The sequence below is a fragment of the Kitasatospora sp. NPDC002965 genome (assembly GCF_040611255.1).
Classification (GTDB): Bacteria; Actinomycetota; Actinomycetes; order Streptomycetales; family Streptomycetaceae; genus Kitasatospora.
Genome location: NZ_JBEXNT010000048.1, coordinates 1 through 56,865, shown reverse-complemented (window position 1 = coordinate 56,865; position 56,865 = coordinate 1). Strand labels below are relative to the sequence as shown.

The following is a 56,865-nucleotide window of genomic DNA, read 5'->3' as shown; positions in this document are numbered from 1 at the left end:
GCCAGCAGCACCTTGGAGACCGCGGCGCTGTGCAGGGCCGCGCGCAGGCCGATCCGCGAGTACATCCGCACCGGGTGGCGGGAGTCGTACTTGTCGATGTAGACCACCTCGCCCCCCTCGTACGCGGCCAGGTGCACGGTCTGGCCGGTGGCGGCGTTCAGCTCGGCCAGGTGCGGCGCCGCGATCCGGCGGACCCCGCGCTGCTCCAGCGCCAGGCCGGAGAGGGCGAAGAGCCCGGCGCCCAGGTGGTAGCGGTACGCCGGATCGCGGTAGACGAATCGTTCCTCTTCGAGGCTCTGGAGCAGCCGGAGCACGGTGGTCTTGTGCACGCCGAGCACCTCGGCGAGCTGGTCCAGCGAGCGCTCGCCCTCGCCGAGCTCGGCGAGGATGCGCAGGGCGCGGGTCACGGTCTGGCTCATCGTGCTCCAAGGGCCGGGGAGGCGGCCGGTCGGGGGTCGGCGGCACCGCCCCCCGGCGCCGGCGCGGCCGGAGCGGGCGTGGCCGCCGCGGGTGTCGCCGTGGCGGGCGCCGACACGCTGGAGGCCGGGGCGGTCCGTGCGACCGCGGGCAGTACAGGGGACACGATGCCATCCGCCGACACCCGGGTGGACGCCCAGTCCTCCGGGGAGGCTGCGAGCAGGGCGGCGACCACCGGCTCCGGGGGCAGCTCGGCCTGGTCGCCGTCGGCGGTCAGCGCGCACGCCGCGCTCAGGTGGCCGAGTCGCAGACGGCGCCGCTGGTCGAGGCCGCGCACCGTGCCGGCCAGGTATCCGGCGGCGAAGGCGTCGCCGGCCCCGGTCGCCTCGACCACCTCGACGGTGAGCGCCGGCTCGCTGACGGTGCTCCCGTCCCGCTCCAGGGCGGTGACCAGCCGGGCGGCGTCCTTGACCACCAGGGTGGCGGGGGAGGGGAACCGGCGGCGCAGCTCGTGCGGGTCGCCGACGCCGAACGCGGCCTCGGCCTCGTCGGCGCCGATCAGCAGGAGGTCGGCGGCGTCCAGCAGCGGCGGGAGCACCGAGACGTCACGGTCGCGCCAGAGCGCCGGGCGCCAGTTGAGGTCGAAGCTGACCAGACGGCCCGGACGGCGGTCGGCGAGCAGGGCGCGGAGCAGGGCCAGGCAGTCGTCGGAGAGCGCCGCGGTGATGCCGGAGAGGTGCAGCAGCCGGGCGCCGGCCAGTAGCCGGGCTGCGGCCGGGTCGGCGAGCAGGGCGGGGGAGAGCGCGGCGGCGGCGGAACCGCGCCGGTGGTAGTGGAGCCGGCTGCGGCCGGGACCGAGGTCGAACCGGTCGCCGGTGGAGCCGCCGATCTCCTTGAGGTAGAGGCCGGTGGGGCGGTGCGGATCGACGGCGACCGCCGAGACGTCCACCCCGCGTGCGGTGAGCTCGCCGAGCAGGCGGCGGCCGAAGCCGTCGTCGCCGACCCGGCTGATCCAGGCGCTCGGCACGCCCAGCGCGGCCAGGGCGCCCGCCACGTTCGACTCGGCCCCGCCGACGGATAGTCGGAACGCCTCCACCGACTCCAGAGGGCCGGGCCGGTCGGGCAGGAGGACGGCCATCGACTCGCCCACGCAGACGGCGGCCGGGGTGGCGGGGTCGCGGACGCCCCCCGAGGCGGGCGCGGCGGAGCCGGCCGGGGTGGCCGGCTCGGCCACTGCGGGCCCGGCCGGGTCGGGTCCGGCCGCCGCCGGGCCGCCGAGCGGTGGGGTGCCCGGGCTCACGGCGGCGTCCTGTCGTGGCATCTGCTGGGCTCCTCGGGGTGCTGCGGCCGACCGGGTGGGGGTGCTGCGGCCGACCGGGTGGCCCGCCTGCCGGGGGCGACCGTCGTTGACCTTCGTCCGGCGCCGATGCTAGAACCGTGCTGCCAGCATGTGCAACCCTCGTTGCGTATGTTGCAACACGGCAAATGGAGGAAGACGGTGGACCAGACCTTCGCAAGCAGCGGCACCGGGCCGGGCATCGACACCGGGGCGGTGGCGGCGCTCGCCGACGAGACGCTCGACTGGCGGTTCAAGGCGCTGCCGCCGGCCGCCTGGGGCCTGAGCGTCCGCGACTACCTGGCCACCGGCCCCGCCCTCGCCGACCTCGGCACCCCGCTGCTCACCCTCGACGCCGGCGCGCTCGACCACAATCTGCGGACCATGGCCGCCTGGTGCGCCGAGGCGGGCGTGGCGCTCGCCCCGCACGGCAAGACCACCATGGCCCCCGCGCTGTGGCAGGCCCAGCTGGCCGCGGGAAGCCACGGCATCACCCTCGCCAACCTGCCGCAGATCAGGGTGGCGCGGGCCTTCGGCGTCCAGCGGGTACTGCTCGCCAACACCCTGCCCGACCCGGCCGGCCTCGGCTGGCTGGCCGGCGAACTGGCCGCCGACCCGGCCTTCGCCTTCACCTCCTGGGTGGACTCCGCCGCGAGCGTCCGGCTGATGGACGAGGCGCTGCGGGCCGCGGGCGCCGAGCGCCAGGTCGAGGTGATGGTCGAACTCGGCGGCCCGGGCGGGCGCACCGGCGCCCGCACCGTCGACGAGGCGGTCGAGATCGCCGCCGCCGTGCTGCGTGCGCCCACCCTGCGACTTGCCGGGATCGGCGGCTACGAGGGCGCGCTGGCCCATGACGCGAGCGAGGACGGGCTCGCCGCCGTCCGGACGTACCTGCGGACCCTCGCCGAACTGCACGGACGGCTGGCGAGCGCGTACGCCGACGGCTCGGCGCCCGTGGTCACGGCCGGGGGGAGTGCCTACTTCGACCTGGTGGCCGAGGAGTTGGGGGCCCTTCCGGAAGCCTTCGTGGTGCTCCGTTCCGGTGCGTACATCGCCCACGACGACGGCTTCTACCGGGGGATCTCCCCGCTCGCCCGGGCCGCCGGCGCCGCGGGTGGGACGGACGCCGGTGGGGCGCCGCTGCGCAGTGCGCTGCACGGGTGGGCCCGGGTGGTCTCCCGGCCGGAACCGCACCTGGCGCTGCTGGACGCCGGCAAGCGCGACCTGCCGTTCGACGAAGGGCTCCCGGAGCCGCAACGCGTGCGGGGCGGGGCGGAGTTGACCGGGACCGCGGCGCGGATCACCGCTCTCAACGACCAGCACGCCTTCCTGCGGGACGCGGGCGACCTCGCGCCGATCGGTGCCGTGCTGAGGCTGGGCGTCTCGCACCCGTGCACCGCCTTCGACAAGTGGGCGCTGATCCCGGTGCTCGACGACGCCTCGGCGGCCGAGCCGAAGGTCACCGGGTTGGTCAGGACGTTCTTCTGATGAGCCGGGAGCAGGGGCCGGGCGGCGGGGGCGAGCCGGCGGGCCGGGTGGACCGCGGCCACGGGCCCGGTGCCCGCGAGGTGGTCTTCAAGGGGGCCACGGTCGTCGACGGCACCGGCGCCGAACGGTACCGGGCCGACGTCCGGATCGCCGACGGAGTGATCGCCGAGATCGGCCGCGGTGTCGACGGGGCGCGGGTGGTGGACGCCGACGGGCTGGTGCTGGCTCCCGGGTTCATCGACATGCACGCCCACTCCGACCTCGCCCTGCTGCTCGAACCCGAGCATCCGGCCAAGGTCACCCAGGGTGTCACCTGCGAGGTCCTCGGCCAGGACGGCCTCTCCTACGCCCCGGTCGACGACCGTACGCTGCCTGCCCTCCGCCGCCAGATCGCCGGCTGGAACGGCGACCCGGAGGACTTCGACTGGGACTGGCGGACGGTCGGCGGCTACCTGGACCGGCTGGACCGGACCGGTCCCGCCGTCAACGCCTGCTACCTGGTGCCGCACGGATCGCTGCGGATGCTCGTCGTCGGATGGGAGAACCGGGCCCCGAGCGCCGCCGAACTCGACCGGATGCGCGCGCTGTTGGCCCAGGGGCTGGCCGAGGGCGCGGTCGGGATGTCCAGCGGGCTGACCTACACGCCCGGGATGTACGCCGACACCGCCGAACTCGTCGAGCTCTGCCGCGTGGTCGCCGAGTACGGCGGCTTCCACGCCCCGCACCAACGCTCCTACGGCGAGGGAGCGTTGGAGGGCTACGCGGAGATGGTGGAGATCGCCCGGCGTTCCGGCTGTCCGCTCCACCTGACCCACGCCACGATGAACTTCGGCGTCAACCGGGGACGGGCCGGCGAACTGCTCGACCTCGTCGACCGGGCGCTCGACGACGGGGTGGACCTCACCCTGGACAGCTACCCCTACCTGCCCGGTTCCACCACACTGGCCGCGCTGCTCCCCAGTTGGTCCACCGAGGGCGGCCCGCGCGCCACCCTCGACCGGCTGGGCGATCCCGCGGTGCGCGAGCGCATCCGGTACGAGGTGGAGGAGAAGGGCAGCGACGGCTGTCACGGGGTGGTCACCGACTGGGCCACCATCCAGCTGTCCGGCGTCCGGAACCAGGAGCTGGCCGACGCCGTCGGGCGGTCCGTGGCCGAGCTCGCCGCCGAGCAGGGCCGCTCCGGGACGGAGGTCTTCCTCGACCTGCTGCGCCGCGACGAGCTGGCCACCACGATCCTCCAGCACGTCGGCCACGAGGAGAACGTCCGGGCGATCATGCGCCACCGTGCGCACACCGTCGGGAGTGACGGGCTGCTGGTCGGGGCCCGGCCGCACCCGCGTGCCTGGGGCACCTTCCCCCGCTACCTGGCCCGCTACAGCAGGGAGGCGGGCGTGCTCACGCTGGAGGAGACGATCGCCCGGATGACCGGCCGGCCCGCCGCCCGGCTCCGCCTGGACCGGCGGGGCCGGATCACCCCGGGCCACCACGCGGACCTCGTCCTGTTCGACCCCGAACGCGTCCAGGACGCGGCCACCTTCGACCAGCCGCGGCGGCCCGCCGTCGGCATCGAGCACGTCTACGTCAACGGCACAGCCGTCGTCCGGCAGGGCCGCACCACGGGCGCGCGCCCGGGGCGGGCCCTGCGCCGAACCGCACGAGGAACCCGAGCCGCATGAACTCTCAGCCCGTCACCGTCGATTCCGTCGACCCGGCCGCCGTCGTCGACCCCGCCGCCCCGGTCGGTTCGGTTGCCGCCGACCCCGCCGTGCTCGCCGCCACGCGCGCGGCGCTGGCCGCCGAACCGGTCATCGCCGTCGTCCGTGCCCCCCGGATACCGGACGCCGCCGCGCTCTGCGCCGCGCTCGCCGAGGGCGGCATCACCTGGACCGAACTCACCTTCACCACACCGGACGTGACGTCCCATGTCGAGCGGGCCGCGCGCGCCGGCTGGCGGGTCGGGGTCGGTACGGTGCTGACCCCGGAGCAGGCCGGGCGGGCGCTCGACGCCGGTGCCTCCTTCCTGGTCACCCCCGGTCTGCGGCCCGAGGTGGCGCACGCCGCGCACGCCGCCGGGGTGCCGGTCGTCCTGGGCGCGCTCACCCCGACCGAGGTGGCCCTGGCGGTCGACCTGGGCGCCGCCGCCGTGAAGATCTTCCCCGCGCGGGCGTTCGGTCCCGGCTACTTCAAGGACCTCCGCGGCCCGTACCCGGACGTTCCGCTGGTCGCCTCCGGAGGCGTCAACGGGGGCAACGCGGGCGAGTTCCTGGCCCAGGGCGCGCTCGCGGTCTGTGCCGGGACGGACGTGGTGCCGCCGGACGTGGTCGCGGCCGGGGACTGGGCGGAGATCACCCGGCGGGCGAAGGCGTTCACGGCGGCCTGCGCGGCGCGGTAGCGGACGGCGGGGCGGGCCCCGAGGCTCCGCAGCTCTGAGGCTCCGCAGCTCCGCAGCTTTGAGGCTTTGAGGCTTCAAGGCTGCGGACCTGCGGGTCACCAGGGTGCGGAGGGTAGGCGGAGCGGTCCGGGAGGGGGCGGGGCGCGCGGGGAGGGGGAGCGGGAGGGCGCTGAAGCGGCGCGGGAGGAGTGCGGGACGACCCGGGGGCTCCTCCCGCCACAGGCCCCCGAGGCCCGCTTCGGCGCCGGGAGTGGTCGCTGCGGACTGTTGGGACGGCCGGGATTCAACGAGAATCGAGAGCCCCCGGCACCCGGCAGGAGGATCCACCCATGACCTCGACCCGCCCCGGCCCCGACTGGCTGGCCGACGCCGTCCTCTACCAGATCTACCCGCAGACCTTCGCCGACTCGGACGGCGACGGAATCGGCGACTTCACGGGCGTCACCGAGCACCTCGACCACCTCTCGTGGCTGGGTGTCGACACGGTCTGGCTCAACCCGTGCTTCGCCTCGCCGTTCCGCGACGCCGGGTACGACGTCGCCGACTACCTGACGCCCGCGCCGCGCTACGGCACCACGGAGGGCCTCGCCGCCCTGGTCGAGGCCGCGCGGCGCAAGGGCATCCGGGTCCTGCTGGACCTGGTCGCAGCCCACACCTCCGACCGCCACCCCTGGTTCCTGGCCTCGGCCGAGGACCCGTTCGACCACCGCTACATCTGGTCCGACGGCCCGGTGGACGGCTTCGTCGCCTCGCCCGGCGGCCGTCCCGGCTGGTACCGGCCCAACTTCTTCGACTGCCAGCCCGCACTCAACTTCGGCTACGCGCGCGAGAGTGCCGACCAGCCCTGGCGGCAGTCGGTGGACGCCGAGGGGCCGCGTGCCAACCGTGCCGCGCTGCGCGAGATCATGGACCACTGGCTCGGACTCGGCCTGAGCGGGTTCCGGGTCGACATGGCCTCCTCGATGGTCAAGGACGACCCCGGCTTCACCGAGACCGGCAAGCTCTGGACCGAACTGCGGGACTGGCTCGACCGCACCCACCCGCAGGCGGCCCTGTTCGCCGAGTGGGGAGAGCCGGCCGCCGCCGTGGCAGCCGGTTTCCACGCGGACTTCTTCCTCCAGTTCGGCGGCGCCGACCAGGGGTTGCCACTGCGCTCGCTCTGGAACAACAACGCCGGAACGGTCGAGGAGTACTGGAAGCAGGGGCCCTGCTACTTCGAGGCCGAGGGGCGCGGCACGCCCCGGGTCTTCCTGGACGCCTGGCGCTCCGCCGCCGAACTCACCGAGGGCGCCGGTTACATCGCACTCCCCACGGCCAACCACGACTTCTCCCGGCTCGCCACCGGACCGCGTACCGCGGAGCAACTCGCCCCGGCCTTCGCGCTGTTGCTCACCTGGCCCACGCTGCCGGCGGTCTACTACGGGGACGAGATCGGCATGCGGTACCTGCCCGGCCTGCCGGACGTCGAGGGGAGCGTGCTCGGCCCGCAGTACAACCGGGCCGGCTCGCGCACCCCCATGCAGTGGGCGCCCGGCCCGAACGCGGGCTTCTCGACGGCTCCCGCCGAGCGGCTCTACCTGCCGGTCGACCCCGACCCGCACCGGCCCGACGTGGCCACCCAGCGGGCCGACCCGACCTCGCTGCTGCACACCGTCCGGCGGCTGATCGCGCTGCGCCGGGCGCACCCGGGGCTGGGGGCAACCGGCTCCGTGGAGGTCCGGCACGCGGGCTACCCGCTGGTCTACACGCGCGCCGGGCGGTACCTGGTGGTGGTCAACCCGCGGCGGGAGCCGGTGGTGGTGGAGCCGGGCGGGGCCGTACCGGAGGGCCGGGCGGTCCGGCCGCTCGACGTGCAGGGGGTGCGGGTGGTGAGCGGGGAGCTGCGGGCGGACGGCTTCTCGTACGGGGTGTTCGAGCTGGTCTGATGCCGCGGGCCGGGGCGGCCGGTCGGTCGGGCGCCCGGTCGGGCAGCCGGTCGGCGGCGGTGGCGAGGCCGAGGAGGAGGCGGAGGAGGCGGTCACGGTCTGACCGCTCGGCCGGCCGCGACTCCGGACGGCAGGGGAGGGAGCCCCCCCGGGAGCGGAGTCGGGACGGGCGCGTGCGGTGGCGGCCCGTGGCGCGGGCGGGGTGCCGTGGTGGATCCGGCGGGCAGCGCCCCGGCCACGGAGCCCCCGACCTCGGGCCCCCGACCCGGGGCGGGTCAGGTGTGTCGGCCGGAGGGGCGGCGCAGCAGTCCGTGTCCGGCGCCGGCGAGCCCGCCGACCGCCCAGAGGAGGGCGGCGAACGGCGCGAGGTAGGAGGGCCGGGCGAGCCAGCCGACGGCCACCGCCGAACCCAGCACCGCCGGCGCTCCGACCAGGGCGGCCAGGGCGACCGGTACCCCGGCCGCCAACCGCAGGGAGGCCAGGGCGAGCCAGTACGCCGCTCCGGCCGTGAGCAGCGCCGCCGGGAGAACGAGTACGGACAGCACACCGGGACGATAGCCCGGGCCGGGTCGACTCCGGTGCCGAGGGGTGAACCGGTACCGCCCCGGCCGGCCCCGCCGACCCGGGCGCGGTCAGGGACGGCGGTCGGGTGCGCCGGTCAGGGACGGCGGGGCGGGCGGGTGAAGCAGCAGTCGCCGCAGACGCCCGCCTGCGGGCCGACGCGGTAGTACAGGCAGCAGCTGGTGCGACGGAACGCCGTACCGCCGAGCGCGTCCGGGTGCCCGGGGATCCCGGGGACCCGGGTCGCGATCAACGTTCCGCTGCCGGCCAGCGGCGGTCGGTCGAGCACCTGGGCGACGAGTGCGCGGGCCCGGGCGGGGCCGTGGGGCGGGGAGGTGGCCCCCGGCGGCGGGGAGGTGCGGGCGGTGGCGTGGTCCGCGGTGTGTGCGTCGAGCATGCGCAGGGCGCCGGCCAGGGCCGAGGCGGTGTTGCCCCGGAGCAGCCCGTCGGAGAGCGGCACCACGGCCCGGACGGCCGCCTCCAGGACCACCAACTGCCCCTCGACGACGGTCCGGTGGAAGCGGTCGACGAGGGAACCCCGGTCCGCGGGGGCGGGCCCGGACGGCATCCAGAGGTCGACCGGTCCCTGTTCGGGGACCCGCACCCACGCCCGGTCCGGGTCCAGTTCGGGCACCTCGCCGAGCAGGACGGCCGCACCGAGGCCCACCGAGCAGAACCGGGCTGCCAGGCCGAGGTGCAGGATCGACGCCGCGACCCTGGGCTCGGCCGTCCCGAGCCGCCGCGCCACCTCTCGTACCCGGTCGGCCAGCGGTCCGTCCGGGCCGGGGGCGTAGAACTCCCGCAGCGGACGGAAGCCCGGGGGCGGCCCCTGGCCCGGTGTGGCTGCGACGTCGAGGGCGAAGTAGGGGCCGACGAGGGCGAGCCGGCCGTAGTCGGGTGCGTCGCTCACCGGCCGGCCACCGCTGCGCCGGGGACCCGGGCGGCGGGGCTGACCGGGTCCGGGCGGAAGGCGCGGCCCGGGCGGGGGAGGACGCCGGAGGGCGTACGGGGCTGGGACATCGGACGGGTCCTCCGGTTCCGTGCGGCGGGGTGCGGCGGGGCTCAGCCCCGGACGGTGAAGTTGCCGGTGTCGGTACGGATGAACGGTACCGTGCCCTGGCAGTCGGACACGGGTATCCCGAAGGCGCCCCAGAGCCACCCCAAGCGGTCGTTCCGCCCGTCGTCCTGGACGGTGAGCGAGACCCTGGAACCCACGAGCGGCAGGTCCGGGAACCAGGGGGCCGACCCGCCGGTGACCACACCGGTGGTGATCGCCGTCCGCCCGCCGGCGGCGAGGCAGTCGAGGGTGCCCTCGAAGTCGGCGACCAGGGCGCCGTCCGGTCGGTGGTGGGTGACGTGGAAGCGGCCCCGGGCGCGGCCGGGCGCGTTGTTGAGGTCCGTCCGGGCGTCGACTTCGAAGCGGACGAGGTCGCCCTCCATCCCGGAGAAGTCCTTGGTGAGGGTGGCTCCGCCGCCGCCCCGCACGCGGACGGTCGGCTGGCCGGTCCCGCCGGTCCCGCCGGTCCCGCCGGTCCCGCCGGTCCCGCCGGTCCCGCCGGTCCCGCCGGTCCTGTCCGTCTCGTCCGTCTCCCGGGCGTCGGTGACGGCGGGTGGGGTGGCGGAGGGGGCTGCGGTCACGGGCGCCGCGGTGACCAGTGCCGCCAGCAGGCAGAGGGCGGTGGCGGAGGCGGTGCGAACGGTCGTGATGGTGGGGCGTCGCATGGGGCGGGTCCTTTCGACGGTGGTCGGAGGCGGTCGGCGCCGTGCGGGGTCCGGGTGGGCCGGGTCCGGGGCCGGGGTGTCTCCGGCGAGGTGTTGCGGTCACGCACCAGACTGATCGGTGCACGGCCGTCGCACCTCCCGCTGCGGTGGGGGTCGCCCCCTCCTCAGGGAGGATCTCCGCCTCCCCCGGGAGAGTTGGCCCGAGCGGGCGAACGACCGGCCGGATCGTAGGCTCGTCCGTATGTGTGCTGAACCTTCGGCGAATCGAGCGCAGGCCCGGATCCCGGCCGAGCCGTGGCCCGCCGCCGCTTCCTCCCTCCCGACCCGGGCCGCCCGGGTCCGCCGACCGCTGGGCACCGCCGTCGCGCTGCTGTTGCTCGCGCCCGCCGCGCTGGCACACGCGGGTGAGCACGCCGCCGCACTGCTGGTCGCGGGCACGGCCGCGTTGGCGGCGCTGGTCGCCGTCCTGCCGTGGCCGTCGCCGTCGCGGCGGGTGACGCTCGTGGCGGCGGCGGGCGCGGTGGCCGTCGCCTCGCTGTCGTTGGACCTCGGGTACGCGGGGCCGTACCGACTGCCCGCCTTCTGGCTGCCGTTCGAGTGGGCGGCCCTGCTGGTGCTGGCGGGACGGGTGGCCCGCCGGGCGCGCGGACGGTGGGCCGGCGCGGTCGGGGTGGCGGTGGTGACGGCGGCGGCCGTGGTGCCGCTGCGGTTCACCGCGAGGGTCCCGGACGGCGGCCGGACCGGTTCCGTGATCGCCGTGCTGTGCTCGTTGGTGCCGCTGGCCGTCGTGGTCGGGGCGAGCCTCTACCTGCGCGCGCTGGACGCCCGTCGGGAGCGCGCGGTGACCCGGGCCCGGCGCGCACAGCGTCTCGAAGTGGCCCGCGGGCTCCACGACTTCGTGGCGCACGAGGTCACGGGCATCGTGCTGGAGGCTCAGGCGGGCCAGCTGCCGGGGCTGGAACCGGAGGAGACGGCCGCGCTGCTGCGCCGGCTGGAGGAGGCCGGGCTGCGCGCGCTGGATTCGATGGACGCGATGGTCGGCGCGCTGAGGGATCCGCAGGACGACGGGGAGGGCGCCGGGAACGGTGTCGGCGGGCGGGTCGGGGAGCGGGACGGCGAGGTGGGCGTCGGCGGCGCGGCCGGTCGTACGGCCGGCACCACCCGTGTGCCGGGGCTGGCCGAACTGCCGGAACTGGTCGGTCGGTTCGCCGCGACGGGCGCCGTCCGGGCCCGTCTGGAGGCAGCGCCCGAGACCGTCGGGCTGTTGTCGGCGGAGGCGGACGCCACGGCCTACACCGTCGTCCTGGAGGCGTTGACCAACGTGCGCAGGCACGCTCCCGGGGCCGCGGAGGTGGTGGTGCGCGTGGCGGCCGGCCCGGGCGGCCTCCGGACGGTGGAGGTGTCGGTCACCGACTCCGGCGATGGCGGACGCGGCGTCAATGGCCTGCTGCGCCGCCGCCCGGGCAGTGGTGGCACCGGGCTGGTGGGACTCGCCGAGCGCGTCTCGGCACACGGCGGCACGCTGGCGGCGGGACCGTGGCGGCCTACGGGCTGGCGGACCGGCTGCGTGCTTCCCGCGCGGCAGGCCGATCGGTCGGGCGCGGGCGGAAGGTCCTCCGCCGAAGATCTGCCGAACGGCAGATGGCAGCGGGCCGTCGAAGGACGATCCTCGTCACTGTGATCGAAGCCGGCAGCGCCGACGCGCTGCTCCGATCCGCGTCAACCGGTCGGTGCGACCGCCGCACGCGGTCCTGCCACCACGCAGGGCCGCCGTCGCCGGTCGTGCCGCCGGACCGCTCCCGCCGCAGGAGGCCCTTCATGACCGTCGTGCCCAGCCCCGCCGCCGCGCCCGCCGCCCCGCCGCGAAACACCGCCGCCGCGCCCGCCGCCGTGGCCGCCCGGCCGGGGAGCGCCGCCGAACGACCCGGAAGGTGGGCGTTCCTGCTCGGGCGCCCCGGGCGGTCGGTGGGCCGGGTGCCCGTCCTGGGAGCCGTGACCGCAGTCGTCCTGCTGGCTGCCGTCACGGGCTGCGCCCGGGCCGAGGAGGCCGAGCCCGAGTCGACGCTCTTCGGCTACGCCGGCACCACGCTGGACGTCGTCGTGGCGCATCACGTGCCCACCGACCTGGTCACGGCGGACCGTCAGGACATCAAGGTCACGCGCTGGTTCAAGGCCGACGTCGTCGGCACGAGCACGACCGACTGGAGGCTGGAGGGCGACACCCTCCACCTGGAGGCGAGTTGCTCCGGTCTCGCCGACTGCGACGCGAGGTTCCGGGTCGAAGTGCCGCCGCACGTGGCCGTGCTGCGCGACGGCCGGGCGACCGACCTCAAGGGCCGGCCCTCCTGATTCCGGGGCGGGCGGCCGGCGCCGCCGTGCGAGACTGCCCCCGTGACGAGTCCGAACCCGGAGCCCATCCGCACGCTGATCGCGGACGACCAGGAGGCCGTCCGGCGCAGTGTGCGGCGGATCCTTGAGGCCCAGCCCGACATCACGGTGGTCGGCGAGGCGGCCGACGGTCTCGCCGCGCTGGAACTCGCCGCGGAACTGCGCCCGGACGTCGCGCTGGTGGACATCCGGATGCCGCGGATGGACGGCCTGGAACTGACCGCCAGGCTCGCCGGCCCGGGCGCCGTCACACCGGTGCGGGTGGTGGTGCTGACCACCTTCGACCTCGACGAGTACGTCTACCCGGCGTTGCGGCACGGCGCCTCGGGGTTCCTGCTCAAGCGCTCCGGTCCGGCGCTGCTGGCCGAGGCGGTCCGGGCGGCGGCGAGCGGGGAGAGTCTGATCAGCCCGTCCGTCACCGTCCGGCTGCTGCAGCACGTCACGGAGACCCGGCGGACGGACCGCCGGTCGGCGCCGGTGGCGCCGCTGACCGGGCGCGAGGTGGAGATCGCCGGGCAGGTCGCCGCGGGCCGGACCAACGCCGACATCGCCGCGGAACTCTTCATCTCCCCGGGCACGGTGAAGACGCACGTGGCGAGCATCCAGCGCAAGCTCGGCGTGTCGAACCGGGTCGGCATCGCGGTGCACGCCTGGGAGATGGGGTACGCGGTGCGGACGGGCGCGTAGCCGGACGCGGGGAACCACGGACGTGGGGAACCTGCGAGGCGGGGGTGGCCTCCGGACGTCGCGTCCTCCGGCCGTACAGTTCGATCGTCGACCGAGGTACCAGCGGCAGACCCTGATCCGTCTCGATCTGTCGCCACTGCCTCCTGCGGTCGAACTCCCTCAGCTACCTCGCAGGTTCACCACCATCATGCTCCTCGCCGGGCCGGTGCACCAGGGGTTCGGTGGATAGATTCTCCCAAATCGGATATTCGGGGTGATGCGGGAGAGGGGAGAGTGCCCGGGGCCGGCGGTCACGCCCCCTCCGGGCGGACGCTCACCGCAGTGCGTCCTTGCGCAGGAACCGCTTCAGCCGCTGCCAGGGCCAGGTGTTGATCACGTCCTCGGTGGTCAGCCAGGCCCGCTGGGCGGTGCCGATCCCGTACCGGGGGTAGGCCAGGTGCGGGGTGGCGTGCGCGTCACTGTCGATCGAGAACTTCACCCCGTGGCGCCGGGCGCGCAGGACGTCCTCGTCGCGCAGGTCGAGGCGTTGGGGAGAGCTGTTGATCTCGATGGCGGTGCCGGTCCGGGCCGCGGCCGCGAACACGGCGTCCAGGTCGACGTCGATCGGGCCGCGCCGGCCGATCCGCCGGGTGGTGAGGTGGCCGATGACGTGGACGTGGGGGTTCTCGCAGGCGCGGACGAGGCGACGGGTCTGGGCCGCCCGGTCCGCCCCGAAGTGCGAGTGCACCGAGGCCACACAGACGTCGAAACCGGCCAGGAAGTCGGCCGGCCAGTCCACGCCGCCGTCGGGGCCGATGTTCAGTTCGGTGCCGTGCAGGAGCCGCATCCGCCGGTGCCGGCCCGCCAGTGCGCGCAGTCGCTCGCGCTGCGCGAGCATCTTCTCGTCGGTCATCCGCTGCATCACCAGGTCGGGCGCGTGGTCGGTGACGGCGAAGTAGGAGTAGCCGCGCGCCGCGGCCGCGTCGATCATCTCCTCCAGGCCGGCCAGCCCGTCGGTGAGGTCGGTGTGGGTGTGCAGGTCGCCCCGGAGGTCGGCCTCGGAAACCAGGTCCGGCAGTTCGCCGCGCAGGGCGGCCTCGATCTCGCCCCGGTCCTCGCGCAGCGGCGGCGCGATCCACGGCAGGCCGAGCGCCCCGTAGACCTCCTCCTCGGTCGCCGAGGCGATCTTCTCCCCGCTCTCGGCGTCGAACAGTCCGTACTCGGACAGCTTCCGGCCGGCCCGGACGGCGATCGTCCGCAGCCTGATGTTGTGGGCCTTGGAACCGGTGAAGTACACCAGCGCCGCGCCCCAGTCCTCCTCGGGCACCACGCGCAGGTCGACCTGGAGACCGTCGGTGGTGCGGATCGAGGTCTTTGTCGGACCGCCGGCGATCACGTCGGCCACCTGGGGGAGCCCGGTGAGCGCGGCCATCAGCGGTGCCGAGTCCTCCGCGGTGGCCAGCACGTCGATGTCGCCGACGGTCTCGCGCATGCGTCGCAGCGAGCCGGCGTACGCGCAACGGGTGCAGCCGGGGACGGCCGCGAGCGCGGCGACGATCTGTTCGGCCTGTGCGGTGGCGACGTCCAGCAGCGCCCGTCCGCCCGACTGCCGCATCAGCTCGATGCCGTGCAGGATCTTCTCGCCGCTCCGCTCGCCGAAGCCCGCCACCTCGCTCAGCCGGTCGGCGCGGACCGCCTCGGCGAGCTCGTCGACGGACGCGATGCCGAGGTCCCGGTAGAGCGCGAGGGCGCGCTTGGGGCCCACGTTGGGGACGGACATCATCGCGCGGACCCCGGTCGGGATCTCGGCCCGCAGCGACTCCAGCGCCTCGATCCGGCCGGTGGAGAGGTACCCGGCGATCTTCTCGGCGGTGGACTTGCCGACGCCGGGGATCTGTTGGAGGCCCTTGACGTCGAGTCCGGCGATGTCGTCGGGGTGGCCGCCGACCGCCCGGGCGGCCTTCTCGTAGGCGCGGGCGCGGAAGGCGTCCCCGCCGGTGATCGAGATCAGGTCGGCGTACTCCTGGAGCAGCTCCCTGACCTGGTCGTTGAGCCGGGCCATGCGGCCAGTCTAGGGTCGGCGGGCGGATCGGGCGGATCGGGCGGATCGGGCGGATCGGGCGGATCGGGCGGGCCGGGGGTGGAGGGTGTCCGTGTTCGGGGTGGGGGGCGTGCGGGGCTTGCGGAGGGTGGTTGCGCGCGCCGGGTAAGTGCGCCCCCGCCGGTCGGCGGGTGTCGACTCCTCCGGTCGGCGGGGTGGGCGGGTCGGCCTGGGGCCGGGGGCCGGATTGTCACCCGGGCGGCGCTGGCGCAGGCTGGTCGCAGGACCGGGGAGACGGTCCGCACCGGCTCGCCGGGGATTCCGCGGAGACGGTCCGCGAGGTACGAGGGGCGGGGCGATGGCAAGCGGGAAGCTCTGGGACTACGTGGCGTCGGGTGCCCGGGCGCTGGGCGGGTTGGGTCCGCTCGGACGGTCCGGCGGACTGGCGGGTTCGTGGCTGGTCAAGAGCGCGGGCGGGGTCGGTCGACCGGGCTCGACGGCCGGGTTCGGTGCGTCGCCGGCCGGTGGCGGCGGGCTCGGCGGCCCGCTCCGGGCGGGCTCGGGCGGGATGGTCGGACCCCAGGCGTTGTCGCGACCCGAACTGGAACGGTTGCGGTGGACCGACCGGGCCGGCGGCTGCGTGCCGGACGCGCGGCACGTCCAGGTGGCCGACGTGGTGCGCAGGGTGCTGCGCGGCGGCGGCCGGTCGGCGTCGGTGTCGGTGCGGATACCGGTCGGCCTGCCGGTGGTGGTGGCGGACGCCCGTCGTCTGGAGGCGGCGCTGGCCGGGCTGGTCGACCACGCCGTCCGGCGCAATCCGCCCGGGGTCAGGGTGCTGGTCCGGATCGATCCGGTGCCCGGTCCGGGCGGTCCGGGCGGGCTCGGGTTCCCCGGCTTCCCGGGGTCCCCGGAGGTGCCCGCGGGTGAGCTGGCCCGGGTGGAGCTCAGGGTCGTGGACCAGGGGCCGTCGGAGCTCCCCGAGGCCCGGCACTGGCTGCCGGCCGGGGTCCGGGCCGCCGAACCCGGAGGCCCGGCGGACGGGCGCGAACCCGGCGGGGCGGGCGACGCGGCCGGGCCCTCGGTGCCCGCGCTGGTCCGGGCCGCGGGGGGACGGCTGGGCGTGGAGCAGACGCCCGGTGGAGGGGTCACGGTGGTGCTCGTGCTGACGGTCGCCGGGGACTGACGGCGGGCCGTCGGGGGCGGTGCCGGCGCGCCGCGCAGGCCCTTCCACCATAGAACCGCAAACAGTTCTTCGCAAAAACCCTTTGCGAAGAACTGTTTGCGGTTCTATGGTGTTGCCATGACCGATGACCGCAGATGGCCGCACAGCCCGGATCCCCAGACCGATGTCGTGCTCGACGCCAAGGGTCTGCGTGCCCTGGCCCACCCGGTGCGCGTGCAACTGATCGGGCTGCTCCGCAAGCACGGCCCGTCCACCGCCACCCGGCTCGCCGGGCAGCTGGGGCTGAACTCGGGGGCGACCAGTTACCACCTCCGCCAGCTCGCGGCGTCCGGGTTCGTCGCGGAGGACACCGAACGCGGCAACGCCCGCGAGCGGTGGTGGAAGGCGGTCCACCAGGTCACCTGGTGGACGGACACGAACCTCGCCGACGAGGACCCGGAGGCGGCGCTCGGCTACCTGAGGTCGATCGTCGCGGCGCACACCGTCACCGCACAGACGGCGCTCAACGCGTACGAGACCATGCCGAGCGACTGGCGGCACGCCCTGGACCTCAGCGACTCGGTGCTCCAGCTCAGCCCGGAGGAGGCCCGCGAACTGGCGGCGGAGCTGACGGAGGTGGTCGCGCGCTACCGGCGGGCCGATCCGGCCTCGGCGGGACCGGAGGGCACCGAGCGAGTGGCGGTGGTCGTCCAGGTGCTCCCCGACCCGGTGGCGGCGGCACCTGGGGAACTGGAGGAACGATCATGACCGCGCGGAGTACGGACGCTCCCGCCGTCGGTGCCGTCGGTGCCGTCGGTGCCGTCGGGGCTGCCGATGCCGCAGCCGCGCCGCGCAGCCTCCGGCCGCTGGTCGGTGTGCTGGCGGCGATGGCGGTCTCCCTGACCGGGACGCGGGTCTCGGCCATCGCCCTGCCCTGGTTCGTGCTCGCCACCACCGGCAGCGCGACCATGACCGGCCTGGTCGCTTTCGTCGAGCTGACGCCGTACGTGCTGGTCAAGGCCCTCACCGGGCCCGTGGTCGACCGGCTCGGCCCGCGTGTCGTCTCCTGGACGGCGGACGCGGTGAGCGCCGTCGTGGCCGGTCTGGTGCCACTGCTGCACGGCCTCGACCTGCTGCCGTTCTGGCTGCTGCTGGTCATGGTCGGGGTGATCGGTGCGGCCCGCGGCCCGGGGGACCTGGCCAAGGAGGTCATGGTCCCCGAGGCGGCCGACCGGGGCCGCGTCCCGATGGAGCGGGCCACCGGGCTGTCCGGGGTCACGGAGCGGTTGGCCTCCACGGCCGGCCCGGCGGTGGGCGGAGCTCTCGTCGCGCTGCTCGGCCCGATGACCGGCCTCACCGTCAACGCGGTCGCCTTCGCGCTGGGCTCGCTGGTCATCGCACTCGCGCTGCCACCGGGCATGGGCCGGGCCGTCGCCGCGCACGCCGCCGCTGCCCTGCCACTCACCGAGGCCGCGCCGTCGTCCGAGCCCGCGCCGGGACACCGGGCCGGGCGCGTGGACGAGCGCGTGGACGAGCCCGGGGCGCCGCCGCCGATCGGCTACTGGCGGATGTTCCGGGAGGGGTTCACCTTCCTCCGGGGCGACCCGCTGCTGCTGACGATCATCGTGATGGTCGCGGTGACGAACCTGCTGGACGCCGCGTTCATGACGGTCCTGGTCCCGGTCTGGGCCCAGGAGTCCGGGGGCGGTCCGGCCGCCATCGGTCTGACGGGAAGCGTCTGGGGGATCGCGGCGGTCGGGGGCAGCCTGATCGCGGCAGCCGTCGCCCACCGGCTGCCGCGTCAGACGGTGTTCTTCACCGGCTTCCTGCTCTGCGGTGCCCCGCGGTTCCTGGTCCTGGCCCTGGGGGCACCTATGGGTGTCGTCCTCGCCGTCTTCGCGGTGAGCGGCTTCGGCTCCGGATTCCTCAATCCGATCCTCGGCGCCGTCCAGTTCGAACGTGTACCGCGCCACCTGCTCGGCCGGGTCAACGCCCTCGGCGACTCGTTGGCCTGGGCCGGCATCCCGTTGGGCGGTCTCATCGCCGGCTCGGCCGTGGCCCTGGTCGGGCTCGTACCCGTGCTGCTCGTGTGCGGCGGTCTGTACTTCGCCACCACCACGCTCTCCGGCCTGCGCCCGGAGTGGCGCGAGATGGACCGCAAACGAGGCTGCGGACCTGAGGCGGTCGCCGACACGGGCAGCACTCCGGCAGAACGGCCTGCGGTCACCACCGGGGTCGGGGCCTGACCCGGACGGCCACGCAGGCGGGTCGGGCCGGGGCAGGTCAGGATAGGTCGATCCCGTCGGGGCCGCCGTCGGCGGGGGCCGCAGATCCAGGGGCGGCCCGCGGTCGGCCCGCCGACCGGCAACCGGTTCCTGTCACACCCCGACGGTGGGGGGCCGGCCAGGTGAAGCCGTCCAGTGGAGGAGGAGAAGCGAGGCGAGAGCGGCCAGGGCACACCAGGTGGAGACGAACGCCAGCCGCCAGAGCAGGGCGCAGACCACCGCGCCGACACCGGTGAGCAGACCGAGGAGGCGGAGCGAACGGTCACCGCTGAGGAGGAGCGCGCCGACGGTGGCAAGGAGGTAGCCGAGGAGGAGGAGAGCCGGGTACGGGACGCCGACGCCGTAGGCGAGGGTGTGGGTGTGCTCGGTCACGGTCACCGGCCGGACGGCGACGGCGAGGGCCAACGGGACGGCCACGAGGATGCCGAGGAGGGCGACGGCGGTGAGCAGCCTGCGACGGGTCGGTCCGCCGTCGGTCGCGCAGCGGACCCCGACGGGGACCATGACGGGGAGCAGCGGCAGGGCGATCACCGCCCAGACCGTGCCCGCCCAGCGGGCCGTCCCGGCGGGTAGGTCGCCGTCGGCGCCGAGCCAGACCGCGGCCTCGATCAGTTGGTGCACGCCGAGGACCAGGGGGAGTGCGGCCAGCACGAGCCGTTCAGGTCGTCCGGCGCGGTGGGCCCGGACCAGGCAGAGAACGCCGACGGCCGAAACCGCGCCGCCGACCACCAGGTCCGCCCGGGCGCTCCAGCACATGTGCCGTGCTCCGGCGGCCGGTCAGCGGGCGTCCGGGAGCGGGCCGGCTCCGTCTGCGCCGTCGTCGCGGTCGTCGTTGCGGCCGCTCGTGTCGTTGCCCGCCATGTCGCTCCCCTGCGCCCTGTTCCGCTTCGTCCCGGCCCGCTTCGGTCCGTTCTCCTTCCCACCCTTGCCCATGTCGCCCCGGTTCGTCCCGTTCGTGGCGTCCGTCCTGTTCGTGTCGCCGGGGTCCCGGCCGGCGGTTGCTGCGCCGCCCGGGCCCTCGCGGGGTTCCTCGTCCGGGCCCTCGCGAGGTTCCTCGTCCGGGTCCTCGCGGGGTTCCTCGCCGGACTCGGCTCCGGGTTCGTCCGTGGGCTTCTCCCCGGAGCCCTTCGAGTCCTTGCCGACGGCACCGGGCATCGCGGGGTGGCGGCCGATCACCACCACCCCGGTCACGATGGCCAGCAGCCCGGCGACCTCCCACGCCAGGGCGCCCGGGGTGACCCGGAGCCGGTCGCCGAGGAAGCCGACCGCGCAGGCGATTCCGGCGATCGGCTGGGCAGCGGTCAGCGCCGGGAGCGACATGCGCAGCGGCGCGGCCTCGAAGGCGCTCTGGACCAGTAGCAGCCCGACCACGCCCGCCGCCACCACCGCGTACGGCTGCCAGCTGCCCAGCACCGCGTCCAGGCCCTGGCGGTCGAGGCGCTGGGTGGTGGTCCGGGTGAGTGCGTCCTGGAGCCCGTAGAGCAGGCCGGCCGCCAGGGCGAGGAGGGTCGCCTCCTCGAACAACGGCATCCGGCGGGCCGTCGACACGAGCAGCAGCGTCAGGCCGACGACCGTCCCGACCACCAGCCAGTGCCGAAGTTCGCTCGCCGGCGGGCCGCCGCCGGTCGGGCGGCCGGCCACGATGAACGCCGTCACCCCGGCGGCCAGCAACAGCACACCAGCCCAGCCCGAGCGGCCGAGCGACTGCTTGGTCAGGACCCGGGAGAGGGCCATGGCGAAGACGAGGTTGGTGGCGAGCAGCGGTTCGACGAGCGAGACCTCGCCCTGGTTGAGGGCGAGGGCGGAGAGGATCAGCCCGCAGACCATGAAGCCGGTGCCGAGCAGCCACTCGCGCATCCGCAGCAGGTCCAGCAGCAGGCGCCAGCGGAGCAGGTCGGCACGCGGGGCCCGCTGCGCGGCGTGCTGCTGGAGGACGAAACCGAGGCCCAGACAGCAGGCGGCGCTGAGTGCCAGGACGAAGACCGCCACGAAGGGACCACCCGAAGGTCGTTGCCCGCGCCGCACCGCCGGTCCTCCGGAAGAAGGGGGGCGTCCGCACGGAATGGCTCCCCGGCGTCCCGCGGTTCTGGCGCGCTGTCGTCAGCCTACCGCCGGGGCCCGGCGCCGACCCCCGGAGCTGCGCCGGGCGCGGGGCGCGGTGTCCGCTTGCCGCCGCCGTGGTGGCGGGCGCACGCTGGTGTGAGCGGACGCCACGGGCCACTGCCCGTGCCGGTCCGGGCAGGCGGGACGGGGGCCGGCGCCAGGAGGTGTGGCATGCACAACCAGTGGGATGTGGAGCTGAGCTTCGAGGAGGACGGCGTCCACACGGGATGCAACGCGCGGCTGACCGGGGCGCGAGCGCCGGGCCTCACCGCGCACGGGGAAGCGCTGAAGAGTGTGGAGGACCGACCGCTCGCCCGGATCGGCGAGGAGGTCGCGGCCTCGCGCGCCCTGGAGGCGCTGTCCCGCAAGCTGCGGGCCCAGGCCACCGGGGAGATCGAGGACGAGGGGCACCGGCCGGGGTACCTGATCTACTGACGCGGCCGTTCGACGAATGCGCCGGCCGCCCGTCCCACGGACGCCCGGCGGGACGTTCGTACGACTGGGTGCCTGAACGCTCGGGCCCTGACTGGCCGGGCCCCTGACTGGCCGGCCCCTGAGCGCTCGGCCCCTGAGTGCTCGGCCCCCGGCCGCCGGGGCCCCGACCCGCGGCCGGTCCGGAGCCCGGCCCGGCCGTGTCCGGAGCGCCACCGGTCCCGTTCCGACCCTCCGGTTCGGAACGGGACCGGTCTCCGCCGGGCCGCGCCCTCCGGTTCCGTCAGCGCGGCCGGGCCGGCTGCGGCCCGGAGGCCGCCTTGCGGGCGGGCACGAACAGCACCGAGATCAGTGCCGCCACGCCGAGCAGGGCGGCGGTGACCACGAAAGCCCGGTCGTAGCCGGCCGCCAGCGCGGCCAGGGGGGTGTCGCCGTCCTCCGCGGCCCGGCGGGTGGCGGACACCGCGAGGGTCGACAGGACGGCGAGGCCGATGCTCCCGCCGCACTGGCGTCCGGCGTTGAGCAGTCCGCTGACCAGGCCGGCTTCCCGCGGGTCGACGCCGGAGGTGCCCATCGCGGTGTTGGAGACCATGCAGATGCCGACGCCGACGCTGGCCACGAGGGAGGGGCCGACGAAGGCGGTGAGGTAGCCGGAGTCCACGCCGAGTCCGGCGAACCAGAGCATGCCGAGGCCCCCGAGCAGCAGGCCGCCGGTGAGGGTGGCCCGTCCACCGAAGCGGGCGGTGAGCCGGCCCGCGATCATGCTGCCCGCCGCCGTTCCGGCGCAGAACGGCAGGAACGCGGCTCCGGCCGCGAGCGGGCCGTAGTGCAGGACGTTCTGCAGGTGCAGCGAGCAGAAGTAGAAGCCGACCAGCATGGCCGCTCCGAGCAGCGTGACGACCGTGCTCGCCACCCAGGCCGTACGGGCCCGGAGCACGCCCAGCCGGACGATCGGCGCCTGTGCGAACCGGGATTCCCAGAACAGGAAGGCGAGGCCGAGCAGAACGGCGGCGGCGATCGTGCCGAGGGTGCGGGCCGAGCCCCACGGGTGCCGGTCGGTCTCCATCAGCCCGTAGACCAGGGCGGTCATCGCACCGGTGCCGAGGACCGCGCCGAGTACGTCCGGGCGGCCGGCGCGCGGTGGGCGGAAGGCCGGCACCGAGCGTGCTGCCAGGGCGACGCCGACCAGCACGATCGGGGCGTTGACGAAGAACACCCAGCGCCAGTCGAGCAGGTCGGTGAGTACCCCGCCCAGCAGCACGCCGAGCGCGCTGCCACCGGCGGTCACCATCGACCAGATGCCCAGCGCCCTGGCCCGGGCCGGTCCCTCGGCGAAGGTCACCATGATCAGGGTGAGGCCGATCGGGGCCAGTACCGCGGCCGCGACGCCCTGTCCGGCGCGGGCGGCGACCAGCTGGGTGGGCGTCTGGGCGAACCCGCCGAGCACCGAGGCGATCCCGAACAGCACCAGGCCGGAGAGCACCGCGCGGCGGTGCCCGACCAGGTCGGCGATCCGGCCGCCGAGCAGCAGCAGCCCGCCGAACGCCAGCGCGTAGGCGTTGACCACCCAGGGCAGCGCGCTGTCGACGAAGCCGAGGGCCTCGCTCATGGCGGGAAGCGCGATGTTCACGATGCTGGCGTCGAGCGTGACCATCAGCTGACAGAGGCAGACGGTGGCGAGGACGAGGCCCGGCCTGGCGTGCCGGGCGTGCTCCCCGTGCGGGGCACGCGGGGTGGGCGGCGACTCCGGGGCGGACTCCGGGGCGGGGTCCTGGGCGTGGACCGGCGTCGGGCCGGGTGACGTCCCGGGTGACGCCCCGGGAGTGGCCCGGGACGGGGTGGGTGGCGCGGCTTCGGGCATGACGACCTCCGATGCGAACGTTGTTCGCGTAAGGTAAGCCTTACTCGATGTCGAGTGCAAACGACCCGGTGGAGGAGCGGGTTGGCGGAGCCATGGCAGGATGGCGGAGTGTCAGAAGAGACCAGTCGGCCGGGCGCCGGCGGACGTGAGGCGGACGCCGTGCGCGAGGCCGCACCGGAGGCCGCGCCCGCGACTGCCCCGGAGAACGCGCCGGAGACCGCACCCGAGGTCCCGCGCCGGGCGGGTTCGGGGACCGCACCCGCCGCCGCGGTGCAGGGGGCCGGCGAGGTGGCGGGGGAGGTCGCGGGGGAGCGCGGCCGGTACGGGCGCAAGCGCCCGCGCCCCGGTCTGACCACCGCCGGCGTGGTCGCCGCCGGGCGCCGGGTGATCGAGCGCGACGGGATCGACGCGCTCACCATGCGCGCCGTGGCCACCGAGCTCGGCACCGCGCCCGCCTCCCTCTACCGGCACGTGACCGACCGTGAGGCGCTGCTGCTCGCCGTCCTGGAGGAGATCGCCGAGGGCCTGCCGGTCGGCGTGTCGGGTGCCGGCCCGGAGGCCCGGCTGCTGCGCCGGCTGGTCGACGCCCACGACTACATGGCCGGCCACGCCTGGGTGCTGCACATCCTGATCCGGGGCGAGCTGGTGGCCGAGAACGCGCTGCCCTTCAACGACGCCTGCCTCGCCGACCTGATGGCCGCCGGACTCCCGCCCGGGCGCGCGATGCCGGCGTTCCGTTCCTGCTGGCAGCTGGTCCTCGGCGAACTGCTCTCCGAGCACCCCGTCAGCCCGCCGCGGGAACCGAGCCAGCGCCGCGCCGCGTACGAGGGGGCGGACGCGACGCGGCTGCCGGCCCTCGGGCGGGTGCTGGCCGAGACGGGGTACGTCGGCGTGGGCGAGCGGTGCGGGGAGCTGGAGGTGGCGCTGGGGGCGCTGATCGCGGGGCTGGTGCGACGCGGGTAGCCCCGGGCCGCGAGGCCGCGCGGTCAGGGGCCGGTGGCGAGGAAGGCCGTGAGCCGCCGGTTCAGTTCGTCCGGCCGGGCGGTCAGCAGGGTGTGGTGGGACGTTCCGGGGAGGACCGCGACCGTGGCGGAACGGAGGCTCCGGCGGGCGCGTTCGGCCACCGCGGCGGCGTCGTGGGTCCGGCTCCGTTCGGCGAACAGGGCGAGGACGGGCGCGGTGAGCCCGCGCAGCTGGTCGGTGGTCGGGCGCGGGCCGGTGACCGGCCGGGCGGCGGGGAAGCCGGCGTACCCGAGTGCGTACAGCTCGCGCCAGGCCGGGTCGAGGGCGGTCCCGCCGCTCTCCCAGTCCAGGTAGGAGCGGGCCCTGGCGGCCGTGCGCGGGGGCGCGAGGAGGGGAAGGGCCCGCAGCAGGTAGCCGGGGCGGAAGCCGGCGAAGCACTGGGTGGGGTCGAGGAGGGCGAGGCGGCCGACCCGGCCGGGGGCGTGCAGGGCGTAACGGAGGGCGATCCACGCGCCGTAGGAGTGGCCGACGACGTCGGCGGCGGCCACGTCGAGCCCGTCGAGGACGGCGTCCAGCCAGCTCAGCAGGCCGGGGACGCCGCCGAGCGGCGAGCCGCCGAGGACGCTGCGGCCCGGGTCTCCGATCAGGTCGACGGCGAGGACCCGGTGGCCGGTCCCGGTGAGTGCGGCGACGCCGGCGGTCCAGCAGGTCGAGGTGGAGCCGCCGCCGTGCAACAGGACGAGGGGGCGGCCGTCGCGCGGGCCGCAGGCGTTGACGCGGGTGGCGCCGTGGGGCGTCCGGACGGTGAGCGCCTCGGCCGGGACGGGCCAGCGGGCGAGGGCCTCGTCGTAGGCGGTGAGGAAGGCGGCGTGGCCGGGTTCGACGGCCGGGTCGGCGGATGTGCGTGCGGACATGATCTCCCCCGGTGGATGATGGAGTCGCTCGCCGAGCATGTATCTCGCTCAGCGAGAGAATACGTCCGGGGGACCGCCAGGGAAAGGACACGGGGTGGAGCAATCTCGGCTGCCGATGGAGCTGGTCCATCTGTTGCGCGGACTGACCGTCGAACTCGACCTCTTCGGCGCCGAGTTCGCCGCGCGGCACGGGCTGCACCCGACCGACCTGCGGGCGCTGGTCCACCTGCTCGACGCCGCGCGGGCCGGTTCGGTGGTCACTCCCGGGCGGCTCGGTGAGGCGTTGCGGCTGAACTCGGCGGGGACGACCGGTCTGGTCGACCGTCTGGTGCGGCTCGGCCTGATCCGGCGCGAGCGCGATCCGGAGGACCGTCGCAAGGTCCGGCTGGTGGTGGAGGGCCGGGCGACGGAGCTCGGGCAGGCCTTCTTCGGCGGGCTCATCGCCGATCTGGTGACCGCGATGGGCGGCTTCGGGGAGGCGGAGCTGGCGGTGGCGCAGCGGTTCCTGACGGCGATGACCGATGTGGTGGCGACGGCCCGGGCCCGGTGACGCCGGCCTGCCGGCGGCAACCGGTCGGTCGCGAGCACGACCCGGCGTGCCCGCGAGGGGGCTACGGATCCGCCGTGGCGGAGCGTACGGAGCTGCCGTGCGGACAGAGCCAGGCGCGTCGGTCGAGTCGGATGCAGGGGCGACCGGCGACATCGAGCGCGGATCCGTTGCACGTTGCCGGTCCGAACCCCCGGTCGGGTGCTCTGCGGACGAACGGCCCGCCGGTTCCCCGGCGGGCCGTTCGTCCACGGGTCGGGATCAGTAGATCCTGTTGGCGAAGGTCCTGAACGCCGCCTGCGTGCCCGACGGACCGGGGCGGGGCAGGGCGGTTCCGGACGGTCCGGACGGATGCGAGCCGACGAGGCCGTCGGCGGGGAGCGTCCCGGCTACGGCCGGAGCCCGGCGAACTCGTCCAGGACCGCCACCCGCAGCTCGTGCGCGCCGTCCGGCCGGGTCTGCTCGTAGTACAGGTACCAGCGCCCCCGGGCGGCGACCACGTCGGCGTAGCGGACGTCCAGCCAGGGCCCGTCGGTGGTCAGCCGGTGCCACTCCCGCAGGTCGGTGGAGACGGCGAGGCCGCAGCGCTCCTCGTAGTTGCCGGCGGCGTCGGCCGAGCCGTCGTAGAGCGCGAGCCAGCCGCCCCGCCCGTCCGGGAGGACGGCGGTGATCCGGGCCTCGTAGGCGTCCCAGGCGCCGGGCGGGCCGACGTCCAGGACCTCGGCGGCCCGGCCGGGAGGGGCGGTGAACCGCAGTCCGTCGGGCGAGTCGGCGCGCGCGGTCGGCTGGACGGTGAGGCCGGTGGTGTGGATGTCGGCGTCGGCGTGGGCGAGCTCCTGCTCCTCGGCGGTGAAGGCGCGGGTGCGCGAGACGGTGCTGAACATCTCTACCGTGCCGTCGAGTTCGAGCAGGTAGGGGTCCTTGACGCCCTCGGTGCCGGTGCCGGCGGCGGTGAGGACCGGGGTGCGGGTGGCGAGGTCGAAGGAGTCCGGCGTGCCGGCCCGGACGGCGTCGATCCGCCAGCGGTTGTCGGCCGGGTCGACGTAGCTGAGGTGGAGCAGGTAGCCGTCGTCGCGGGGGAGCAGGGCGAAGCGCTCCATCGACGGCGAGTCCAGCTCGGCGCGCTCGACCGACCAGACGTCGTGGAACTCGACGCCGTCCCTGCTCTCGGCCACCGCGCAGCGCCAGCCCCGGTCCTGGCCGTCGGTGCCGCGCGGGCGGCGCTCGCGGTAGGTGAGCAGGAAGCGGTCGCGGTCGGCCTCGTAGCGGATGCCCGGGCAGCCGGCCCAGTAACCGGGCAGGGGGCGCTCGGGTGCGCGGACGAGGACGGAGTCGCTGAGGTCGGGCGGGGCGGGCAGGGTGCGCGGGGCGGTGGTCGGCATGGCTGGCGGTCGTCCTCACGGAAGGCGGCGGGGTGCTTCGGCAGTTTCTATCAGATCGATAGAAAGTTTCGAGAAGGTGTCCCGAGGTGGGCGGCATGTCGCTGGTCAGCACGGGGCTCCTTCTGCCTGCCGGGCTTCTGTGAAGCCTGTGTTTCCCCCTGTGGCGATCGGGCAACGCAGGTCGGCCTGGTCTTGACCATCACCGGAAGATCGGGAAAGACTTCTTCTCACAGTCGATCAAACATCCCGCGGCAATCGCTCGCCGCGCACCGTAGAGGAAGCCCGACCCGATGACAGCCCCCACCACCGACGCACCCGGCTACGGCGGTCTCGGCCTGTACGTCGGCGACATCCACAACCACTGCGGCATCAGCTACGGCCACGGCCCGATCGAGGACGCGTACGCCAACGCCCGCCTCCAGCTCGACTTCGCCAGCGTCACCGGCCACGGCTGGTGGCACGACCTCCCCGAGCGGACCCCCGAGCTGGCCTCGCTGGTCGACTACCACACCCAGGGCTTCGCCCGGCTCGCCGACCGCTGGGAGCACGTCCAGGAGGTGACCGCCGCCGCCCACGAGGACGGCCGGTTCGTCACCTTCCAGTCCTTCGAGTGGCACAGCCTCGCCCACGGGGACCACTGCGTGTACTTCGACGGCCCGCGCGGCGAGATCATCCGCGCCGCCGGCCTGGAGGAACTGCGAGCCCGGCTGCGCGCCCTCGCGGCCGAGGGCGTGCGGACCTGGGCGCTTCCGCACCACATCGGCTACGGCACCGGGCGGCGCGGCATCAACTGGGACACCTACACCGAGGAGTTCGCCCCGGTGGTGGAGATGATGTCGATGCACGGCTGCGCCGAGTCCGACGAGGCGCCGCGCACCTACCTGCACACCATGGGCCCGCGCGACACCACCGGGACCGCCGTGCACGGGCTGCGGCTCGGCCACCGGTTCGGGCTGATCGGCTCCACCGACCACCACAGCGCCTTCCCCGGCAGCCACGGTCACGGCCGGCTCGCCGTCTGGGCGCCGGAACTGACCCGGCCGGCGATCTGGGACGCGATCGAGCGGCGGAGCACCTACGCGATCACCGGGGACCGCATCCTGCTCGCGGCCTCCGTGAACGGGGCGCCGATGGGGGCCGAGACCGCGTCGGCCGACCGCCGCCGGATCCGGGTCACCGTGCAGGGCCGGGACGCGCTCGACCACGTCGAGGTGGTCCGCAACGGCGTGCCGATCCACCGGGTCTCCCGGCCCGAGCTGCTGGGCACCGCCGCCCGGTCCGCCGCGTTCGACGGCACGCTGGGCTTCGCCGTCGGCTGGGGCAAGCGCGAGACGCCCGTCCACTGGGACGTCACGCTGCGGGTCGAGGGCGGCGAACTACTCGACGTCCAGCCCCGGTTGCGCGGTTCGGAGACGGTCGCCCCGGCCGCGGCCGAGCCCGCGTCGTACCGCCCGTCCGACTGGTGGCGCACCGGCCCGGGCGAGCTGCGGCTGCGGACCGTGACCGAGGGCAACCCCAACACCGCGACCGACGCCACCCAGGGCTTCTCGCTCGCGGTCGCCGGTGACGACCGGACCAGGCTGACGGCCGTCGTCAACGGGGTCGAGACCTCGTACGCCGTCGGGGAGCTGCGCGAGGGGCCGCGGACCGGGTTCATCGGCGGGTTCGTCTCCGGGGCCTTCCGGTTCGACCGGGCGGTGCCGGCCGGGGAGCTCGCGGCCGAGCTGGATCTGATCGACGAACGGCCGGGCGGCGACGGCGACTTCTACCACGTACGGGTCCGGCAGCTGAACGACCAGTGGGCGTGGTCGAGCCCGACCTGGGTCGGGCGGGCCGCGGGCGCCGGGCGGACGGGCCGTGCCGGGTCGGCGGCGGCCTCCTGTCGACGGGCCGGCTGACGCCTGGAAACCGTCGTCGGCCGGCCGCCCCGGTCACCGTCACCCGAACCCGTACGTCCCGAGGAGCACGATCCCCATGGCCCCGTCCCGCCCCACCGCACGCCGGCTCGCCGGCACCGCCCTCGCCGCCGCGCTGCTGACCGGCACCCTCGCCGCCCCGGCCGCCGTCGCGGGCACGACCGCCGGCACCGCCACCGCCGTCACCGCCACCACCACCGCTGCCACCACCGTGTTCTCGGACGACTTCGAGTCCGGCACCGTCGCCAACTGGACCCGTCAGCGGATCGACGGCAACGGCAGCATCACCGTCACCGGCGGGCCCGCCGGCGGTTCGGGCCTGGCCGGCCGGTTCAGCGTGCCCAACGACGGGCAGTCCTACCGCTCCGAGGTCGCCGTCAACGCCCTCGGCTGGGGCGGCTACCGCTTCGCCTTCGCCGACTACCTGCCCGCCGACTGGGTGCGCACCTCCACCGAGACCATCGTCGCCCAGTGGCACGGCTACCCGCTCGCCGACGGCAGTGACACCAAGCCGCCGATCGCCCTCACCGTCAAGGACGGCAACTGGCGGCTGAAGGTGCACTGGCTGACCGACCCGGCCACCGTGCAGGAGGCCGTGATCCCGCTCGGCGCCGTGCAGTTCGGACACTGGAACCAGTGGGCCTTCGACGTCACCTGGTCCACCGCCACCACGCCGGGCTCGATCACCGTGCTCCGCGACGGCGTCCAGGTCGGCACCCACAGCGGGCTCAACAACTACCACCAGAACCAGGCGCCCTACTTCAAGACCGGCATCTACCGCGCCAACTGGAACCCGGCCAAGGGCATCTCCTACCCGACCGGCGGACCCGACGTGGTGCTCTACAGCGACAGCGTGGTCGTCACCAAGTACTGAGGCGGGTGGGGGAGTTCCCCGCCCCGTCGGCCCGCGGCCCCGTGCCGCGGGCCACCCCGAACCCAACCACCAAGAGGTAGTAGCACCATGAGCGAAGCGGCCCGCCACCCCGGCCTGGCCCGAAGAGGCTTTCTCGGCCTGAGCGCCGGAGCGGCCCTGCTGGCGGCGGGCTGCCGCTCGGCCACCGACCCGTCCCCCGGCGCCGCCGCGGGCGCGTCCGCCACCGCCTCCGCACCCGACCTGCAGATCGTGTACGGCAGCGCACCCGACCCGACCCAGCTGCTCCACCGGGGCCCGGACACCCCGGCGTTCGTCAACCTCGTCCTGGACCGGCTGGTCGACCTCGACCCGAAGACCCTCCAGCCGGTGCCCTGGCTCGCCACCTCCTGGGAGTGGAGCGCCGACCGGCTGAAGCTGGTGCTCAAGCTGCGCGAGGACGTCACGTTCCACGACGGACGCGGGCTCGACGCCGACGACGTCGTGTACTCGCTGGTCGGAGCCACCAAGAGCTCCCAGGTCAAGCCGCTGCTGGAGCGCCTGGCCGACGTGAAGGCCAGTGCGCGGGGCGAGGTCACCCTCACCCTCTCCAAGCCCACCAGCAACCTGTTCGACGCGCTCGCCTTCAACCCCGTCGTCGACGCCCGGAGCTACGTCGAGGGCAGGGCCTCCGACAAGGTCAACGGCACCGGCCCGTTCACCTGGCAGGAGTTCAAGGGCGGCAACCAGCTCGACCTCACCCGCTACGACCGCTACTGGCAGAGCGGACGGCCCCGGTTCGAGCGGATCACCGTCCGGTCGGTGACGAGCAGCCAGGCCGGTCTGTCCGCGCTGCAGTCCGGTCAGGCCCACCTGATCGGCGCCGTCCCCGGCCGCGACCTCAAGGTGCTGGCCGGCAACCCCGGCTTCACCGTGCAGTCCGCCAAGGCCTCCTACCAGCAGGCGTTCCTCGGGGTGAATGTCGCCTCCAAGCCCTTCGACGACATCCGGGTCCGCCAGGCGCTGCAGTACGCGGTGGACCGCGAGCGGATCGTCGCCCAGGTCTACGGCGGCCACGCCGAGGCCAGCAGCCTGCCCTGGCCGTCCAACACCCCGGGGGTCACCCCGGACCAGGTCACCCGCTACCGGCACGATCCGGAGAAGGCCCGGGGCCTGCTCCGGGAGGCCGGCGCGGAGGGCGTCCGGGTGCCGCTCACCGCCGCCAACTCGCCGATCTTCACCTCGCTCGTCGAGCTGGTGAAGTACGACCTGGAGCAGGCGGGCTTCGGCGTCGACGTGCAGCTGCTGGACAACGCGGCGATCCAGCCGAAGATCCAGCAGGGCACCCTGGAGGGCCTGTTCGTGGCCAACCACGGCATGGTCAGCGTCTCGCCGCTGAGCGGCATCACGGTCTCGGGGCCGCTCCAGGTCGGCAAGAACACGTCGCACGTCACCGACCCCGCCTACGCGGAGCTGCAGGCCCGCGCGTTCGCCGCCGCCGACGAGCAGGCCCGGGCCGACGTCAACCACGAGCTGTCCGAGTACCTGCTGGCGCAGTCCTTCCACATCACGCTCGCACACGCCTGGGAGACGTACGCCTTCGCCTCCTCGGTGCACGACGTGTCCACCAGCGCGCTCGGCTACCTGAAGCTGACCGACACCCGCCGGGCCGGCTGACTCCCGGTCCCGCCCCGTCCGGCTCCGACCCGTCCGGCCCCGCCCCGTCCGGCTCCGCCAGGTCCGGCCGGTCCGCCCCGACCGGCCGGATCCCGGCGCCGCCCCGGCCCGACGAACCGCCCCGCCCCGCCGGCCGCCGGCCCCGGGCGACCCCCACCGCCCGGGGCCGGTGAACCACCCGGCCCGCCCGCATGGCCCGACCACCCGGAGAACCCCCGTGCCGTACTGGACCAGAAAGGCCGCCGGAGCGCTGGCCACCCTCTGGCTCGCCTCGGTGGCCGTCTTCCTGCTGCTCCACCTGGCTCCCGGCGACCCGGTGTCCGCCGCCCTCGGGGCCGAGGCGGACCAGGAGCAGCGCGACCACCTCAGCCGCCAGCTCGGCGTGGACCGGCCACTGCCCGTCCAGTACCTGACCTGGCTGCGGGGACTGCTCGTCGGCGACCCCGGGCTCTCCTTCCACTACCGCGAGCCGGTCACCAGGATGATCGGCCAGAGCCTCGGTTCGACCCTCCAACTCGCCTTCGCCGCAGGTCTGCTGATGCTCGTGCTCGGCCTGCTGCTGGGGGCCGCGCTGGCCGCCGAGCGGCGCGGCCGGCTGGCCCGGGTGCTCGACCCGCTCACCACCGCGGTGCTGGCCCTGCCGGTCTACGTCACCGCCGTGCTGTTCGTATTCGTCTTCGCGGTCCTGCTCCGCGTCCTGCCGGCCGGCGGCGAGAAGGACCTCCTCACCGCGCCGGACCTGGCCGTGCAGTACCTGGCGCTGCCCGCCGTGGCGCTGGCCCTGCCCGGGTCGGTGGTCCTCGCCCGGCTGCTCGCCACCGAGATCCGCCGCACCCGGCAGGAGGAGTTCGTGCTCACCGCGGTCGCCAAGGGCGCGCCGCCCCGGCGCATCCTGCTGCGCCACGTGGTGCCCAACAGCCTGGCGCCGTTCTGCGTCGAGTTCGGGCTCAACCTCGGGGAACTCCTCGGCGGAGCCGTCGTCGCCGAGCAGCTCTTCGCCCGGCACGGTCTCGGGCAACTGCTGCTCGACGCCATCAACCAGCGGGACTACCCCGTCGCCCAGACCCTGATCATGCTCGCCGTCGCGGTGGCCGTCACCGTCCAGCTCGGTTCCGAGCTGCTGGTCGGTCGCCTCGACCCGCGGATCGCCCGCGCCGGCACCGGGGAGGCCCGATGAGCACCACCGCCGAGACCCAGGACACCACCGCCGGGACCCCGGCCGAGGCGGGAACCGCCGAGACCGCCGGGACCGCCGAGACCGCCGGGACCGGAGGGGCGGCCACCGCGGCCGACAGCACTCCCGCAGGCCGGCGCACCGGGCGTCGCCGACTGCCGGCCCTGCCCGCGCTGCCCGCCGCACTGCGGGGCAGGCGGGGCCGGACCGGGGCGGCGCTGGTCGCCCTGGTGGTGCTGCTCGGCCTGCTCGGCCCGCTGCTGCTCTCCGCGGACCCGTACCAGCAGAGCCGCGAGGCACTGGCCGGGCCCTCCTGGGACCATCCGCTGGGCACCGACGAGGTCGGCCGCGACCTGCTGGTCCGCGCGCTGTACGGGGTCCGGATCGAGCTGCTGGTCTGCCTGCTGGCCGTTCCCGTCGCCGCCGTGCTGGGCACCCTGCTCGGCCTGGCGGGCGGGCTGAACCGCCTGCTCGGCGAGGCCGTCCAGCGGCTCTTCGACCTGCTGCTCGGCTTCCACGGGCTGCTGCTCGGCCTGGCCATCGCGCTGATCGTCCGGCCCGGCCTGGGCAGCGTGGTCGTCACCATCGTGCTCAGCGCCCTGCCCGTCTTCGGCCGCCAGGCACGCGCCGCCCTGCTGGCCCAGCTCGCCCGTGACCACGTGGTGGCCGCCCGGGTGCTCGGCGTACCGCGCGGGCGGACCCTCCGCCGGTACGTGCTGCCCAACGTCACCGACGCCGCCACCGCACTGCTCGCCGTCGCGATGGCGCACGCGGCCAAGATCGAGGGCGGGCTGAGCGTCCTCGGCTTCGGCATCCAGCCGCCCACCCCCTCGCTCGGCACGATGATCAACACCGGTAGCAAGTACCTCTTCCTGCACCCCGGTTACGCCCTCGCGCCCGTCCTGCTGCTCGGTCTGCTGGTGTTCGGGCTGACCCTGCTCGCCGACTCGTTCAACCGGGAGAAACTGCGGTGACCGCGCCCACCGAGACCGCCCGCACCGCCGGTGGCGGCCCGACCGCCGGTGCAGGCCCGACCGCGGCCGTCGACGACGTCGGCCGCACCGGCCCGGCGGCGCCGCTGCTGGAGGTGTCCGGCCTGCGGGTCGCCGCCGGGCCCCACCAGGTCGTCCACGGCGTGGACTTCACCCTCCGGCCCGGCGAGATCCTGGGCCTCGTCGGCGAGTCCGGCTCCGGCAAGACCCTCACCGCGCTCGCCGCCAACCGGATGCTCCCGCCCGGCTGCCGGACCACGGCCGGGACGGTCCGCCTCGACGGCACCGACCTCCTCACCCTCCCCGAACCCGGCATGCGGGCCGTCCGTGGCCGCCGGATCGGCATGGTGTTCCAGGACCCGCTCGCCTACCTCAACCCCCGGATGCCCATCGGCCGCCAACTCGCCGAGGCCGCCCGGGTGCACGGAGCCTCCCGGGCCGCGGCCCGGGCCCGCGCGCTCGAACTCCTCGACCTGGTCGGCATCCCGGAGCCGGAGCGCCGCTTTCGCGACCGCCCGCACGAGTTCTCCGGCGGGATGCGCCAGCGGGTCCTGATCGCCATGGCGATGACCAACCGGCCCGACCTGCTGATCGCCGACGAGCCCACCACCGCCCTCGACCCCACCACGCAGGCCGGCATCCTCGACCTCCTGGTCCGGCTCCGCGACGAGACCGGCACCGCGGTCCTGCTGATCACTCACGACCTCGGGGTGGTCGCCCGGACCTGCGACACCGTCCAGGTCATGTACGCCGGACGGATCGCCGAACGAGCCCCGGCCAAGGCCCTGCTGGCGAGCCCGCGACACCGCTACACGGCCGGGCTGCTGGCCGCCGTCCCCCGGCTGGACGGCCCGCCCGGCCGCCCGCTCGCCGTGATCGGCGGCCGCCCGCCCGCCGCGGGCGAGCCGCTGCCCGGCTGCGCCTTCGCGCCGCGGTGTGCCGCCGCCACCGCGCGGTGCGCCGAGGAGGCGCCCGCCTGGGAGGTGGTGGGGGAGCGCGGTCTCGCCTGCCACGTGCCGGTGCCGGAGGAGGGGCGGGAGCACGAAGAGGAGCACGAGCAGGGAGGAGAGGGGGAGCAGCGTCAGGGACAGGGGCGGACCGACCCGCCGGGGGCGGGCCGGGCCTCCGGCGACCGGGCCGCCGCCGCGGCGACCAGCCCTGCCGGGGACGCTCCCGTCGCGGCGGAGCCGGTGCTGGTCGCCGAGAACCTCACCGTCCGCTACGGCCGTGGCCGCCGTGGAGCGCCGGCGCTGGACGGCGTCAGCCTCACGGCGGCGCCGGGCCGGGCGGTCGGGGTGATCGGCGAGTCCGGCTCGGGCAAGTCGACGCTGGCCCGCGCCCTGCTGGGGCTGCTCCGCCCGCAGCACGGGACCGTCCGGGTCGGCGGTCGCTCCTGGGCGGAGGTCACCCCGGAGGAGGAACGCGCGCTGCGCCGTCGCGTCCAGTTCGTCTTCCAGGACCCCTACGCCTCGCTCAGCCCGCGCATGACGATCCGCCAGGCGCTCACCGAGCCGCTGCTGACCCACGGCCTGCCGCTCTCGCGCGTCGACGAGTTGCGCGAACTGGTCGGACTCCCGGCGGGGTTGCTCGACTCCCGGCCGCACCAGCTGTCCGGCGGGCAGCGCCAGCGCGTCGCGATCGCCCGGGCGCTCGCGGTCGGCCCGGAGGTGTTGGTGGCGGACGAGCCGACCTCGGCCCTGGACGTGTCCGTCCAGGCCCAGATCCTCAACCTCCTCCTCGATCTGCGCCGACGGACCGGCGTCGGGCTGGTGTTCATCTCGCACGACCTCGCGCTCGTCCGCCACCTCTGTGACGAGGTGCTGGTGATGCGTAACGGCCGGGTCGTCGAACACGCCCCCTCCGCCGAGCTGTTCACCGCGCCCGCGCACCCGTACACCAGGCAGCTGCTGGCCGCCGCCGCGCACTGACGCGCGCCGCCTTCCGGTTTGCCCCGCCTGCCCGCCCGCCCGCCTGCACCCCGTGCCGCCCGCCGCGCACACCCCCGCCGCCCCCTCCTAGGAGCACCATGACGCCCGCCAGCCCCTCCCGCCGCCAACTCCTCCTCGGCGCCGGTACGGTGACCGCCCTGACCGCACTCGGTGTCGGCCCCGCCGCCGCCGCGCCGCGCTCGCCCCGCGCCCCCGAGGTGACCGGCCTCGGCCCGGGGAACGCCGACTTCCCGCTGATGAGCGCCACCCTGCTGGGCGAGACGCTCTGGATCGGCTCGCGGAACCTGGCGCCCGCCAAGGTGGTCGGCTACCACGTGCCGACCGGGCGGGTCACCGCGACCGCCACCCTGCCGACCGGCAACTTCGTACAGGGCTCCGCCGCCCACGGGGGCCGCCTCTACCTGGGCGTCACCGACGCGCCGAAGGCCGTCAACCTCTACCGCCTCGACCCGGCCGACGGCAGCGTGCGCGGCCTCGTCAACGTGCCCGGCGCCGACGTCCGGGACGTCGCGGTCGCCCCCGACGGCGTGGTGTACGCCACCGGACGGCAGAAGGGCCGCGCGGCCGGCCCCGGCCTGTACGCGTACGACCCGGCGACCGGCGTGCTCACGGAGGTCGCCTCGCCCGCGCCGGGCGCCACCCAGGGCCGGGCGGTCGAGGCCACCGCCACCCACGCCTACCTGGGGGTCGGCAGCAACCTGGCGGGCGGCGGCGGGGCCACCCTCGCCAGCCTGTTCGCGGTCGAGCGGGCCACCGGCCGGATCGCCGACATCACCCCGCCCGAGCTGGCGGCCGACACGATCATCCGGCAGATCACCGCGCTCGGGGACGACCTGCTGGCCGTCTCCACCGAGGGCAAGCCGGCCCACGTCGCCTTCCTGGACCCCGCCACCCACACGGTGCTGCGGTCGTTCCCGGTGCCCGGCACCAAGAGCATCACCAACTTCCAGCGCCTGGGCGACACCGTCTGGTTCACCTCCACCGAGCAGGGCGTCGTCTGGCGGTACCGGCTCGCGGCCGGGACCCTGGAGCAGTTCGCCGTGCCCGTCCCGGACGGCAACTCCTGGGGCCTCGGCCGGCTCGGCGACACCCTGGTGGGCGTCACCGAGGGCGGCACCGCGTGGACCCTCTCCACCTCCACGGCCGCCGTCACCACCACCGACCTGGTGGCCGCCGGAGCGCCGGCCGAGGCTCAGCTCGGCATGTCGCTGGCGGCCCGGAACGGCCGCGTCTACGTCGGCGGCAACGGCTCGATCGCGCTGCACGACCTGCGCGCGGGAACGGTGCGCAAGCTCCCGGTGCCCGGCGAGGCCAAGGACACCGTGATCCTCGACGACGACACCCTCTACCTGGGCGTCTACTCCTCGCAGGGCATCTGGCGGTACAACCCGTGGGAGGACACGGAGCCGGTGCAGGAGGCCGTCCTCCCGCAGGAGCAGAACCGGCCGCAGACGATCCGCTGGGACGAGGAGCACGGGCTGCTGCTGCTCGGGGTGCAGGCCGACACCACCGGCGGCGGGTCCTTCGTCACCTACCGGCCCGGCAGCGGCCGGCCCACCGTGCACGTCGACCCGCTCGGGTCCGAGCAGCTGGTCCGCGCGGTGGCGGTGGGCCACGGGCAGGCGTTCCTCGGCGGCGACAACGCCAAGACCACCGGGCCGCGCGGCGACCTCGCCGCCTGGGACCCCGAGGCGGGGCGCGAGCTCTGGCGGATCGGCACGAACCTCGGCTCCGGCATCAGCAGCCTGGCGGTCCAAGGCCGGTGGCTGTTCGGCATCACCGTGAACGGGCAGGTGTTCTCCGTCGACCTGCGGACGGCGCGGCGGCGCCCCGGCGGCGGCGCGCCGGCGCCGGTGATCGGTGCCCGCGCCGACCTGCGCGCGATCACGTCCGCCAACCCGCGCCTGCTGGTGGTGGACGACCGGCTGTACGGGATCAGCGAGCGGACGCTGTTCCGGCTCGACCCGGAGACGCTGGCCGCCACCGTGCTGGTCCAGGTGGACGCCGAGTGGTACAGCGGCGCCCGGGTCGCGGCCGACGACGGTGGCGTGCTGTACACGCTGCGCGGACGCGAGCTGATCGCCGTACGGGACCGCTGACCGCCCACGCGGCAGGTGCGGGAGCCCGGACAGCGGTGTCGGGGGGCCGGTGTCCGGGTCCGGAGCCGGGGCGGGGCCGGGGGCCCGCCCCGGCCCGGGGCCTCAGGCCGGGCCGAGCGCCCACGCGGCCAGCGACAGCGTCGCCATCGACACCAGGGTGGAGCAGAGCACCGCGTCCCGAGCCAGTGCCGCGCCGTGGCCGTACTCGCGGGCGTACACGAAGACGTTCTGCGCGGTCGGCAGCGCGGAGAACAGGACCACGGTGAGCAGCTGGTGGGCCGACAGGTGGAGGACGAACGCCCCGACCGCGTAGGCGGCCAGCGGCTGGACGACGGTCTTCGTCAGCACCGCCACCCCGACCTCCGCGTACCGGGCGGCGCCGGTGACCGCCGGCCGGTGGCACAGCGAGAGGCCGAGTGCCACGAGCGCGGTCGGCACGGCCGCACCGCCGAGCAGCTCGCAGGAACGATTCAGCTCGGCGGGCGGTCTCCAACCGGTCGCCGACAGCACGGCGCCGAGGGCCACCGCCAGCAGGATCGGGTTGCGCAGCGGCAGGGTGAGCGCTGCCCGCAGCCCGGCGCGCCCCGAGTCCAGGACGGTCAGCACGACCGGGGTGACCACCAGGATCTGGAACAGCACCACCGGCCCCACGAACGAGGCGTCGCCGAGCACCTGCACCGCCACCGGGATGCCCAGGTTGGCCGAGTTGACGTAGCCCGCCGCCATGCCGCCGACCGTCCGCTCCGGCAGGCCCCGCCCGAACAGCCGCTGCGAGGCCAGCAGCCCCAGCCCGCCCGCCACCGCCGTGCCCGCGGCGAACGCCGCCATCGACGGATTGGCGAACCGGTCCAGCGGGGTCCGGGCGATCATCAGGAACAGCGCCGCAGGCATGGCCGCGTGGAAGACGAACCGGTTCAGCACCTGCTCCGCCTGGCCCCCCAGCAGCCCGCTCCGACCGAGCAGGTAGCCCACCCCGGTGAGCGCCCAGATCGGGGCGAAGCCGGAGATCAGCGGAGGCAGGCTGGGCATGGCGTCCTCGGCAGGGTCGGCACCGGCGGCACCGGCGGGTGCGGTCGCGGTGGCCCACGGCGGGCCGCCGGACCGGAAGTCAACCAGGCGGCGGTGCGGGGCCGACCAGGAGGGTCCCGGGACCCGGCCGGCGGCGGCAGGTCCTAGGATGGCGCTGTGGAGTACCTGAGCCTGGCCGAGGTCGAACGGATCGCGCGGAGCGCCCACGCGGGGCAGACCGACAAGAACGGTCACCCGTACACCGAGCACCTGGCGGCGGTGGCGAACGGCGTCGCGGTGCGCGGCGGCAGTGACGAGCAGATCGCGGCGGGCTGGCTGCACGACGCGATCGAGGACGACGCGCTGACCGGTGACTGGCTGGCCGGGGCCGCCCTCACCGACGCCACCAAGGCGATCGTGGACGCGCTCACCAAGCGCCCCGGCGAACCGCTGGAGGGGTACACCGCGCGCATCCTGGCCACCCCCGGCGCCCTGCTGGTCAAGCAGGCCGACCTCGCGCACAACTCCGACCCGGCCCGGCTGGCGAGCCTGGACTCGGCGACCGCCGAACGGCTGGCGGCCAAGTACCGCCGGACCCGCGAACTGCTGGGGCTGGACGGCGACACGGCCTGAGGCATCGCCTGACGAGCGGTCCGGTCCGTCCGGGCGGCGGACCGTCAACCCGCCCGCGGCGCCGGGAGGAAGCGCGCGAACGGATCGCCGGAACGGGCGCAGTGCACGGCGAGCAGGGAGCGGAACCGGTCGAGCAGCGCCGCGTGCCGCGCGTCCACGGCCAGGTTGACCATCTCGCCGGGATCGGCGGTGAGGTCGAAGAGCTGCTCCCGGTGGTCGCCCCAGGCGTAGCAGACGTACTTGTGCCGCGGGTCCCGGACCATCCGGCCCAGCGCGTTGTTGAAGCCGGGCAGCTCCCAGCGCGTCTCCACCACGACCGTCTCCCGGGGTTCCGGGGCGCGGACGCTGCGCCCCGGCAGGCCGGGCGGCGGGGTGACGCCCGCCAGGTCGCAGAGCGTCGGGACGAGGTCCAGGCCGGTGGAGACCAGCCGGTCGCTGACGGCACCCGCCGCGGCGCCGGGGCCGCTGACCAGGAAGGGCACCCGCACCGACTCCTCGTACAGGGCCCACTTCTGGTTCCACCGGTGCGCGCCCGCGCCGTCGCCGTGGTCGGAGCTGAACACCACCACCGTCTCCCGGCGGCCCTCCTGCCGCTGCTCCGGCCCGTCGGCCGGTTCGCGGAGCGCGGACAGGACCGTTCCGAGGTGCGCGTCCACCCGTTCGACCAGTGCGTAGTACGCGTACCGGTACCGCCGCCAGTCGTCCTCGCTCCACTCCTCGGTGGGGTGGGTGTGCGCCCAGGCCCGCTGAGCCAGCCGGGGCAGCCGGGCCTCGTACGGGGCGGGCGGGAAGTTGGCGGGCAGTGGCGGGCAGTCCTCGGCGGGCGGCGGGGCGGGCAGCGGCCCGGTCTTCGGGTCCTGGCCGCGCGCCCATTCGCAGATGCCGTGCGGTTCCAGGAACGACGCGACCAGCAGGAACGGCCGGTCACGCCGCTCGCGGACGAACGCGGCGGCGGCGCGGGCCAGTCCGGCGTCGTCCCCGGCCGGGTGGATGCGGCGGAAGCCGTGACCGTCGGGCAGGTCGAGTTCGGGCAGGTGCCACTTGCCGCCGTAGCCGCAGTCGTAGCCGGCGTCGGCGAACAGCCGGCCGAGCACCGGCTCCGCGCCGCCCTCGTTCCCGGTGACCCCGAGGCTGCTGGGCAGCTGCCCGGTGAGCAGGCTCGCCCGGGACGGTGCGCAGAGCGGTTGGGCGCAGTACGCCTGGCGGTACCGGGTGCCGGCGGCGGCCAGGGCGTCCATGTGCGGGGTGGCGAGGTGCGGATTGCCGGTGGCGCTCATCGCCTCGGCGGTCTGCTGGTCCGTCAGGACCACCAGGACGTTCGGCCGGTCGTCCACAGGCCGGTCGTCCACAGGCCGGTCGTCGGCGGGGCGGTCGTCGGCGGGGCGGTCGGTCACGGTCAGGCCATCCGCTCGTAGGTGCGGCGGTCGAGCGCCCGGAGCAGCGGCTCGCCGAGCGTCCAGCGCTCGAACTCCCCGACCACCAGGTCGCCGAGGCGCCGGCGCTCCAGGGCCTGACTGCCGGCCAGGTGCGGGGTGACCACGACGTTCGGCAGGGTGAACAGCGGCGAGCCGGGCGGCGGAGGCTCGGGGTCGGTGACGTCCAGTACGGCGAACAGGTCCGGTCGTCCGGCGAGCACGTCCAGCAGGGCGGGTTGGTCGAGGACGGCGCCGCGTGCGGTGTTGACGAGCGTCGCGCCGGGCTTCATGGCGGCGATCAGGGACCGGCCGACCAGCCCCCTGGTCTCCTCGGTGAGCGGCGTGTGGACGGTCACCACGTCCGCCGTGGCGAAGAGTTCCTCCAGGCCGACGGCCGCCACCCCCGGCGGGGGTGCGGCGTACGGGTCGTGGGCGACCACCCGCACGTCGTAGTCGCGCAGCCGTTCGCAGACCAGGCGGCCGGTCGCGCCCAGCGACAGGACGCCGACGGTGGCGCCGTACGCACCCGGGGCGCGGCCGACGCGGACCGGTGCGCGGGCGGCGCGGGCGGCGAGCACGTGCCGCCAGCCGTCCTTGAGCGCGTAGACGATCTGGGCGACGGTGAACTCGGCGACCGGCAGGGCGTTGGCGTGGGCGGCGGTGACGAGCGGGATGCCGGTGGCCCAGAACTCCTCGGTCACGATCCGGCGCACCGAGCCCGCGCCGTACAGCACCAGCGCGAGCCGGGGCATCCGGGCGAGCGCCGCCGCGTCGAGGACGGGGCCGCCCCAGCCGGTGAACAGCACCTCGATGTCGCGCAGCGCGTCCGGGTCGGCGGCGAGCCGTTCGGCGCTCCAGACCCCACCGGGGCCGTCCGGGTCCTCGACCGTCTCCGCCCGCGCGACCACCCGGGCGCGAGCCTCGGGTCCGTACACGTCGGGGAAGCGGACGGGGTCCATCGCGAAGGCGGCCGCGAACATTCGGGTCTCCCTTGGTCGAGTGCCCACGGAGAGTTTCTATCACACTGAGAAATAGTGGGACGCGGGGAGGCGCTGGAGGGGTGGCGGAAGGCCCGGGATGGCGCACGCGGGCGCGTGCGGGAAGGGGGAGGCGCGGGTTCGGGGCCGTGCGGCGGGTCCGAGGGGGCGGTGCGGGGGTGGCGGCCCCGGGCGGGCCGGCGGGGCGAGGCCGGCCCGGCGGTTCAGCGGGTGATGAACGTCGCCCCGTCGGCGAGGCGGACGGCGGACGCGGCGGCGCCGACCAGCTCGGTGGTGGTCGAGTGCACCACCATCAGGCGCGGCAGGACCGGGACCCGGCCCTGCAGGCGGGACTCGATCGCGGGCAGCATCTCGCCCCCGCTCTCCCAGAACAACCGGCCGCCCAGTGCGACGAGTTCGGGCCCGAGCACGCTGGTCAGATTGGCCACCAGCAGGGCCAGGTCGTCGGTGAACTCGTCCACCAGCCGGACCGCGGCCGGCTCCCCCTCCCGGGCCAGCCGGAACAGTTCGGCGACCCGCTCGGCCGAGGTGCCGGTGACGGTCAGCCCCGCCTCGGTGATCCGCCGGTCGACGGCGTGGTCGCCGATCCGTGACTGGGTGTCGCCGGTCCGGCCGAGCGGCCGGTCCAGCGCCCGCCGGTCGGTCATCAGGTGGCCGAGCGCGCCCGCCGAGCCGAGCCGCCCCCGGTGCAGGCGGCCACCGAGCACGATCCCGGCGCCTACCTCGATCCCGACGACCACGGCCGCGAGGTCGCTCACCCCCGCACCGGCCTCGCTGTGCCGGACGGCCAGCGCGACCAGGTCGACGTTGCTCTCGACCGCCACCGGGATGCCCAACCGCTCCTGGAGCAGTGCGCGCAGCCGCATCCCGGGCCAGTCCAGCGCCGGCGCGAACTCCACCAGCCCCGTCCGGTCCCGGACCACGCCGGGCACTCCGACCACCAGGGCGCGCGGGGCGCCGGCGTGCCGGCCGGCCCACGTGCGCAGGCCGTCGACCAGGGCCAGCAGCGGCCCGGTGAGGTCCTCGGCGGACGGCTCGCGGCTCCGGTCGGGGCCGAGGCCGGTCCAGTGGTGCTCGGTCTCGTGCAGCACGGTGCCGTGCAGGTCGGCGACCACGCCGACGATCCGGCGCGGCCGCATCGCCACGGCGAGCACGGTCTGCGCACCGGCGTTGTAGCGGACGAGTTGCGGCGGACGCCCCCCGCTGGACGGCGCCCGTTCGGTCTCCACGATCACCAGTCCGGCCGTCCGCAGCACCTCGACCAGGCGGTGCACGGTCGCGGTGGAGAGGCCGCTCTCCGCCGCGAGCCGCTGCCGGGAGAGCGAGCCGTGCCGGCGCAGTACCTCCAGCAGTACGGTCTGGTTGACCTGCGCCACGGTCTGTGTGGTCGCGGTCGCGGGGGTGCGCGGTGCGGTCCGTGACGTGGTGCGCGACGTGGCGCGCGGGGGCTGGGTCACCGGATGCTCCTCGGGCGGGGCCGGGCGGGGCCCGAGCGGGCGGGACTTTGTCTCGGCCCGAATATATCCGACCGGTCCGCCGACCGGAGGGCTCCTGCCGAACGGGGGCGGGCCCGGTGCGTGGGCCCGGTGCGAGCCGGAACACGCCCGGCGGGAACGCCCGAAGGGCCCGGCCGCGCGGATCGCGCACGGCCGGGCCCTTCGGTCACCCCGGTGATCCCTGTCCGACCCCGGGGTGAGGGGGGACAGGCGGTCCGGATGCCGTCGGTGGAGACGGGTGGGGTCGGTTTAGTACCAGTGGTGGGTCTGCCAGAACGACCAGGCGGCGTTCGGGCTGCCGTAGCGGGTGTTCATGTAGTCCAGCGCCCACTTGATCTGGGTGGTGGGGTTGGTCTTCCAGTCGGAGCCGTGCGTCGCCATCTTCGAACCCGGCAGCGCCTGCGCCAGGCCGTACGCGCCCGAGCTGGGGTTGGTCGCGGTCACGTTCCAGCTGGACTCGTGGGAGATGATCTGCTTGAACGCGGCGAGCTGGCCGGCCGGCACGATCTGGGCGGCGATGGTCTGCGGGGACGCGGTCGCGGCCGAGGCGGTGGCGGGCACCAGGCCGGCGCCCAGGGCGGTCAGACCGGCGGCACCGGCAAGAAGAGCGGCGGAAGTGCGCATACGAAGCTTGAAAGCGGGCATGAAGAACAAGACCTCAATCAGGTTGGGCCGGTGCACGCCCCGCCCCGACCGCGGCCGGACAGGGGCCGAAACGGTCGCGGGGCGTGCCCGGCGAAAAGTCTGCGGAAAGCCGCTCCCGGTGGGACAGGTACCGGGTGCGGCTGACGACTGAGCCATTGTTGCCAGACGCGGAGGGCGCCCGCCAAGACCCCCCGGATACGACGCACCGTCGTAGCGGCGGGCGGTGCCGCGAATCGAAGGCGGCGCGGTGACGGCGCGCCGCAATGCCCGCTGAACTGCACCGATGTCCGCAGCGGGCGGGGCCGCCCGGAGCGGTCGTCGCCGGGCGGCGCGGGCACTATCGACCGTCGTGGCCGTCGAATCCCTGTGAGCGCACTCACCGGACCGGCTCCCGGCACCGTCACCGACCGGCGCGCCGCCGCCACCACGGGTACAGACGATCTGAGAGCGGCGCCACAGGCGCGGGTGCCGGATGCGCAGGCACCGCGCCGGAAACCGGTCTCACGGGGCGATCGCGTCCCCCAGCCGCCGGTGCCGCAGGGCGCGGGCGGCCGACCGCTCCGCCGCCGACAGCCGTGACAGCTCGCCGAGCGCGACGCCGACGGCCCGTCCGAGCCGCTCGCAGAACGCCGCGGGCTCCTCGGCGGCGTCCGGAAGCTCCGGCACGACCACGTCCACCAGACCCACCGCGGCCAGGTCGTACGCGCCGATGCCCTGGGCCCGGGCCAGCTCGGCGGCGTGCGCGCCGTCCCGGTGGACGATCGCCGACGCGCCCTCCGGCGGGAGCGGCGCCAGCCAGGCGTTCCCGGCGGCGAGTACCCGGTCGGCCGGCAGCAGGGCCAGCGCGCCGCCGCCCGAGCCCTGGCCGAGCAGCACCGACAGCACCGGCGTGCGCAGCGAGAGCAGGGTGGTCAGGCAGTGCGCGATCTCCACCGCGATGCCGTCCAGTTCGGCCTGGGCGGAGAGCTCGGCCCCGGCCGTGTCGACCACCGTGACCAGGGGCATCCCGAGCTGCTCGGCGAGCCCGGCGGTCCGGCGGACGGCGCGCAGGTCGGCCGCGGTGAACGGCCGCTCGCGGTCGCCGGCCTGCCGCTGCTGCCCGACCACCAGCACCGGCCGCCCTTCCAGGACGGCGAGCGCGCGCACCAGTGCGCCGTCCCGGCCGCCCGGTACGTCCAGCAGCACCAGCTCCTCGGCCGTCCGGCGGAGCAGCTCGCGGGTGCCCGGTCGGTCGGGGCGGCGGGTCCGCCGGACGGCCTCCCAGGCGTCGGGGCGTTCGCCGGACCCGCCGGGTCGGGCGGGTCCGGAGGGCTCATCGGGTCCGGAGGGCTCATCGGATCCGAGCGGCTCGCCGGGGCCGCCGGCCGGCGCCACGCGGGTCAGCACGGAGAGCGAGCGCCGCAGCACCTCGCGCAACTCCTCCGGCGCCACCACCGCGTCCACCAGGCCGCGGTCGGCCAGGGTCTCGGCGCGCTGCACGTCGGCGGGCAGCTCCACACCCCGCAGCTCCTCGTAGACGCGCGGCCCGAGGAAGCCGAGCCGGGCCCCCGGCTCGGCGAACACCAGCTGCCCGAGCGTGCCCCAGGAGGCGAACACCCCGCCCATGGTGGGGTTGCGCAGATAGGTGAGGTACGGGATGCCCGCCGCGCGGTGCGCCTGGACGGCGGCGGTGATCCGCAGCATGCAGAGGAAGGCGGCCGACCCCTCCTGCATCCTCGTCCCACCGGAGACCGGCAGAGCGACCACGGGCAGCCGCTCGGCGGTCGCCCGCTCCACGGCCCGGGTGATCCGTTCGGCCGTGGCGACCCCGATCGACCCCCCGAGGAAGCCGAACTCGGACGCGATCAGGACCACGGTCTGTCCGCCGATCCGGCCGGTGCCGGTGAGGACCGCCTCGTCCAGCCCGGTCCGCCGGCGTGCCCGGGCGAGGCTCGCCCGGTACGCGGCGTCCGCGGGCTCCGTGTCCGCCGGCTCGTCCCAGTCCAGGTGGCTCCCGGGGTCCACGAGCAGCTCGACCAGCTGACGCGCCGTCAGTGAAACTCCCACCTGGTCCACCCCATCGTCCGATCCGCCCGCACCGACGAAGATCACCCTAGGCGGAGGGCGGAGGGCGGCGGGCGCAGGGGCATCGGCGGGTGGGTGTGAGCAGTCCGACAGCTTCGCCGGCGGACGGGAGGAAGGGAGGGGGAGGAGGCGGAAGGGAAGGGGGGAGAGGAGAGGCGCCGGGCGCAGGCCGGTGCTCCCCCGCGCGGGGGAGAGGGATCGGGCGTCCGCACGATTCGCGACGGTCGGCGGACGCGGAGGCTGGGCACATGACGAGCACCGAGATCCTCCGACCGACCGCGACCGCGACCGCGATTTCTCCGCGCACCGAGCGGCCCGTCCCCCGCTGGGCCCTCGGGGTGGCGCGGGCCGTTCCGCTGCTCGCCCTGCCCGTGTGCCTGTGGCGGTTGCCGTTCGGCTTCGGGTACCGGATGGGGATGGACCTGCCGCCGACCGAACAGCCGCTGTGGGTGACGGTGCCCTACGTACTGGCGCTCAGCCTGCTCTCCGAGGCGTTCGCCCTGCTCTGCTCCGGCCTGGTGCGGCCGTGGGGCGAGACGCTGCCCGCCGGGGTGCCGTTCCTCGGCGGCCGGCCCGTGCCGCCGCTCGCGGTGGTGACGGCCGGGGTGGTGACGGGGTTGGGCTTCACCCTGTTGACGGTCGACTGGGTGCTCACCACCTTCGGGCTCGCGGGCTTCTCGGACGTCGGCTTCGCCAACGGCTGGTGGCGGGCGCTTTCCGTGGTGGTCAGCGGGCTGTTCGTGCTGTGGGGCCCGCTGATCCTGGCCCTCACCTTCGCGTACCACCGCCGCCGCCGGGCCTGACGGCCGCTGCCGGTGGTCAGCCGGCTCCGGCCAGGGCGCTCCGGTCGGCGTGGATCCGGTCGGGACGGGCCCGGTCGGGACGGGCCCGGTCGTTCCCGGACCGGTCGGAGAGCGCCCGGTCGGAGAGTGCCTGACCGGCGCGTGCCCGGTCGTAGCGTTCGGCGACGAGGCGGGCGAGGCCGTCGTGGGTGCCGAGGGGCGCACCGGTCCAGCGCGCGGGGGTGGCGGCGGCGCGGGTGGCGAAGAAGCCCGGGGCGAGCAGGTAGGTGGCGACGGCGATGTGGCGGTGGCCGGCGGCGTGCAGGGCGGTCACCGCCTGCTGGGGGGTGGGGTGGGCGGCCGAGAGGTAGGCGGGGACGACGGGCCGGCCGTCGGCGAGGCGGTCGGCCAGCATCCGGGCCATCTGCGCGGTGTCCGCGTTGGCGGCGGGATCGGAGGAGCCGGCCGCCGCGAGGACGACCGGACCGGCGCCCGCCGGGCGGCCGCTGTCGGTGAGTCGGTCGGCGAGCGCGGCGGCGAGCAGGGGGTGGGGGCCGAGCGCGGGGGCGAGCGGGAGGTGCGCCAGTCCGGCGGCGGCGAGCGCACCGGGGAGGTCGACGCGCAGGTGGTAGCCGGCTCCCAGCAGCAGCGGGACCAGGACGGCGGGCCGTCCGCGCAGTGCGTCGAGCGCTTCCGGCAGCGAGGGGCGGGCGAGGTCCAGGAAGCAGCAGCGGACGTCGAGTTCGGGCCGCAGCTCGCGGACCCGGCCGAGCAGCGCACGGCCGGTGGCGATCCCTTCGGCCGACCGGCTGCCGTGTGCGACGGCGAGCAGGACCGGGGGTTCGTCCGCAGGCGCGCGCTGCTCGGCCGGGTCGGCCACCGACGGACCGGCGGCGCAGACGGCGCAGCCGGAGCCTGAACCCCCGGCGCTGCCGGACCGGCCGGACCGGCCGGGCGCGGTGGCGGGGTGGAGCCGGGCGGCCATCAGTCCGCCGCCAGACGGTAGCCGCGCTTCGGCACGGTACGGATCAGCCGGGCGTGCGGTCCGAGCGCCGTCCGCAGCCGGCCGACGGCCGCCTCGACGGCGTGCTCGTCGGCGACCGCGTCGGCCCAGGCCGTCCGCAGCAGGTCCGCGCGGCTGAGGACGTGGCCCGGGCGCTCCGCGAGGGCGCGCAGCACGGCCGCGCCGCGGGGGCTGAGCCAGTGGCTCTCACCGTCGACCAGGACGGCGTTCCCCTGGAGCGTCAGGGTCTTTCCGCCCAGGACGAACTCGCGGCGGCCCCGGCCCGGGAGGGTCTCCGCGAGCAGCCGGACCAGTGAGCCGAGCCGTCCGCGCTCGGGGAACACGGCGGGCAGGCCCAGTTCGGCGAACGGCCGGGCGCAGAGCGCGCCGACGCAGACCGGCAGGACGTCCCCGCGCAGCGCGTCCAGCAGCGGTTCGCGCAGGCCGTCGGCGGCGGCCGTCTCGACGAAGGCGGTGACGGCGGGGGCGCTGGTGAAGGCGAGGGCGTGGACCTGGCGGCGGACGGTCTGCTCGACCAGCCGCCGGACCGGGGCGGGGTCGTCCGGCGGTGCCCAGCGGTAGACCGGGACGGAGATCACCTCGGCGCCGCGTTCGCGCAGCGCCGCCGCGAAGGCGTGCAGCCGGACACCGTGCTCCTGGACGGCGATCCGGCTGCCGGCCAGCGGTCGGGCGAGCAGCCAGGTCAGCAGTTCGTCGGTGGCCTCGGAGCCGGGAGAGAAGCCCTCACCGAGGCCGCTGGCGCGGACCGCGCCGGTGGCCTTGGGGCCGCGCGTGAGGACGACGGCGTGTCGGCAGGCCTCGGCGAGGGCGGCGCCCCGGCCCCAGCCCTCGGCGGCGCTCATCCAGCCGCGCCAGCCGACGCCGGTGGTGGCGACGACGTAGTCGAGCGGGGCGGCCAGGCACTGTTCGGTGGCCTGGCGCAGGGCGAGGTCGTCGGCGAGCGGCATGATCCGCAGGGCCGGTGCCTCCACCACCTGGGCACCACGCCGGGTGAGGAGTGCCACCAGCTCGTCGCGGCGGCGGGCGGCGGTCACCCCGATGGTGAAGCCGGTGAGGGGTCCGGGCCGCGGGGTGGGGCGCGATCCGGTGAGGGTGGTTGTTGCCATGGCCGAAAGGGTGCGGTCCGCGCGTTACGGGCCGATTGCCCGCCGGTCACCTGCGCGTTAGTGAAAGGGCTGCTCCGGTTACGGCGGATGTCCTGGGGCGCACCACGGGTGCCGGCGGGCGTGAGGGACGTGTACCGCGCGTGCAACACGGCGGACCCTGCGGCGAAACGACCGGCGGTCACATTTCTTGCCATGACCCCCGCCACCCCCGCCGGCTCCGCCTCCACCCGTACCCCCACCCCCTCCTCCGCCGACTCCACCCCCTCCGTTCGCGACGGGTCCGACGCGTCCGACGCTGCCGGGGCCGCGGGCGGAGCCGGCGCCGCCGATGCCACGGACACCCACTGCCCGTACTGCTCGCTCCAGTGCGGGATGCGGCTGCGTGCCACGGACGCCGGCCCGGGGGAGGCGCCCGCCGAGGTGCTGGAGCGTGCGGACTTCCCGGTCAACCGGGGTGCGCTCTGCGGCAAGGGCCGGTCCGCGCCCGCCGTGCTGGCGGTCGGTGTCCGGCTGACCGGACCGCTGCTGCGCGACCGGCCGGGCGGGCCGCTGCGCTCGGCGGGCTGGGCGGAGGCCCTCGACCGGGTGGCGACGGGTCTCGCCGCCGTCCGGGAGCGGCACGGGGCGGACGCGGTAGGGGTGTTCGGCGGCGGGGGGCTGACCAACGAGAAGGCGTACCAGCTGGGCAAGTTCGCCAGGGTGGTGCTGGGGACGGCCAACATCGACTACAACGGCCGGTTCTGCATGTCCTCCGCCGCGGCCGCGCACCGCCGGGCGTTCGGGCTGGACCGGGGGCTGCCCTTCCCGCTGGCCGACGTCCCGCACACCGGCTGCCTGATCCTCGTCGGCGGCAATCCGGCCGAGACGATGCCGCCCGCGCTCCGCTACTTCCGCGAGATCCGGGAGAACGGCGGCACGCTGATCGTCGTCGACCCGCGCCGCACCCGGACCGCCGAGCTGGCCGACCTGCACCTCCAGCCGCGCCCCGGCGGCGACCTCGCGCTCGCCCTCGGACTGCTCCACCTGGTGATCGCCGAGGGACTGGTGGACGAGGACTTCGTCGCCGCCCGGACCACCGGCTTCGACCGGGCCCGGGAGGCCGCCATGGCGCACTGGCCGGACCGGGTGGAACGGATCACGGGCGTCCCGGTGGACCTGCTCCGCCGGACGGCCCGGCTGTTCGGGCGGGCCGCGACCGGCATGGTGCTCACCGCCCGCGGACCGGAGCAGCACAGCAAGGGGACGGACACCGTCGGCGCCTGGATCGACCTCTGCCTGGCCACCGGAAACGCGGGCCGCCGGTACGCGGGTTACGGCTGCCTGACCGGCCAGGGCAACGGGCAGGGCGGCCGGGAGCACGGCCAGAAGGCGGACCAGCTCCCCGGCTACCGTTCCATCGAGGACCCGGCCGACCGCGCACACGTCGCCGGGGTGTGGGGCGTCGACCCGGACGCCCTGCCGAGGTCCGGCCGCTCCGCGTACGAGCTGCTGGACGGCCTCGGGCAGCCGGGCGGGGCACGGGCGCTGCTGCTGATGGGCTCCAACCCGGTGGTCTCCGCGCCGAACGCCGCCCACGTCACCTCCCGGCTGCGCGGCCTCGACCTGCTGGTCGTCGCCGATCCGGTGCTCTCCGAGACGGCCCGGCTGGCCGACGTCGTGCTGCCGGTCACCCAGTGGGCCGAGGAGGACGGCACCACCACCAACCTGGAGGGCCGGGTGATCCTGCGCCGCCGGGCCGTGGACCCGCCCGAGGGGGTGCGCAGCGAACTGTGGCTGCTGCGCGAACTCGCCGCCCGGCTGGGCGTGGAGGCCGGCTTCCCGGACGACGCCGAGCAGGTCTTCGACGAACTGCGGCGTGCCTCGGCGGGCGGGGACGCGGACTACGCGGGCATCAGTTACCGGCGGATCGCGGCGGAGAACGGCGTCTTCTGGCCCTGCCCCGACGCCGGGCACCCGGGCACGCCGAGGCTCTTCCTGGACCGGTTCGCCACCCCGGACGGCCGCGCCCGGTTCGCTGCCGTGACCCACCGTCCGGCGGGGGAGGAGCCCGACGGGGAGTACCCGCTGCACCTCACCACCGGCCGGGTGCTCGCCCAGTACCAGAGCGGGGCGCAGACCCGGCGGGTCGCCGAGCTGAACGCCGCCGCTCCCGGGCCGTTCGTCGAGCTGCACCCCCGGCTGGCCGCCCGGCTCGGCATCGCCGACGCCGATCCGGTCGCGGTGGTCAGCCGGCGGGGCCGGGCGGTGGCGCCGGCCCGGGTGACCGACACGATCAGGCCGGACACCGTGTTCATGCCGTTCCACTGGCCCGGGGCCGGGCGGGCCAACAGCCTGACCAACCCCGCGCTCGACCCGGTCTCCCGGATGCCGGAGTTCAAGACGTGCGCGGTGCGGGTCGAACCCGCGGCCCGGCCGCGGCCGGAGCAGGAAGGGCGTCCCGACCAGGGGACGCGGCCGATGCAGGAGGCACGGGCGGGACGGGCGACGCGGCCCGGGGCGCGCCGGCCGGACGACACGGCATGGGCGGTGGCGTGATGCGTACGGAGCGAAGGATCGCCGTGGTCGGGGGCGGCATGGCGGGCGCCCGCTTCGCCGAGCGGTACACCGCGCTCGGCGGCGCCGGCACCGTCACCGTCTACGCCGCCGAACCGCGCACCCCCTACAACCGGGTGCTGCTGGCCGACGTGCTCACCGGACGGTACGACGCCGAGGCGATCGCCCTGCCGCTGGGCGCCGCCCGGCTCCGCGCCGGCTGCGAGGCGGTGACCTTCGACCCGGACGCCCGGACGCTCGGCCTCGCCGACGGGACGGTGGAGCCCTGGGACGAGCTGGTGCTGGCCACCGGCTCCAACCCCGTGCTGCCGCCCGTCCGGGGCCTGCGCCGCGCCGACGGGGCCGGACTCACCGAGGGCGTGCACACCCTCCGTTCCCTGGACGACTGCACCCGGCTCGCCGAGGACGCCGTCACCGCCCGCCGGGCCGTGGTCGTCGGCGGCGGTGTGCTCGGTGTGAGCGCCGCCCGTGCGCTGGCCGCACTCGGTGTCCGGACCGAGATCGTCCACCAGGGACCGCATCTGATCGAGCGTCAGCTCGACGCGGAGGCGGGTGCGGCGCTCCGCGCCCGGCTCGACGGGCTGGGTGTCGCGACCTACCCCGGCAACCGGGCCCGCACGGTCGTCGCCCCCGACGGCCGGGTCGCCGCCGTGGAGCTGGCCAACGGCTACCGGCTCGACTGCGACCTGGTGGTGCTCGCCTGCGGCACCCGGCCGCGGACCGCGCTGGCCCACGCCGCCGGTCTGCCGGTGGGCACCGGAGTGCTGGTCGACGACCGCCTCGCGGCCGGCGCACCGCACGTGTCCGCCATCGGCGACTGCGCCGAACACCGGGGCGCCGTCCAGGGATCGGCCATCCCCGCCTGGGACCAGGCCGACGTCCTCGCCCTGCGGCTCTCCGGCGCCGACCCGGGCGCCCGCTACACCGGCTCCCGCCCGTCGGCGCGGCTGAGCGCCGCCGGCCTGGAGTACGCGGCCTTCGGCGCCGTCGACGAGACGGGCGACGAGGGGCTCGACGTCCTCCGGCTCACCGACGCCACCCGGGGCAGCTACAAGAAGCTCGTGCTGCGGGGCGACCGGCTGGTCGGGGCCATCCTGTTCGGCGATCTGGCCGGTCTCGACGCCCTCGCCGACGCCTGGGCCCGCGACGACCCGCTCGCCGGCCACCCGCTGCACCTGCTCACCGCGGGCTCCGGACCCGCGCCCGGATGAGCGGCCGGGCCCGGCCCCCGACCGCCGGACCCCGACCCCCGGCCGCCGCCCGCTGCCTGACCGATGTCCCGACCGCCCCGGCCCTGCCAGGTTCCCCCGGTCCCGCCGGTTCCCCCGTCACCCTTTCCCGCACCACCCCGAGGAGTCACGCCATGACGTCGCACACGCCCGACCGGCCGCGGGACCTCGTCCTGGTCGGCCACGGCATGGTCGGCCAGCGCTTCCTGGAGTCCTGGACCGAGCAGCCGGGCGCCGACCGCTGGCGGGTCACCGTGCTCGCCGAGGAGCCCCGCCCCGCCTACGACCGCGTCCACCTCGGCGCGCTCTTCGACGGCCGCACCGTCGAGGACCTCGGTCTCTGCCCGCCCGGCTTCCTCGCCGAGCACGGCATCGACCTGCGCCTCGGCGACCCGGTCACCGCCGTCGACCGGGCCGCCCGCACCGTCACCACCCGGTCCGGGCACCTGCTCCGGTACGACGCCCTGGTGCTGGCCACCGGTTCGGTCCCCTTCGTGCCGCCGGTGCCAGGCCACGACGCCGACGGCTGCCACGTCTACCGCACCGTCGAGGACGTGGAGGAGATCCGGGCCGACGCCGCGGCCGCCGCCACCGGTGTGGTGGTCGGCGGCGGACTGCTCGGACTGGAGGCGGCCGGCGCGCTCCGGGCGATGGGGCTCGCCACCCACGTGGTCGAGTTCGCACCCCGGCTGATGGCCGTCCAGGTCGACGAGGGCGGCGGCGAGCTGCTCCGCCGCAAGATCGAGGACCTCGGCGTCACCGTCCACACCGCCGCCGGCGCGAGCGGCGTCGCCACCGGTCCCGACGACCGGGTCCGGGCCCTGACGCTCTCCGACGGCCGCGAACTCGTCGCCGACCTGGTGGTGTTCTCCGCGGGTGTCCGCCCGCGTGACCAGCTCGCCCGCGACTGCGGCCTCCCGGTCGGCCCGCGCGGCGGCGTCGTCGTCGACGAGCGCTGCCGCACCGAGGACCCGGCCGTGCTGGCGATCGGCGAGTGCGCCCAGGCCGCCGACGGCCGGGTCTACGGGCTGGTCGCCCCGGGCTACCAGATGGCCGAGACCGCCGCCCGCGAGCTCGCCGGCCGCCCCGGCGCGGGCTTCACCGGCGCCGACACCTCCACCAAGCTCAAGCTGCTCGGCGTCGACGTGGCCAGCTTCGGCGACCCGCACGGCACCGCCGACGGCGCCCTCGACGTGCTGTACAGCGACAGCCGGCTCGGCGTGTACCGCAAGCTGGTGATCGGCCGGGACGGCTCCCTGCTCGGCGGGGTCCTGGTCGGTGACACCGAGTCCTACGGCGTCCTGCGCCCGCTCGCGACGGCCGGCAAGCCGCTCACCACGCCGCCCGAGCAGCTCGTCCTGCCCGCGGGGTTCGCCGCCGCCGGCCCGATCGCGCTGCCCGACGACGCGGTGCTCTGCTCCTGCCACAACGTCACCCAGGGCGCCGTCCGCACCGCCGTCCGCGACCAGGGCTGCGAGACCGTCGCCGCCGTCAAGAAGTGCACCCGGGCCGGCACCGGCTGCGGCAGCTGCCTCAAGCAGCTGAGCACCGTGGTCACCGAGGAGCTGACCGCCGCCGGCACCGCCCCGCAGACCGGTCTCTGCGAGCACTTCCCGCAGACCCGCGCCGAGTTGTACGAGATCGCGCTGGTCACCGGCCTCACCACGTTCTCCGGGCTGATCGACCGCCACGGCAGCGGCGAGGGCTGCGACATCTGCAAGCCGACCGTCGCCTCCATCCTCGCCAGCCTCTCCAACGGCCACATCCTGGACGGCGAGCAGGCCGCGCTCCAGGACTCCAACGACCACTTCCTCGCCAACCTCCAGCGCAACGGCTCCTACTCGGTCGTTCCGCGCGTGCCCGGCGGCGAGATCACCCCGGACGGTCTGATCGCGATCGGCGAGGTGGCCCGCGACTTCGGCCTCTACACCAAGATCACCGGCGGCCAGCGGATCGACCTCTTCGGCGCCGGCGTCGACCAACTCCCCGCCATCTGGCGCCGCCTGGTCGACGCCGGCTTCGAGTCCGGGCACGCCTACGGCAAGGCGCTGCGCACCGTGAAGTCCTGCGTCGGAGAGACCTGGTGCCGGTACGGCGTCCAGGACTCCGTGGCCCTCGCCATCGAACTGGAGCTCCGGTACCGCGGACTGCGCTCCCCGCACAAGCTCAAGTCGGCGGTCTCCGGCTGCGCCCGCGAGTGCGCCGAGGCCCAGAGCAAGGACTTCGGCATCATCGCCACGTCCGCCGGCTGGAACCTCTACGTCGGCGGCAACGGCGGTATGACCCCCCGCCACGCCGACCTGCTCGCCGCCGATCTGGACCGCGATACCCTGATCCGCACCATCGACCGGTACCTGATGTTCTACATCCGCACGGCCGACCGCCTGGAGCGCACCTCCGTCTGGCTGGAACGGCTGGAGGGAGGTCTGGACCACCTGCGTGCGGTCGTCCTCGACGACTCGCTCGGCATCGCCGCCGAGCTCGACCAGCTGATGGACCGTCACATCGGGTCCTACCAGGACGAGTGGGCCGCCACCCTGGCCGACCCGGACCGCCTGCGCCGGTTCGCCTCCTTCGTCAACGCCCCCGGCACGCCCGACCCGGCCGTCACCTTCGTCCCCGAACGCGGCCAGATCCGCCCCGCCCGCCCCGACGAGGACGGCCACGTCCTCACCGCCCCCGTCTACGCCCCCACCCCGGTCCTGGTGGCCGGTCCCCGACTGGAGGTGCTCGCCAAGTGACCGTGGAGATCCACGACGGCAACCGCTGGCAGCCCGTCTGTACCCTCGACGACCTGCAGCCCGGCCGCGGCGTCGCCGTCCTCCTCGCCGCGGCCGACGACGGCAACGACGCGCAGGTGGCCCTCTTCCTCGACCGCGCCGGCGCCCTGCACGCCGTCGACAACCGCGACCCGTTCAGCGGCGCGTACGTCCTCTCCCGCGGCCTGCTCGGCAGCCGCGGCGACCGGCCCACCCTCGCCTCGCCGATGTACAAGCAGGTCTTCGACCTCACCGACGGCCGCTGCCTCGACGAGGACACCGCCCCCGACGGCAGCCCCGCCGTCCTCCGGCGCTGGCCCGTCCGCACCACCGCCGCGCACACCGCCCCGGGCACCGACCCGCGCCCCGCCCGGGGCACCGACCCGCAGACCGACTCGCCAACCGTTCCGCAGACCGCCCCGAGCACCGCCCCCACAATCCGGGAGGACCAGGCATGAGCACCGCCGTCGACACCCCGCCCGCCCGCGCCGGCAGAGCCGGTGCCCCCACCCTCACCCACTGGGACCCGGAGGACACCGAGTTCTGGGAGCGCACCGGCGCCCGGACGGCCCGCCGCAACCTCGTCTACTCCGTGGCCTCCGAGCACATCGGCTTCTCGGTCTGGAGCCTCTGGTCGGTCCTGGTCCTCTTCCTCGGGCCGGAGTACCACATCGACCCGGCCGGGAAGTTCACCCTCACCGCCCTGCCCACCGCACTCGGCGCCGCGCTCCGCCTCCCCTACACGTTCGCCGTCGCCCGCTTCGGCGGCCGCACCTGGACCGTGATCAGCGCCCTGCTGCTGCTCGTGCCCACCGTGCTCGCCGCGCTGGTCCTCACCCCCGGCGTCTCCTACGGCACCCTGCTCGCGGTGGCCTGCGTCGCCGGCGTCGGAGGCGGCAACTTCGCCTCCTCGATGGCCAACATCAACGCCTTCTACCCGCACCGCCTCAAGGGCTGGGCGCTCGGCGTCAACGCCGGCGGCGGCAACCTCGGCGTCCCCGCCGTCCAGCTCCTCGGCCTGCTCGTCCTCGCCACCGCCGGCGCCGGCCACCCCCGCCTGCTGCCGCTGCTCTACCTCCCGCTGATCGTCCTCGCCGCCGTCGGCGCCTGGCGGCGGATGGACAACCTGCCCGCCACCCCGCGCTCCGCCGACCGCTCGTTGCGCGAAGTCGCGCGAGACCCGTACGGCTGGGCCGTCTCGACCCTCTACATCGGCACCTTCGGCTCGTTCATCGGCTTCGGCTTCGCCTTCGGGCAGGTCCTCCAGGTGCAGTTCCACGACCGCTTCGACACCCCGGTCAAGGCCGCCGCGCTCACCTTCCTCGGCCCGCTGCTCGGCTCCCTGCTGCGCCCGGTCGGTGGCCGGCTCGCCGACCGCTGGGGCGGCGCCGTGGTCACCCTGGTCACCTTCGTCGCCATGGGCGCCGGCACCGCCGTGGTGCTGTCCGCGTCCCGGGCGGGCTCGCTGCCGCTCTTCCTCGCGGGGTTCATCGCGCTCTTCGTGCTGAGCGGCATCGGCAACGGCTCGACGTACAAGATGATTCCGGCCCACTACGAGGGCCGCTCCCGCGCCGCGGTCGCCGCCGGTGCCGATCCGGTCGCCACGGAGGCCGCGGGCCGGCGCCGCACCGCCGCCCTGATCGGCCTGGCCGGTGCGATCGGTGCCTTCGGCGGGGTGCTCGTCAACCTGGCCTTCCGCCAGTCCTTCCTCTCCAGCCGCAACGGCGACGCCGCCTACCTGGCCTTCCTCGCCGCCTACCTGTTCTGCGCGGCGCTCACCTGGGTGGTCTGGCTCCGGCCCGGCGCCCGGCGCTGACGGCGCGGCCGGCCCGGGACGCGCCCGGCGAACCGCCGCGGGGGCCGGGCCCCGGGAGAGGGCGCGGCGCCGCGGGGGGGGGGGTGTTTGTGTGG

Annotated in this window: 45 protein-coding genes and 1 pseudogene (1 of these 46 only partly in view); 27 read left to right on the top strand and 19 right to left on the bottom strand. The window is 75.5% G+C overall.

Annotated features, from left to right (window positions below):
* A protein-coding gene (locus tag ABZY91_RS20105) for an IclR family transcriptional regulator (protein ID WP_329877889.1) crosses the window boundary here: on the bottom strand, positions 1-419 show its 5' portion. Its footprint begins 334 nt before the window's first position; only the first 419 of its 753 coding nucleotides appear in the window; it begins with the start codon at positions 417-419; its stop codon lies beyond the left edge, outside the window.
* Positions 416-1,738, bottom strand: coding sequence for a sugar kinase (locus tag ABZY91_RS20100; RefSeq protein ID WP_355404062.1), 1,323 nt, complete (start codon positions 1,736-1,738; stop codon positions 416-418). The genes ABZY91_RS20105 and ABZY91_RS20100 overlap by 4 nt, the downstream gene beginning before the upstream one ends.
* 177 nt (positions 1,739-1,915) lie before the next feature.
* Here ABZY91_RS20100 and ABZY91_RS20095 point away from each other — a divergent pair, with 177 nt between their 5' ends.
* The 4 genes from ABZY91_RS20095 (at position 1,916) to ABZY91_RS20080 (ending at position 7,558) form a co-directional block, all read left to right on the top strand.
* Positions 1,916-3,241 carry an alanine racemase gene (locus ABZY91_RS20095; protein WP_355404060.1) on the top strand — a complete coding sequence of 442 codons (1,326 nt, stop codon included), beginning with the start codon at positions 1,916-1,918 and terminating at the stop codon, positions 3,239-3,241.
* A complete protein-coding gene (locus ABZY91_RS20090; protein WP_355404059.1) occupies positions 3,241-4,917 on the top strand; it encodes a D-aminoacylase in 1,677 nt (558 codons plus the stop codon). The genes ABZY91_RS20095 and ABZY91_RS20090 overlap by 1 nt, the downstream gene beginning before the upstream one ends.
* Complete coding sequence (locus ABZY91_RS20085) at positions 4,914-5,633, top strand: bifunctional 4-hydroxy-2-oxoglutarate aldolase/2-dehydro-3-deoxy-phosphogluconate aldolase (RefSeq protein WP_355404057.1); 720 nt, start codon at positions 4,914-4,916, stop codon at positions 5,631-5,633. The genes ABZY91_RS20090 and ABZY91_RS20085 overlap by 4 nt, the downstream gene beginning before the upstream one ends.
* Before the next feature lie 329 nt (positions 5,634-5,962).
* Positions 5,963-7,558: an alpha-amylase family glycosyl hydrolase gene (locus ABZY91_RS20080; RefSeq protein WP_355404055.1), complete on the top strand. Its 1,596-nt coding sequence runs from the start codon at positions 5,963-5,965 to the stop codon at positions 7,556-7,558.
* 275 nt (positions 7,559-7,833) lie between these two features.
* Here ABZY91_RS20080 and ABZY91_RS20075 read toward each other — a convergent pair whose 3' ends face one another.
* From ABZY91_RS20075 to ABZY91_RS20065, 3 genes are all read right to left on the bottom strand, one after another.
* Positions 7,834-8,103, bottom strand: coding sequence for a hypothetical protein (locus tag ABZY91_RS20075; RefSeq protein WP_355404053.1), 270 nt, complete (start codon positions 8,101-8,103; stop codon positions 7,834-7,836).
* Positions 8,104-8,216: 113 nt separating this feature from the next.
* Complete coding sequence (locus tag ABZY91_RS20070; RefSeq protein ID WP_355404051.1) at positions 8,217-9,029, bottom strand: (2Fe-2S)-binding protein; 813 nt, start codon at positions 9,027-9,029, stop codon at positions 8,217-8,219.
* Positions 9,030-9,181: 152 nt separating this feature from the next.
* Positions 9,182-9,841, bottom strand: coding sequence for a hypothetical protein (locus tag ABZY91_RS20065; RefSeq protein ID WP_355404049.1), 660 nt, complete (start codon positions 9,839-9,841; stop codon positions 9,182-9,184).
* A 241-nt stretch (positions 9,842-10,082) separates the two neighbouring features.
* Between ABZY91_RS20065 and ABZY91_RS20060 the strand changes: the two genes are divergently transcribed.
* The 3 genes from ABZY91_RS20060 to ABZY91_RS20050 all read left to right on the top strand — a co-directional run bounded on the left by ABZY91_RS20060 (position 10,083) and on the right by ABZY91_RS20050 (position 12,916).
* Complete coding sequence (locus ABZY91_RS20060; protein ID WP_355404047.1) at positions 10,083-11,522, top strand: histidine kinase; 1,440 nt, start codon at positions 10,083-10,085, stop codon at positions 11,520-11,522.
* A 137-nt stretch (positions 11,523-11,659) separates the two neighbouring features.
* A complete protein-coding gene (locus ABZY91_RS20055) occupies positions 11,660-12,190 on the top strand; it encodes a hypothetical protein (protein ID WP_355404046.1) in 531 nt (176 codons plus the stop codon).
* 42 nt (positions 12,191-12,232) lie between these two features.
* The gene (locus tag ABZY91_RS20050; RefSeq protein WP_329950130.1) at positions 12,233-12,916 is read left to right on the top strand and encodes a response regulator transcription factor; all 684 of its coding nucleotides are present in this window, start codon (positions 12,233-12,235) and stop codon (positions 12,914-12,916) included.
* A gap of 313 nt (positions 12,917-13,229) precedes the next feature.
* On the opposite strand, the gene polX is transcribed toward ABZY91_RS20050, so the two are convergent.
* Positions 13,230-14,957 carry a DNA polymerase/3'-5' exonuclease PolX gene (gene polX / locus ABZY91_RS20045; RefSeq protein ID WP_355404044.1) on the bottom strand — a complete coding sequence of 576 codons (1,728 nt, stop codon included), beginning with the start codon at positions 14,955-14,957 and terminating at the stop codon, positions 13,230-13,232.
* Positions 14,958-15,294: 337 nt separating this feature from the next.
* Here polX and ABZY91_RS20040 point away from each other — a divergent pair, with 337 nt between their 5' ends.
* The 3 genes from ABZY91_RS20040 to ABZY91_RS20030 all read left to right on the top strand — a co-directional run bounded on the left by ABZY91_RS20040 (position 15,295) and on the right by ABZY91_RS20030 (position 18,344).
* Positions 15,295-16,119 (top strand): hypothetical protein, encoded by an 825-nt coding sequence (locus tag ABZY91_RS20040; protein ID WP_329877862.1) that lies wholly within the window; start codon positions 15,295-15,297, stop codon positions 16,117-16,119.
* Between the two features lie 117 nt (positions 16,120-16,236).
* The gene (locus tag ABZY91_RS20035) at positions 16,237-16,866 is read left to right on the top strand and encodes a helix-turn-helix domain-containing protein (RefSeq protein ID WP_355404042.1); all 630 of its coding nucleotides are present in this window, start codon (positions 16,237-16,239) and stop codon (positions 16,864-16,866) included.
* On the top strand, positions 16,863-18,344 hold the full coding sequence (locus ABZY91_RS20030; RefSeq protein ID WP_355404040.1) for an MFS transporter: 1,482 nt from the start codon (positions 16,863-16,865) through the stop codon (positions 18,342-18,344). The genes ABZY91_RS20035 and ABZY91_RS20030 overlap by 4 nt, the downstream gene beginning before the upstream one ends.
* Before the next feature lie 132 nt (positions 18,345-18,476).
* Here ABZY91_RS20030 and ABZY91_RS20025 read toward each other — a convergent pair whose 3' ends face one another.
* Together ABZY91_RS20025 and ABZY91_RS20020 are read right to left on the bottom strand one after the other, a co-directional pair.
* Positions 18,477-19,139: a DUF6629 family protein gene (locus ABZY91_RS20025; protein WP_355404038.1), complete on the bottom strand. Its 663-nt coding sequence runs from the start codon at positions 19,137-19,139 to the stop codon at positions 18,477-18,479.
* A gap of 393 nt (positions 19,140-19,532) precedes the next feature.
* Positions 19,533-20,372: pseudogene (locus ABZY91_RS20020) on the bottom strand (DMT family transporter); the annotation flags it as partial.
* A gap of 285 nt (positions 20,373-20,657) precedes the next feature.
* Here ABZY91_RS20020 and ABZY91_RS20015 point away from each other — a divergent pair.
* Positions 20,658-20,921, top strand: a complete 264-nt coding sequence (locus ABZY91_RS20015) for a dsRBD fold-containing protein (RefSeq protein ID WP_329877854.1) — start codon at positions 20,658-20,660, stop codon at positions 20,919-20,921.
* A 280-nt stretch (positions 20,922-21,201) separates the two neighbouring features.
* Here the strand turns inward: ABZY91_RS20015 and ABZY91_RS20010 are convergent, their stop codons facing one another.
* Positions 21,202-22,779: an MFS transporter gene (locus ABZY91_RS20010; RefSeq protein WP_355404035.1), complete on the bottom strand. Its 1,578-nt coding sequence runs from the start codon at positions 22,777-22,779 to the stop codon at positions 21,202-21,204.
* Between the two features lie 108 nt (positions 22,780-22,887).
* Between ABZY91_RS20010 and ABZY91_RS20005 the strand changes: the two genes are divergently transcribed.
* On the top strand, positions 22,888-23,742 hold the full coding sequence (locus ABZY91_RS20005) for a helix-turn-helix domain-containing protein (RefSeq protein ID WP_355404033.1): 855 nt from the start codon (positions 22,888-22,890) through the stop codon (positions 23,740-23,742).
* Between the two features lie 23 nt (positions 23,743-23,765).
* Here the strand turns inward: ABZY91_RS20005 and ABZY91_RS20000 are convergent, their stop codons facing one another.
* Positions 23,766-24,656 carry an alpha/beta hydrolase gene (locus tag ABZY91_RS20000; protein ID WP_355404031.1) on the bottom strand — a complete coding sequence of 297 codons (891 nt, stop codon included), beginning with the start codon at positions 24,654-24,656 and terminating at the stop codon, positions 23,766-23,768.
* A 115-nt stretch (positions 24,657-24,771) separates the two neighbouring features.
* Here ABZY91_RS20000 and ABZY91_RS19995 point away from each other — a divergent pair, with 115 nt between their 5' ends.
* Complete coding sequence (locus ABZY91_RS19995) at positions 24,772-25,206, top strand: MarR family transcriptional regulator (protein WP_355404067.1); 435 nt, start codon at positions 24,772-24,774, stop codon at positions 25,204-25,206.
* Between the two features lie 386 nt (positions 25,207-25,592).
* Here the strand turns inward: ABZY91_RS19995 and ABZY91_RS19990 are convergent, their stop codons facing one another.
* Positions 25,593-26,585, bottom strand: a complete 993-nt coding sequence (locus ABZY91_RS19990) for a hypothetical protein (protein ID WP_355404029.1) — start codon at positions 26,583-26,585, stop codon at positions 25,593-25,595.
* A gap of 290 nt (positions 26,586-26,875) precedes the next feature.
* Here ABZY91_RS19990 and ABZY91_RS19985 point away from each other — a divergent pair, with 290 nt between their 5' ends.
* The 7 genes from ABZY91_RS19985 (at position 26,876) to ABZY91_RS19955 (ending at position 37,242) form a co-directional block, all read left to right on the top strand.
* Complete coding sequence (locus ABZY91_RS19985) at positions 26,876-28,483, top strand: DUF3604 domain-containing protein (protein WP_355404027.1); 1,608 nt, start codon at positions 26,876-26,878, stop codon at positions 28,481-28,483.
* 76 nt (positions 28,484-28,559) lie between these two features.
* On the top strand, positions 28,560-29,375 hold the full coding sequence (locus ABZY91_RS19980) for a polysaccharide lyase (protein ID WP_355404025.1): 816 nt from the start codon (positions 28,560-28,562) through the stop codon (positions 29,373-29,375).
* An 87-nt stretch (positions 29,376-29,462) separates the two neighbouring features.
* Positions 29,463-31,028 (top strand): ABC transporter substrate-binding protein, encoded by a 1,566-nt coding sequence (locus ABZY91_RS19975; protein WP_355404023.1) that lies wholly within the window; start codon positions 29,463-29,465, stop codon positions 31,026-31,028.
* A gap of 217 nt (positions 31,029-31,245) precedes the next feature.
* Positions 31,246-32,205: an ABC transporter permease gene (locus tag ABZY91_RS19970; RefSeq protein WP_329877836.1), complete on the top strand. Its 960-nt coding sequence runs from the start codon at positions 31,246-31,248 to the stop codon at positions 32,203-32,205.
* Positions 32,202-33,176 carry an ABC transporter permease subunit gene (locus ABZY91_RS19965; protein WP_355404020.1) on the top strand — a complete coding sequence of 325 codons (975 nt, stop codon included), beginning with the start codon at positions 32,202-32,204 and terminating at the stop codon, positions 33,174-33,176. Before ABZY91_RS19970 ends, ABZY91_RS19965 begins: the two co-directional genes overlap by 4 nt.
* The gene (locus ABZY91_RS19960) at positions 33,173-35,122 is read left to right on the top strand and encodes an ABC transporter ATP-binding protein (protein ID WP_355404018.1); all 1,950 of its coding nucleotides are present in this window, start codon (positions 33,173-33,175) and stop codon (positions 35,120-35,122) included. Before ABZY91_RS19965 ends, ABZY91_RS19960 begins: the two co-directional genes overlap by 4 nt.
* Positions 35,123-35,220: 98 nt before the next feature.
* Positions 35,221-37,242, top strand: a complete 2,022-nt coding sequence (locus ABZY91_RS19955; protein ID WP_355404016.1) for a PQQ-binding-like beta-propeller repeat protein — start codon at positions 35,221-35,223, stop codon at positions 37,240-37,242.
* Between the two features lie 102 nt (positions 37,243-37,344).
* On the opposite strand, the gene ABZY91_RS19950 is transcribed toward ABZY91_RS19955, so the two are convergent.
* Entirely contained in the window at positions 37,345-38,271 is a 927-nt protein-coding gene (locus ABZY91_RS19950) for an AEC family transporter (protein ID WP_329877829.1), read from the bottom strand.
* Positions 38,272-38,427: 156 nt separating this feature from the next.
* On the opposite strand from ABZY91_RS19950, the gene ABZY91_RS19945 reads away from it, so the two are divergent.
* Positions 38,428-38,883 (top strand): HD domain-containing protein, encoded by a 456-nt coding sequence (locus tag ABZY91_RS19945; protein ID WP_329950113.1) that lies wholly within the window; start codon positions 38,428-38,430, stop codon positions 38,881-38,883.
* Positions 38,884-38,927: 44 nt separating this feature from the next.
* Here ABZY91_RS19945 and ABZY91_RS19940 read toward each other — a convergent pair whose 3' ends face one another.
* The 5 genes from ABZY91_RS19940 to ABZY91_RS19920 form a co-directional block, all read right to left on the bottom strand.
* A complete protein-coding gene (locus ABZY91_RS19940) occupies positions 38,928-40,277 on the bottom strand; it encodes a sulfatase-like hydrolase/transferase (protein ID WP_355404012.1) in 1,350 nt (449 codons plus the stop codon).
* Positions 40,278-40,279: 2 nt separating this feature from the next.
* Positions 40,280-41,278: a hydroxyacid dehydrogenase gene (locus tag ABZY91_RS19935; RefSeq protein WP_355404010.1), complete on the bottom strand. Its 999-nt coding sequence runs from the start codon at positions 41,276-41,278 to the stop codon at positions 40,280-40,282.
* Between the two features lie 221 nt (positions 41,279-41,499).
* Positions 41,500-42,753, bottom strand: coding sequence for an ROK family protein (locus ABZY91_RS19930; RefSeq protein WP_355404008.1), 1,254 nt, complete (start codon positions 42,751-42,753; stop codon positions 41,500-41,502).
* Positions 42,754-43,041: 288 nt separating this feature from the next.
* Entirely contained in the window at positions 43,042-43,416 is a 375-nt protein-coding gene (locus tag ABZY91_RS19925; protein WP_355404005.1) for a transglycosylase SLT domain-containing protein, read from the bottom strand.
* Positions 43,417-43,938: 522 nt separating this feature from the next.
* Positions 43,939-45,483 carry a carboxyl transferase domain-containing protein gene (locus tag ABZY91_RS19920; protein WP_355404003.1) on the bottom strand — a complete coding sequence of 515 codons (1,545 nt, stop codon included), beginning with the start codon at positions 45,481-45,483 and terminating at the stop codon, positions 43,939-43,941.
* 266 nt (positions 45,484-45,749) lie between these two features.
* Between ABZY91_RS19920 and ABZY91_RS19915 the strand changes: the two genes are divergently transcribed.
* Positions 45,750-46,304: a hypothetical protein gene (locus ABZY91_RS19915; protein WP_355404001.1), complete on the top strand. Its 555-nt coding sequence runs from the start codon at positions 45,750-45,752 to the stop codon at positions 46,302-46,304.
* A gap of 16 nt (positions 46,305-46,320) precedes the next feature.
* Here ABZY91_RS19915 and ABZY91_RS19910 read toward each other — a convergent pair whose 3' ends face one another.
* The gene (locus tag ABZY91_RS19910) at positions 46,321-47,268 is read right to left on the bottom strand and encodes a sirohydrochlorin chelatase (protein WP_355403999.1); all 948 of its coding nucleotides are present in this window, start codon (positions 47,266-47,268) and stop codon (positions 46,321-46,323) included.
* A complete protein-coding gene (locus ABZY91_RS19905) occupies positions 47,268-48,413 on the bottom strand; it encodes a uroporphyrinogen-III synthase (protein ID WP_355403996.1) in 1,146 nt (381 codons plus the stop codon). The genes ABZY91_RS19910 and ABZY91_RS19905 overlap by 1 nt, the downstream gene beginning before the upstream one ends.
* A gap of 372 nt (positions 48,414-48,785) precedes the next feature.
* Between ABZY91_RS19905 and ABZY91_RS19900 the strand changes: the two genes are divergently transcribed.
* The 5 genes from ABZY91_RS19900 (at position 48,786) to ABZY91_RS19880 (ending at position 56,770) form a co-directional block, all read left to right on the top strand.
* A complete protein-coding gene (locus ABZY91_RS19900) occupies positions 48,786-50,948 on the top strand; it encodes a molybdopterin-dependent oxidoreductase (protein WP_355404065.1) in 2,163 nt (720 codons plus the stop codon).
* Positions 50,948-52,177, top strand: coding sequence for an FAD-dependent oxidoreductase (locus tag ABZY91_RS19895; RefSeq protein WP_355403994.1), 1,230 nt, complete (start codon positions 50,948-50,950; stop codon positions 52,175-52,177). The genes ABZY91_RS19900 and ABZY91_RS19895 overlap by 1 nt, the downstream gene beginning before the upstream one ends.
* Positions 52,178-52,329: 152 nt before the next feature.
* The gene (nirB, locus tag ABZY91_RS19890; protein ID WP_355403992.1) at positions 52,330-54,936 is read left to right on the top strand and encodes a nitrite reductase large subunit NirB; all 2,607 of its coding nucleotides are present in this window, start codon (positions 52,330-52,332) and stop codon (positions 54,934-54,936) included.
* A complete protein-coding gene (locus ABZY91_RS19885; RefSeq protein WP_355403990.1) occupies positions 54,933-55,412 on the top strand; it encodes a nitrite reductase (NAD(P)H) small subunit in 480 nt (159 codons plus the stop codon). Before nirB ends, ABZY91_RS19885 begins: the two co-directional genes overlap by 4 nt.
* On the top strand, positions 55,409-56,770 hold the full coding sequence (locus ABZY91_RS19880; protein WP_355403988.1) for a nitrate/nitrite transporter: 1,362 nt from the start codon (positions 55,409-55,411) through the stop codon (positions 56,768-56,770). Before ABZY91_RS19885 ends, ABZY91_RS19880 begins: the two co-directional genes overlap by 4 nt.
* Positions 56,771-56,865: the final 95 nt, after the last annotated feature.

Excerpts from the sequence above, each read along its gene's own strand:
- ABZY91_RS19950 (WP_329877829.1), bottom strand. The coding sequence starts at position 38,271 with ATGCCCAGCCTGCCTCCGCTGATCTCCGGCTTCGCCCCGATCTGGGCG.
- ABZY91_RS20035 (WP_355404042.1), top strand. The coding sequence starts at position 16,237 with ATGACCGATGACCGCAGATGGCCGCACAGCCCGGATCCCCAGACCGAT.
- ABZY91_RS19895 (WP_355403994.1), top strand. The coding sequence starts at position 50,948 with ATGCGTACGGAGCGAAGGATCGCCGTGGTCGGGGGCGGCATGGCGGGC.
- ABZY91_RS19905 (WP_355403996.1), bottom strand. The coding sequence starts at position 48,413 with ATGGCAACAACCACCCTCACCGGATCGCGCCCCACCCCGCGGCCCGGA.
- ABZY91_RS20010 (WP_355404035.1), bottom strand. The coding sequence starts at position 22,779 with ATGCCCGAAGCCGCGCCACCCACCCCGTCCCGGGCCACTCCCGGGGCG.
- ABZY91_RS20055 (WP_355404046.1), top strand. The coding sequence starts at position 11,660 with ATGACCGTCGTGCCCAGCCCCGCCGCCGCGCCCGCCGCCCCGCCGCGA.
- ABZY91_RS20065 (WP_355404049.1), bottom strand. The coding sequence starts at position 9,841 with ATGCGACGCCCCACCATCACGACCGTTCGCACCGCCTCCGCCACCGCC.
- polX (WP_355404044.1), bottom strand. The coding sequence starts at position 14,957 with ATGGCCCGGCTCAACGACCAGGTCAGGGAGCTGCTCCAGGAGTACGCC.
- ABZY91_RS20080 (WP_355404055.1), top strand. The coding sequence starts at position 5,963 with ATGACCTCGACCCGCCCCGGCCCCGACTGGCTGGCCGACGCCGTCCTC.
- ABZY91_RS20090 (WP_355404059.1), top strand. The coding sequence starts at position 3,241 with ATGAGCCGGGAGCAGGGGCCGGGCGGCGGGGGCGAGCCGGCGGGCCGG.
- ABZY91_RS19955 (WP_355404016.1), top strand. The coding sequence starts at position 35,221 with ATGACGCCCGCCAGCCCCTCCCGCCGCCAACTCCTCCTCGGCGCCGGT.
- ABZY91_RS19880 (WP_355403988.1), top strand. The coding sequence starts at position 55,409 with ATGAGCACCGCCGTCGACACCCCGCCCGCCCGCGCCGGCAGAGCCGGT.
- ABZY91_RS19900 (WP_355404065.1), top strand. The coding sequence starts at position 48,786 with ATGCGGCTGCGTGCCACGGACGCCGGCCCGGGGGAGGCGCCCGCCGAG.
- ABZY91_RS19995 (WP_355404067.1), top strand. The coding sequence starts at position 24,772 with ATGGAGCTGGTCCATCTGTTGCGCGGACTGACCGTCGAACTCGACCTC.
- ABZY91_RS19975 (WP_355404023.1), top strand. The coding sequence starts at position 29,463 with ATGAGCGAAGCGGCCCGCCACCCCGGCCTGGCCCGAAGAGGCTTTCTC.
- ABZY91_RS19925 (WP_355404005.1), bottom strand. The coding sequence starts at position 43,416 with ATGCGCACTTCCGCCGCTCTTCTTGCCGGTGCCGCCGGTCTGACCGCC.
- ABZY91_RS19965 (WP_355404020.1), top strand. The coding sequence starts at position 32,202 with ATGAGCACCACCGCCGAGACCCAGGACACCACCGCCGGGACCCCGGCC.
- ABZY91_RS19980 (WP_355404025.1), top strand. The coding sequence starts at position 28,560 with ATGGCCCCGTCCCGCCCCACCGCACGCCGGCTCGCCGGCACCGCCCTC.
- ABZY91_RS20040 (WP_329877862.1), top strand. The coding sequence starts at position 15,295 with ATGGCAAGCGGGAAGCTCTGGGACTACGTGGCGTCGGGTGCCCGGGCG.
- ABZY91_RS19910 (WP_355403999.1), bottom strand. The coding sequence starts at position 47,268 with ATGGCCGCCCGGCTCCACCCCGCCACCGCGCCCGGCCGGTCCGGCCGG.
- ABZY91_RS19985 (WP_355404027.1), top strand. The coding sequence starts at position 26,876 with ATGACAGCCCCCACCACCGACGCACCCGGCTACGGCGGTCTCGGCCTG.
- ABZY91_RS20025 (WP_355404038.1), bottom strand. The coding sequence starts at position 19,139 with ATGTGCTGGAGCGCCCGGGCGGACCTGGTGGTCGGCGGCGCGGTTTCG.
- ABZY91_RS19990 (WP_355404029.1), bottom strand. The coding sequence starts at position 26,585 with ATGCCGACCACCGCCCCGCGCACCCTGCCCGCCCCGCCCGACCTCAGC.
- ABZY91_RS20060 (WP_355404047.1), top strand. The coding sequence starts at position 10,083 with ATGTGTGCTGAACCTTCGGCGAATCGAGCGCAGGCCCGGATCCCGGCC.
- ABZY91_RS20100 (WP_355404062.1), bottom strand. The coding sequence starts at position 1,738 with ATGCCACGACAGGACGCCGCCGTGAGCCCGGGCACCCCACCGCTCGGC.
- ABZY91_RS20085 (WP_355404057.1), top strand. The coding sequence starts at position 4,914 with ATGAACTCTCAGCCCGTCACCGTCGATTCCGTCGACCCGGCCGCCGTC.
- ABZY91_RS19915 (WP_355404001.1), top strand. The coding sequence starts at position 45,750 with ATGACGAGCACCGAGATCCTCCGACCGACCGCGACCGCGACCGCGATT.
- ABZY91_RS20030 (WP_355404040.1), top strand. The coding sequence starts at position 16,863 with ATGACCGCGCGGAGTACGGACGCTCCCGCCGTCGGTGCCGTCGGTGCC.
- nirB (WP_355403992.1), top strand. The coding sequence starts at position 52,330 with ATGACGTCGCACACGCCCGACCGGCCGCGGGACCTCGTCCTGGTCGGC.
- ABZY91_RS19935 (WP_355404010.1), bottom strand. The coding sequence starts at position 41,278 with ATGTTCGCGGCCGCCTTCGCGATGGACCCCGTCCGCTTCCCCGACGTG.
- ABZY91_RS20015 (WP_329877854.1), top strand. The coding sequence starts at position 20,658 with ATGCACAACCAGTGGGATGTGGAGCTGAGCTTCGAGGAGGACGGCGTC.
- ABZY91_RS20000 (WP_355404031.1), bottom strand. The coding sequence starts at position 24,656 with ATGTCCGCACGCACATCCGCCGACCCGGCCGTCGAACCCGGCCACGCC.